The sequence below is a fragment of the Shewanella sp. BC20 genome (assembly GCF_003129585.1).
In the GTDB taxonomy this organism is placed as follows: Bacteria; Pseudomonadota; Gammaproteobacteria; order Enterobacterales; family Shewanellaceae; genus Shewanella; species Shewanella seohaensis.
Genome location: NZ_NHRI01000026.1, coordinates 1 through 57,671, shown reverse-complemented (window position 1 = coordinate 57,671; position 57,671 = coordinate 1). Strand labels below are relative to the sequence as shown.

General features: G+C 48.4%; 54 protein-coding genes and 1 rRNA gene (1 of these 55 running past the window's edge). 42 read left to right on the top strand and 13 right to left on the bottom strand.

Annotated features, from left to right (window positions below; all coding sequences use genetic code 11):
- The 10 genes in view from fliD to CBX96_RS19865 are tightly spaced (at most 34 nt apart) and all read left to right on the top strand, a layout consistent with a single transcriptional unit that may run on beyond the window.
- Positions 1–744, top strand: the 3' portion of a protein-coding gene (gene fliD, locus CBX96_RS19910) for a flagellar filament capping protein FliD (RefSeq protein ID WP_109287833.1). It extends 603 nt beyond the left edge of the window; the window shows 744 of its 1,347 coding nt (coding positions 604–1,347); its start codon lies beyond the left edge, outside the window; the stop codon is at positions 742–744.
- Positions 745–757: 13 nt separating this feature from the next.
- Positions 758–1,138: a flagellar export chaperone FliS gene (gene fliS, locus CBX96_RS19905; protein ID WP_109287832.1), complete on the top strand. Its 381-nt coding sequence runs from the start codon at positions 758–760 to the stop codon at positions 1,136–1,138.
- The gene (locus CBX96_RS19900) at positions 1,107–1,433 is read left to right on the top strand and encodes a hypothetical protein (protein WP_109287831.1); all 327 of its coding nucleotides are present in this window, start codon (positions 1,107–1,109) and stop codon (positions 1,431–1,433) included. The genes fliS and CBX96_RS19900 overlap by 32 nt, the downstream gene beginning before the upstream one ends.
- Positions 1,423–2,652, top strand: a complete 1,230-nt coding sequence (locus tag CBX96_RS19895; RefSeq protein WP_109287830.1) for a flagellar hook-length control protein FliK — start codon at positions 1,423–1,425, stop codon at positions 2,650–2,652. Before CBX96_RS19900 ends, CBX96_RS19895 begins: the two co-directional genes overlap by 11 nt.
- A gap of 16 nt (positions 2,653–2,668) precedes the next feature.
- Complete coding sequence (gene fliL, locus CBX96_RS19890) at positions 2,669–3,136, top strand: flagellar basal body-associated protein FliL (RefSeq protein ID WP_109287829.1); 468 nt, start codon at positions 2,669–2,671, stop codon at positions 3,134–3,136.
- Between the two features lie 8 nt (positions 3,137–3,144).
- A complete protein-coding gene (locus CBX96_RS19885; RefSeq protein ID WP_109287828.1) occupies positions 3,145–3,858 on the top strand; it encodes an RNA polymerase sigma factor FliA in 714 nt (237 codons plus the stop codon).
- 22 nt (positions 3,859–3,880) lie between these two features.
- Positions 3,881–4,738, top strand: coding sequence for a flagellar motor stator protein MotA (motA, locus tag CBX96_RS19880; protein WP_109287827.1), 858 nt, complete (start codon positions 3,881–3,883; stop codon positions 4,736–4,738).
- Positions 4,738–5,658 carry a flagellar motor protein MotB gene (locus CBX96_RS19875; RefSeq protein ID WP_109287826.1) on the top strand — a complete coding sequence of 307 codons (921 nt, stop codon included), beginning with the start codon at positions 4,738–4,740 and terminating at the stop codon, positions 5,656–5,658. Before motA ends, CBX96_RS19875 begins: the two co-directional genes overlap by 1 nt.
- A gap of 34 nt (positions 5,659–5,692) precedes the next feature.
- Entirely contained in the window at positions 5,693–6,127 is a 435-nt protein-coding gene (locus CBX96_RS19870; RefSeq protein WP_109287825.1) for a pilus assembly protein PilZ, read from the top strand.
- Positions 6,128–6,135: 8 nt separating this feature from the next.
- Positions 6,136–6,423, top strand: coding sequence for a hypothetical protein (locus tag CBX96_RS19865; RefSeq protein ID WP_109287824.1), 288 nt, complete (start codon positions 6,136–6,138; stop codon positions 6,421–6,423).
- A gap of 367 nt (positions 6,424–6,790) precedes the next feature.
- Here the strand turns inward: CBX96_RS19865 and CBX96_RS19860 are convergent, their stop codons facing one another.
- On the bottom strand, positions 6,791–7,654 hold the full coding sequence (locus CBX96_RS19860; protein ID WP_109287823.1) for a YicC/YloC family endoribonuclease: 864 nt from the start codon (positions 7,652–7,654) through the stop codon (positions 6,791–6,793).
- A gap of 213 nt (positions 7,655–7,867) precedes the next feature.
- On the opposite strand from CBX96_RS19860, the gene rph reads away from it, so the two are divergent.
- Together rph and pyrE are read left to right on the top strand one after the other, a co-directional pair.
- On the top strand, positions 7,868–8,581 hold the full coding sequence (rph, locus tag CBX96_RS19855; RefSeq protein WP_011624329.1) for a ribonuclease PH: 714 nt from the start codon (positions 7,868–7,870) through the stop codon (positions 8,579–8,581).
- A gap of 96 nt (positions 8,582–8,677) precedes the next feature.
- On the top strand, positions 8,678–9,325 hold the full coding sequence (pyrE, locus tag CBX96_RS19850) for an orotate phosphoribosyltransferase (protein WP_011624328.1): 648 nt from the start codon (positions 8,678–8,680) through the stop codon (positions 9,323–9,325).
- Positions 9,326–9,419: 94 nt separating this feature from the next.
- Here pyrE and folE read toward each other — a convergent pair whose 3' ends face one another.
- From folE to coaBC, 5 genes are all read right to left on the bottom strand, one after another.
- Positions 9,420–10,070 carry a GTP cyclohydrolase I FolE gene (gene folE, locus CBX96_RS19845; protein WP_011624327.1) on the bottom strand — a complete coding sequence of 217 codons (651 nt, stop codon included), beginning with the start codon at positions 10,068–10,070 and terminating at the stop codon, positions 9,420–9,422.
- A gap of 533 nt (positions 10,071–10,603) precedes the next feature.
- Positions 10,604–12,592, bottom strand: a complete 1,989-nt coding sequence (locus tag CBX96_RS19835) for a S9 family peptidase (RefSeq protein WP_109287822.1) — start codon at positions 12,590–12,592, stop codon at positions 10,604–10,606.
- Positions 12,593–12,727: 135 nt separating this feature from the next.
- On the bottom strand, positions 12,728–13,321 hold the full coding sequence (gene slmA, locus CBX96_RS19830; RefSeq protein ID WP_011624325.1) for a nucleoid occlusion factor SlmA: 594 nt from the start codon (positions 13,319–13,321) through the stop codon (positions 12,728–12,730).
- A gap of 29 nt (positions 13,322–13,350) precedes the next feature.
- Entirely contained in the window at positions 13,351–13,809 is a 459-nt protein-coding gene (gene dut / locus CBX96_RS19825; protein ID WP_109287821.1) for a dUTP diphosphatase, read from the bottom strand.
- Positions 13,810–15,027, bottom strand: a complete 1,218-nt coding sequence (gene coaBC, locus CBX96_RS19820) for a bifunctional phosphopantothenoylcysteine decarboxylase/phosphopantothenate--cysteine ligase CoaBC (RefSeq protein WP_109287836.1) — start codon at positions 15,025–15,027, stop codon at positions 13,810–13,812.
- 121 nt (positions 15,028–15,148) lie between these two features.
- On the opposite strand from coaBC, the gene radC reads away from it, so the two are divergent.
- The 5 genes from radC to CBX96_RS19795 all read left to right on the top strand — a co-directional run bounded on the left by radC (position 15,149) and on the right by CBX96_RS19795 (position 18,629).
- On the top strand, positions 15,149–15,826 hold the full coding sequence (gene radC, locus CBX96_RS19815) for a DNA repair protein RadC (RefSeq protein ID WP_011624904.1): 678 nt from the start codon (positions 15,149–15,151) through the stop codon (positions 15,824–15,826).
- A 122-nt stretch (positions 15,827–15,948) separates the two neighbouring features.
- Positions 15,949–16,185 (top strand): 50S ribosomal protein L28, encoded by a 237-nt coding sequence (gene rpmB / locus CBX96_RS19810; protein ID WP_006079870.1) that lies wholly within the window; start codon positions 15,949–15,951, stop codon positions 16,183–16,185.
- A 6-nt stretch (positions 16,186–16,191) separates the two neighbouring features.
- Entirely contained in the window at positions 16,192–16,365 is a 174-nt protein-coding gene (gene rpmG / locus CBX96_RS19805) for a 50S ribosomal protein L33 (RefSeq protein ID WP_006079871.1), read from the top strand.
- Between the two features lie 322 nt (positions 16,366–16,687).
- Positions 16,688–18,007 carry an amino-acid N-acetyltransferase gene (gene argA / locus CBX96_RS19800; protein ID WP_164717898.1) on the top strand — a complete coding sequence of 440 codons (1,320 nt, stop codon included), beginning with the start codon at positions 16,688–16,690 and terminating at the stop codon, positions 18,005–18,007.
- A gap of 103 nt (positions 18,008–18,110) precedes the next feature.
- Complete coding sequence (locus CBX96_RS19795) at positions 18,111–18,629, top strand: PH domain-containing protein (protein ID WP_109287820.1); 519 nt, start codon at positions 18,111–18,113, stop codon at positions 18,627–18,629.
- A gap of 62 nt (positions 18,630–18,691) precedes the next feature.
- Here the strand turns inward: CBX96_RS19795 and rarD are convergent, their stop codons facing one another.
- Complete coding sequence (gene rarD / locus CBX96_RS19790) at positions 18,692–19,576, bottom strand: EamA family transporter RarD (protein WP_109287819.1); 885 nt, start codon at positions 19,574–19,576, stop codon at positions 18,692–18,694.
- A 216-nt stretch (positions 19,577–19,792) separates the two neighbouring features.
- Positions 19,793–20,257 carry a thioesterase family protein gene (locus tag CBX96_RS19785; RefSeq protein WP_011624318.1) on the bottom strand — a complete coding sequence of 155 codons (465 nt, stop codon included), beginning with the start codon at positions 20,255–20,257 and terminating at the stop codon, positions 19,793–19,795.
- Between the two features lie 277 nt (positions 20,258–20,534).
- Here CBX96_RS19785 and recQ point away from each other — a divergent pair, with 277 nt between their 5' ends.
- Positions 20,535–22,358, top strand: a complete 1,824-nt coding sequence (recQ, locus tag CBX96_RS19780) for a DNA helicase RecQ (RefSeq protein WP_109287818.1) — start codon at positions 20,535–20,537, stop codon at positions 22,356–22,358.
- On the opposite strand, the gene CBX96_RS19775 is transcribed toward recQ, so the two are convergent.
- On the bottom strand, positions 22,340–24,127 hold the full coding sequence (locus CBX96_RS19775) for a diguanylate cyclase (protein ID WP_109287817.1): 1,788 nt from the start codon (positions 24,125–24,127) through the stop codon (positions 22,340–22,342). The two genes, recQ and CBX96_RS19775, sit on opposite strands and share 19 nt — an antisense overlap.
- A 496-nt stretch (positions 24,128–24,623) precedes the next feature.
- Here CBX96_RS19775 and leuA point away from each other — a divergent pair, with 496 nt between their 5' ends.
- The 6 genes from leuA to glpK all read left to right on the top strand — a co-directional run bounded on the left by leuA (position 24,624) and on the right by glpK (position 32,939).
- Complete coding sequence (gene leuA, locus CBX96_RS19765; RefSeq protein ID WP_011624315.1) at positions 24,624–26,192, top strand: 2-isopropylmalate synthase; 1,569 nt, start codon at positions 24,624–24,626, stop codon at positions 26,190–26,192.
- Positions 26,193–26,243: 51 nt separating this feature from the next.
- A complete protein-coding gene (leuB, locus tag CBX96_RS19760) occupies positions 26,244–27,338 on the top strand; it encodes a 3-isopropylmalate dehydrogenase (protein ID WP_109287816.1) in 1,095 nt (364 codons plus the stop codon).
- Positions 27,338–28,762, top strand: coding sequence for a 3-isopropylmalate dehydratase large subunit (gene leuC / locus CBX96_RS19755; RefSeq protein ID WP_109287815.1), 1,425 nt, complete (start codon positions 27,338–27,340; stop codon positions 28,760–28,762). Before leuB ends, leuC begins: the two co-directional genes overlap by 1 nt.
- A 24-nt stretch (positions 28,763–28,786) precedes the next feature.
- The gene (leuD, locus tag CBX96_RS19750; RefSeq protein WP_109287814.1) at positions 28,787–29,392 is read left to right on the top strand and encodes a 3-isopropylmalate dehydratase small subunit; all 606 of its coding nucleotides are present in this window, start codon (positions 28,787–28,789) and stop codon (positions 29,390–29,392) included.
- Between the two features lie 527 nt (positions 29,393–29,919).
- Entirely contained in the window at positions 29,920–31,266 is a 1,347-nt protein-coding gene (locus CBX96_RS19745; protein WP_109287813.1) for an outer membrane protein transport protein, read from the top strand.
- A gap of 188 nt (positions 31,267–31,454) precedes the next feature.
- Positions 31,455–32,939 (top strand): glycerol kinase GlpK, encoded by a 1,485-nt coding sequence (gene glpK, locus CBX96_RS19740; RefSeq protein ID WP_109287812.1) that lies wholly within the window; start codon positions 31,455–31,457, stop codon positions 32,937–32,939.
- Positions 32,940–33,007: 68 nt separating this feature from the next.
- On the opposite strand, the gene CBX96_RS19735 is transcribed toward glpK, so the two are convergent.
- The 3 genes from CBX96_RS19735 to CBX96_RS19725 all read right to left on the bottom strand — a co-directional run bounded on the left by CBX96_RS19735 (position 33,008) and on the right by CBX96_RS19725 (position 35,204).
- Complete coding sequence (locus CBX96_RS19735) at positions 33,008–33,328, bottom strand: hypothetical protein (protein ID WP_086903071.1); 321 nt, start codon at positions 33,326–33,328, stop codon at positions 33,008–33,010.
- Between the two features lie 95 nt (positions 33,329–33,423).
- Positions 33,424–34,503, bottom strand: a complete 1,080-nt coding sequence (locus CBX96_RS19730) for a PepSY domain-containing protein (protein WP_109287811.1) — start codon at positions 34,501–34,503, stop codon at positions 33,424–33,426.
- The gene (locus CBX96_RS19725; protein WP_109287810.1) at positions 34,500–35,204 is read right to left on the bottom strand and encodes a peptidase; all 705 of its coding nucleotides are present in this window, start codon (positions 35,202–35,204) and stop codon (positions 34,500–34,502) included. The genes CBX96_RS19730 and CBX96_RS19725 overlap by 4 nt, the downstream gene beginning before the upstream one ends.
- A gap of 517 nt (positions 35,205–35,721) precedes the next feature.
- Between CBX96_RS19725 and mraZ the strand changes: the two genes are divergently transcribed.
- The 15 genes from mraZ (at position 35,722) to lpxC (ending at position 52,700) form a co-directional block, all read left to right on the top strand.
- Positions 35,722–36,180: a division/cell wall cluster transcriptional repressor MraZ gene (gene mraZ / locus CBX96_RS19720; protein ID WP_011624306.1), complete on the top strand. Its 459-nt coding sequence runs from the start codon at positions 35,722–35,724 to the stop codon at positions 36,178–36,180.
- Between the two features lie 30 nt (positions 36,181–36,210).
- Positions 36,211–37,152 (top strand): 16S rRNA (cytosine(1402)-N(4))-methyltransferase RsmH, encoded by a 942-nt coding sequence (gene rsmH / locus CBX96_RS19715; RefSeq protein WP_011624305.1) that lies wholly within the window; start codon positions 36,211–36,213, stop codon positions 37,150–37,152.
- Between the two features lie 12 nt (positions 37,153–37,164).
- Positions 37,165–37,479: a cell division protein FtsL gene (gene ftsL / locus CBX96_RS19710; protein WP_011624304.1), complete on the top strand. Its 315-nt coding sequence runs from the start codon at positions 37,165–37,167 to the stop codon at positions 37,477–37,479.
- Positions 37,480–37,492: 13 nt separating this feature from the next.
- Entirely contained in the window at positions 37,493–39,244 is a 1,752-nt protein-coding gene (locus CBX96_RS19705) for a penicillin-binding protein 2 (RefSeq protein WP_089066795.1), read from the top strand.
- Positions 39,241–40,722: a UDP-N-acetylmuramoyl-L-alanyl-D-glutamate--2,6-diaminopimelate ligase gene (murE, locus tag CBX96_RS19700; RefSeq protein WP_109287809.1), complete on the top strand. Its 1,482-nt coding sequence runs from the start codon at positions 39,241–39,243 to the stop codon at positions 40,720–40,722. Before CBX96_RS19705 ends, murE begins: the two co-directional genes overlap by 4 nt.
- Complete coding sequence (gene murF, locus CBX96_RS19695) at positions 40,719–42,101, top strand: UDP-N-acetylmuramoyl-tripeptide--D-alanyl-D-alanine ligase (RefSeq protein WP_109287808.1); 1,383 nt, start codon at positions 40,719–40,721, stop codon at positions 42,099–42,101. Before murE ends, murF begins: the two co-directional genes overlap by 4 nt.
- Entirely contained in the window at positions 42,102–43,184 is a 1,083-nt protein-coding gene (mraY, locus tag CBX96_RS19690) for a phospho-N-acetylmuramoyl-pentapeptide-transferase (protein WP_011624300.1), read from the top strand.
- 6 nt (positions 43,185–43,190) lie between these two features.
- On the top strand, positions 43,191–44,510 hold the full coding sequence (gene murD, locus CBX96_RS19685; RefSeq protein ID WP_011624299.1) for a UDP-N-acetylmuramoyl-L-alanine--D-glutamate ligase: 1,320 nt from the start codon (positions 43,191–43,193) through the stop codon (positions 44,508–44,510).
- The gene (gene ftsW / locus CBX96_RS19680) at positions 44,500–45,711 is read left to right on the top strand and encodes a cell division protein FtsW (protein WP_109287834.1); all 1,212 of its coding nucleotides are present in this window, start codon (positions 44,500–44,502) and stop codon (positions 45,709–45,711) included. The genes murD and ftsW overlap by 11 nt, the downstream gene beginning before the upstream one ends.
- On the top strand, positions 45,711–46,799 hold the full coding sequence (gene murG, locus CBX96_RS19675; RefSeq protein ID WP_011624928.1) for an undecaprenyldiphospho-muramoylpentapeptide beta-N-acetylglucosaminyltransferase: 1,089 nt from the start codon (positions 45,711–45,713) through the stop codon (positions 46,797–46,799). The genes ftsW and murG overlap by 1 nt, the downstream gene beginning before the upstream one ends.
- 2 nt (positions 46,800–46,801) lie before the next feature.
- The gene (murC, locus tag CBX96_RS19670) at positions 46,802–48,268 is read left to right on the top strand and encodes a UDP-N-acetylmuramate--L-alanine ligase (protein WP_039977279.1); all 1,467 of its coding nucleotides are present in this window, start codon (positions 46,802–46,804) and stop codon (positions 48,266–48,268) included.
- Positions 48,269–48,418: 150 nt separating this feature from the next.
- Positions 48,419–49,168 carry a cell division protein FtsQ/DivIB gene (locus CBX96_RS19665; RefSeq protein WP_011718495.1) on the top strand — a complete coding sequence of 250 codons (750 nt, stop codon included), beginning with the start codon at positions 48,419–48,421 and terminating at the stop codon, positions 49,166–49,168.
- On the top strand, positions 49,149–50,384 hold the full coding sequence (ftsA, locus tag CBX96_RS19660) for a cell division protein FtsA (RefSeq protein ID WP_011073897.1): 1,236 nt from the start codon (positions 49,149–49,151) through the stop codon (positions 50,382–50,384). The genes CBX96_RS19665 and ftsA overlap by 20 nt, the downstream gene beginning before the upstream one ends.
- A gap of 27 nt (positions 50,385–50,411) precedes the next feature.
- A complete protein-coding gene (gene ftsZ, locus CBX96_RS19655; protein ID WP_011624294.1) occupies positions 50,412–51,599 on the top strand; it encodes a cell division protein FtsZ in 1,188 nt (395 codons plus the stop codon).
- 180 nt (positions 51,600–51,779) lie between these two features.
- The gene (lpxC, locus tag CBX96_RS19650; RefSeq protein WP_011624293.1) at positions 51,780–52,700 is read left to right on the top strand and encodes a UDP-3-O-acyl-N-acetylglucosamine deacetylase; all 921 of its coding nucleotides are present in this window, start codon (positions 51,780–51,782) and stop codon (positions 52,698–52,700) included.
- Between the two features lie 13 nt (positions 52,701–52,713).
- On the opposite strand, the gene CBX96_RS19645 is transcribed toward lpxC, so the two are convergent.
- A complete protein-coding gene (locus CBX96_RS19645; RefSeq protein ID WP_011718492.1) occupies positions 52,714–53,160 on the bottom strand; it encodes a DUF721 domain-containing protein in 447 nt (148 codons plus the stop codon).
- Positions 53,161–53,187: 27 nt separating this feature from the next.
- Here CBX96_RS19645 and CBX96_RS19640 point away from each other — a divergent pair, with 27 nt between their 5' ends.
- The 3 genes from CBX96_RS19640 to CBX96_RS19630 form a co-directional block, all read left to right on the top strand.
- On the top strand, positions 53,188–54,087 hold the full coding sequence (locus tag CBX96_RS19640) for a M23 family metallopeptidase (protein WP_023265741.1): 900 nt from the start codon (positions 53,188–53,190) through the stop codon (positions 54,085–54,087).
- Between the two features lie 61 nt (positions 54,088–54,148).
- Complete coding sequence (secA, locus tag CBX96_RS19635; RefSeq protein WP_109287807.1) at positions 54,149–56,875, top strand: preprotein translocase subunit SecA; 2,727 nt, start codon at positions 54,149–54,151, stop codon at positions 56,873–56,875.
- A 677-nt stretch (positions 56,876–57,552) separates the two neighbouring features.
- Positions 57,553–57,671: ribosomal RNA gene (locus tag CBX96_RS19630) — 16S ribosomal RNA — on the top strand; the annotation flags it as partial.

Here is a 57,671-nt window from a genome sequence, read left to right as displayed (position 1 = left end):
GTTGCTCAAGACGCTGAACTCACGTTAAACGGTATCAATATTACCAGCAGTAGTAATTACTTAGAGAATGTGGTCGATGGTGTGAGCCTTGAGTTAATCAAGGTTCATTCGGCTGGCGAAAGTAGCGCAATTAAAGTCACTGATGATTTTGAAGCGAACAAGAAAGCGGTTAAGGATTTTGTCGATTCATTTAATTCAATAATGACACAAATCAATCAATTAACCCGTTCCATGGGGGTTAAAGATACTGACTCTAGTTCTTCCGATAAAGATAAAGAAGATAAAACGACTGCTGTCAGTGAAGCGCAAATAGGCGTGCTGAAAGGGGACACTTCCATCCGCTTACTACAGTCTCGACTACGTGATTCACTCTTTGCCACTGCTGCAAATGGCATGCGTTTATCTGATATTGGGATTGAGGTAGGACGAGATGGAAAACTTAAAATTGATGACACAAAGCTGACCGATAGTTTTAAAGGAGAGCCTGAAAAAGTCGAAGCTATGTTTTCGGGACCCGACAGTTATATTAAAAGCATTGAAAAGATTCTAAAACCTTTTACACAGTTCAATGGCTATATTGATCAAAAGCAGGAAGCGTTAAATAAACAGATAAAAAGCGTTAATGACAGTATGGCGCGTCATGATTACCAAATGAACCAAAAGTATCAAATCTATTTGGCTCAATTTACGGCAATGGAGTCCACCATTAATCAATTCAACTCTGCAAGTCAGTTGTTCTCATAGGAAGTACTTATCAATGTTAAATGAATACGATCCATTTAATGCTTATAAGCAAACCGCTTTAGATGCTCAAGTTGCTGCAGCAACACCTCACGATATGGTGCGAATGCTGCTCGATGGTTTGTTAGAAGAATTAGAACGAGCAACGGGGCATATGGAATATCAGCGTTTCGAGGCAAAAGGGGTGAGTATTCATAAATGCCTCAATATCGTTCATGGATTGGATTCAATGCTGGATCTGGAGAATGGCGGTGAGGTTGCTATCAGTTTGCATCGTTTATATGACTTTTGTAGCCGACAACTGGTGAGTGCCAGTGTCGAAAATAGTGCAGAAGCTCTGGTTCCTATTACTCAGGTGATTACTAATGTCAGAGAGGGATGGGCAAATCTCAACTAAGCAATGGGCGCGTTATGCGAGTGCCCTACGTCAATATGCTGATGCTCGGGACTGGGACAGTGTTCGAAAAGTGAATATCGCGTTGATTAAAGCACTGCAACAGGCGGGTAAGACTCATGATATTGAGCAGAGAGCTGCCCGGGCTGAATTAGAGCGGGTTCATTATCAAGTGCTCCAAGAGTTAATCTTGGCTCGTGATGAATTAGCCGTAGAAATGGGCCGATTTAAGTTGCAACAACCAGGTTTGGCCGCCTACCAATTAACTCAAGTGAGTGGAGCTGTGGATGATCTCTGATTTACTTTCAATTCGTCCTGCGGGCACAAATACCAACTTGACAACTAAGGTGGTGAGTGCAGTTGACCAAGACAAATCTGAGTCATTCACCTTGTTGGCGTTACCGATAGGATTGCCTGCGGAATCAATTCCTATGGAGAGTGCGATATGGAATTCTGGTACAGAGCAAGCTCTAGACAATGAAGCTGTTATTTTTTTGCATCAATATATTAATAGCAACTTATCGGACTCTGAACCTTTTGCAACTATTACTGCTCCGATTATGCCGGTAATAGTTCCTGCGACCTCTGTAACAGATCCTGTTGTATCAGGGTTACCTCCTTCACTGATAAATACTGATATTAACTCGGTACCTATTATTGAAGATGGCTTAGCCGCCACACCTCAGAACAGCCTCCTTACACAGACTACGTCCGCACCGTTTGCTGCTGTGATTTTCCCTACTGAAACTGTTCAAGCGGATATCGTTGGTCGAACTCCGGTCTCTTTAATTGGGCTTTCAGTTACAGAGCGAAGAGGAACAGTATTTAGCCCCGAGATGACTTCATCTATGGCGCTTGCGGGACGTAGTACGCCGCCAGTTGGTATGAGTGGCGAACCCTTGAAAATGAGTAGCGTATTTACGCAGGATGCAACGTTGGCCACTTTCTCTGGGAATCTTGAACATTTGAAATCTGATTCGTCAGTGTTTCAGCGTGTGTTAGCTGAGCTCAGGGGGCATGAAGCAAAAGATGTTAATGCAATTGGAGTTCAGCAGGTTACTGGCTCGCAGCCTACCAGTATAACTCAATGGGGACCCGTATCGCTCTCTCCCATGGCTTCTTTGGTGCAGCAATCTCAAGAGATCCTGACTCCCCTAAGGGAGCACCTTCGTTTTCAAGTTGACCAACATATTAAGAAGGCCGAATTGAGGTTAGATCCGCCAGAACTCGGCAAGATTGAGCTCAATATTCGTTTAGAAGGTGATCGTTTACAGGTACAAATGCATGCGGTAAACCCAGCGATTCGCGATGCATTGCTCAATGGTTTAGATCGCTTGAGAGTAGATTTAGCAATGGATCATGGCGGTCAAATTGATGTTGATATTGGCCAAGGTGGGTCGCCACAGCACCAGCAGGAAACTGCATTACTCTCCTCGTCGATAGCGGCTGAAACTGCAACGGACAATGTAGCCGATGTAGTGACGAGTGAGAAATCTCATTTAGATTTATTGGCTTAAGTGCCGGAGTCGTTTAATGGCAATTTTAAAATCTCGTTTAATAAAGATCATTTTAGCGTTACTTGTGCTCATTAGTTCGACCGCAGGTGCATTTTGGGTTGGGACAAGTAGTGGAGATTGGAAGCTAGCAGAATTTTTTGCATCTGAACCCGAAGTTGAACCTGTGCCTGTGGCAAAGTTTTATCCATTAGAAAAGTTTGTAATATCGATTCCTGGGGATAGATACCCCCATTACATGCTGCTTGAAATGTCGCTGAAAAGTCATAACCCAGATATGAAAACTGTGTTGGTTGAGGCTGACCCTCTTATCCGTAATACAATGATGAAAATGTTCTCACGTAAAACATTTGAGCAGTTGAATCATTTGGATCAACTTGACGATTTACAAGCTGAAGCCCTTATTTTGATGGTGAAAGTACTCTCGGATAACAAAATGCCGTCAGATATTGATGAAGTGCTTTTTACCCGTATGGTGATCCAATAGGGGTCAATATGACGACTGGCCAACTCGCATATAAACAGGCATGTGATTCTTTAGTAGAGGAACGTCAATCAGAGCAGAGAGTTATTCGACAATATCTGCCTCTTGTCAAACGTATAGTCTCACAGATGCGTAGCCATTGTGGAGTTATGTTATCGCTTGAGGATATGGAGCAGATAGGAATGATGGCGTTGCTCGAATCATTGAGGCGATATCCAGGAGAGCGGGATAACGGTTTTATTTCCTTTGCTGGGCAACGTATACGTGGCGCTATATTGGATGAACTAAGGAGGTTGGATTGGCGTCCTCGGCCTGTTAGGCAACAAGCGCATGAACTGAATGACGTGGTGAGACGGTTGTCTCGTGAAATGGGGCGTGAACCAAGCGATATTGAGGTCGCTAGTGCTTTAGGTTTGAGTGCTGAAGATTACCGAGAATGCTTATATTCCATACAAGCGGAATCGATGAAAAGTTTAGATGATCTGTTATCTGCAGGCGAACATCCTATTGATAGAGCAAATAATGTTGAACAATTGCTGCTAAAGCAGACTTTGGTCAAAATTATTTCAAAATTAAATGCAAGAGAACAGTTAATTCTGTCGCTTTACTATCATCATGAGCTGAATTTAAAAGAAATTGCTTTGGTATTAGGGTTAACTGAGACACGTATTTGCCAGTTGCATAAGTCAGCAATTTCACAGTTAAAGATAATATTACAGCGCTAAGGTTAGAAGTGAGACGATTGTAATGAGTAAACTAGTTGGGCTATTAATAATATTAGCTTCAGTTTTCGGTGGATACGCTTGGGCTGGCGGTGCATTGTCCGCATTGTGGCAGCCTGCTGAAATTTTAATCATCATGGGGGCGGGTGTCGGTGCTCTGATTATTGCAAATCCACAATCAGTATTAAAAGAAATGCTGGAACAACTGAAAGAGCTATTTAATAAAGGAAAAGAAGACCCAGAGCTATATCCTCAGTTGTTTCCATTGATGGGGACATTGATGGCTCAGATCCAGTCTCAGGGATTAAAAGTTCTCGATGAACATTTGGAAAATCCACAGCAGAGTTCAATTTTTTTAATGTACCCCGCGGTATTAAAGCACCCTAATGTTTTGCAGTTTTTAATCGACAACTTACGCGTACAATCTATTGGAAAGATATCTCCTCATGACTTAGAGCATATTTTAGAGGAAGAAATTCATCGAATAGAAGAGGATAGACTACGTCCATCTGAAGCATTTAGTAAAGTCGGTGAAGCTATGCCGGGTTTTGGTATTTTAGCGGCTGTGCTTGGTATTATTATCACTATGTCAAATATCGATGGTCCAATTACGATGATTGGCGTGAAGGTCGCTGCAGCTTTAGTGGGGACATTTATCGGTATTTTTGCATGTTATTGCTTTTTTGACCCTATGGCGAAAGCATTAGAGCATTTGGTAGACCGAAAATCTGCACAGCTACGTTGTATTGCGGCTATTTTAGTTACCTTTTCAAAAGGTAAGCCTCCTATGATGGCTATTGATGCGGGGCGTAAGCAAATACAAAGCGAGAATCGCCCCTCATTTCTTGAATTAGAGCGCTGGATGGAGGAGCAGAAAAGCTAATGCTCCATAAAAATGAGCCGATTATTATCAAGCGTCAAAAGCGTGGTAAGCGTAATCATGGGCATGGAGGTGCTTGGAAGGTTGCTTTTGCTGACTTTACCCTCGCGATGATGGCACTTTTTATGGTGCTGTGGATTATGCAAATTGCCGATCAAAAAGAGCGAACTATGATTGTGCAGTATTTGCGCGGCGATATGAATCAAACAGGACCAATTAATCCATTCGAGCTGAGCCAATCCTCTTCAATTATTGACTTGGAAGGCAATATGTCTATCGCTCCTTCTGTAGTACCTTCTAATCCTTCAAATAGGGCGGAAAATACGGTAGGAAATGAAGATGGGGGATTAATCTCAGGGCAATTTGATACTAAAGAGCAACTAACTGTTTTAGCAAGACAGTTAAATCGTGTCGTACAAAACTCGAGCATGGCAGATAATATTACAGTTACTGTTGTTCCTCAGGGGATTCGTATTCTGATCCATGATAATGTTGATCAATTTATGTTTACTCGTGGTAGTGCGCAGATGCAGCCTTATTTTGAAGAGTTACTTTTATCTTTAGGGCCCATTTTAAAAAATATAACTAATAGTATGGTAATTTCAGGGCATACAGATTCAACACCTTATGCAGGAAGTTTATTTACTAATTGGGAATTATCAAGTCAAAGAGCGCTCTTAGCTCGAAGAGTACTTGAGCGTGGCGGCGTTAAACGGGATCAGGTTATCCAAGTTACGGGAATGGCAGATCAGATACCTTATATTATTACGGATACAGCCGCGGCAGCTAATCGTCGAATTGAAGCACTCATTTTAACCTCTTCAGCGGAGCAACTATTACGGGGAATGATAGGAGCACCTAATGAAAGTGCAAAAAATGGCATATCAATTGATGAAATAATGCAAAAAAATGCAACTAATTAATATGCTACTTCTAGTCACTGGTTAGGTACGACATATGAATATGCATGAAGAATTTGTACATTCTGAGAGTGCAGTTGACTCTGAACTTGAGTATCAAGTCATTGAGTTTGATAACCGAAGAACCCATCCGAGATTAAGTTTACGATACGATAAAAGAGTTCCACTGGCTTTTGCGTGTGATGGCTTGACTGTGAACTTATCAACAACTCGATGGCTTGTCTTTACGGAAGTCGACACTGCGAATATTAAAGACATTAGTATTGGCGGTGTAGGTTTTTTATGCAGTAAATCATTACCAATAGGTATGAAGTTCTATGTCGAGCTTGAACTGCATCGAATCCTATGTGAAGTCACTAGAGTGCAGTTAATAAAAGGTCATTTAACATTTATAGGGGCTCGCTGGATTAACGGAAATAATAGCGATGTCCAGAGCTTAATTGACGCGATTAAATTGCGAGCCAAAATATAGGGTATGCAATGACAGGCTCTTTTAAACGCAATGGCTCAGATAAGTTACAAAAAATATTTCTCTATCTTATCCTTTTGAATTGGTTTTTGCTCATTATTGTTGCTATTAATATCGAAACGTTGAACTTCATTAATGGCGTTTTAATTTCGGTTATGCTTTTTATTTATAACTACTTTCTTACCAATTTATGCTTTATGCGTGCAGCAAGAGCACAAGATGCTTATCTAATTTACCCTGTAGTTATTGGTGCGCTTAGCTCTTTTTTCTTGGTGGTTTATTATTTTTTTTGTCTTTAAAAAATGTTATCAAAATAAATATTAAACGACGTAAAGTGTCGCTTACATTGGTATCATCTCGTTATCGATGCGGATGCTCGCCGCGTTATCCTGCACAAAGGTAAGCGTCATAAACAATCAATATTGTGATGAGCTGTTCAATTTCGTTTTTAATGATTTTGCAAGTGCGCCCACCTGCTTTGCTACCATAGATGCCACATAAACTCCAAATACTCATTATTTGATACAAGTATAGTGAGGCATAATTCCCAGTTAACTCACCGCTTGGGCGAAAGAGATTGAAACGTACAAGGCCGGGATGAAAATCAAAGCCCTGTTGAATCAGGGCTTTGATGGATATTTTAACGCTTTGGTAAACAAGGGGAAATCATTCCACGTTCTGGATCTGCTCGCGCATTTGTTCGATAAGCACTTTGAGTTCGACGGCAGCGGCGGTGATTTCGGTGCTGATGGATTTTGAGGCGAGGGTGTTAGATTCGCGGTTAAATTCCTGCATCATAAAATCTAAGCGACGGCCTTCGCTGCCACCTTTTTTGAGGATGCGGCGCGCTTCGGTAACATGGGCTTCGAGTCTGTCCATCTCTTCGGCCACATCTTGTTTTTGTGCTAATAGGATCATCTCTTGCTCGATGCGGGCGGGGTCGAGTTCACCTTTGATCTCAGCGAGGCGATTAGTGAGTTTATCGCGCTGATATTCCATCACTTTAGGCATGTGCTCGCGCACGATAGCGATTTGTTCTTCGACGCCTTCTAAACGGCTTAACAGCATGTCTTTAATCGCTGCACCTTCGCGGCCACGGGCTTCGATAAACTGGTCTATCGCTAAATCGAAAGCCGTTAATAGCTCGGCACCAATGGCATCCATATCTTGCTCTGAGCTTGAGAGCACGCCTGGCCAGCGCAAAATATCAGTTAGGCTGACTTCGCCTTGGCCGGCTTCTTGTTTTAACCAGCTGGCAGCGTCGAGCAACTGCTTAGCTAACCCTTGGTTTAATTTGAGTTCGTTATTGCTGTTGTCGGCTAACTCGTAGCGTAAATTGACCTCGACTTTACCGCGGCTTAAGCGTTTACGCAGGCGATCGCGCAGTACGGGTTCGAAGCTGCGGAATTGTTCTGGCAGACGTAGGTAAGTTTCGAGATAACGCTGATTGACTGAGCGAATTTCCCAAGAGGCAGTGCCCCATTGTGCTTTGTGCTCGATGCGAGCGTAGGCTGTCATGCTTTGGATCATGGGATTGTCCTGATGGTTGAATCGTCATATTGATAGGCGATTATAGAGTCAATGGCTTTAGGATTAAAGGCATACAGTATACTGCGAAGGGGAAGCTTGAGTTGTAAATGGCGGAGTTTGCCAGAGAATTGCCCTAGGCATGGCATCCTCAGGCACAAATCCCTATAATATGCAGCCAAAATCGGTCAATGACTCAGAATACAGGAATCTCGCATGCGTCCAAGTAACAGAACGCCAGCACAAACACGTCCCATCACTATCACTCGCCAGTTTACGGCCCACGCCGAAGGTTCTGTGTTGGTGGAGTTTGGTGAAACCAAAGTACTTTGTACCGCCAGTTTTACTGAGGGTGTGCCGCGTTTCCTTAAAGGTCAGGGACAAGGCTGGGTGACGGCGGAATACGGTATGTTGCCACGTTCAACCCACAGCCGTATGGACCGTGAAGCGGCTCGCGGCAAGCAATCTGGTCGTACTCAAGAGATCCAGCGTCTGATTGGTCGTGCACTGCGTGCTTGCGTCGATATGAAAGCCCTTGGTGAAAACACTATCGTTATCGATTGCGATGTGATCCAAGCCGATGGCGGTACTCGCACCGCATCTATCACTGGTGCTTGTGTGGCTCTTGTGGATGCACTGAACTGGGCCCGTGGTAAGGGCATCATCAAGTCTAACCCGCTGAAGTTTTTGATTGCTGCGGTCAGCGTAGGTATCTACAACGGTGAAGCTATTAGCGATCTCGAATATGTGGAAGACAGCGCGGCCGAAACCGATATGAACGTAGTCATGACGGAAACCGGTAAGATTATTGAAATTCAAGGCACGGCCGAAGGTGAGCCGTTTAGCCATGAAGAATTGATCGAGCTGCTTGGCTTAGCCAAAAACAGTATTCGTGAAATCGTCGATGTGCAGAAAGCCGCATTGAATTAATTGTTGTTGATAAGAAGCCCCGTTATGGGGCTTTTTATTAAATCAATATTGCTATAACCCAATAAAAATAGAACGTTAAAGTCGTAAGGAGAGATTGTGAAAGCCTATCAACGTGAGTTTATTGAATTTGCCCTAGAGCGTCAGGTACTGCGATTCGGTGAGTTTACCCTTAAATCGGGCCGTATCAGTCCTTATTTCTTTAATGCGGGTTTATTCAATACTGGACGAGACCTTGCGCGTTTAGGACGTTTTTATGCGGCGGCGTTAGTGGATTCAGGCATAGAGTACGATCTGTTGTTTGGCCCTGCCTACAAAGGTATTCCGATTGCGACCACAACTGCGGTGGCCTTGTGCGAACACCACGATATCGATATTCCCTACTGCTTTAACCGTAAAGAGAAAAAAGATCACGGTGAAGGCGGCAGCTTAGTCGGTAGCGAGCTTAAAGGTCGTGTGATGCTGGTGGACGATGTGATCACCGCAGGTACGGCGATTCGTGAGTCGATGGAAATCATCGAGGCCCATCAGGCGCAGCTAGCAGGCGTATTAATCGCGCTGGATAGACAAGAGAAGGGCAAGGGCGAACTATCGGCCATCCAAGAGGTTGAGCGTGATTTTGGCTGCGGTATTGTGGCGATCATCAAACTTGCGGATCTGATCAGCTATCTATCAGAAAAACCAGGTATGGAAGCGCAACTGGCAGCGGTAAGCCAGTACCGTGAGCAGTATGGCATCGAGGCCTAATAAGGCTTAAGCGGGTTATAAACCGCTAAAACAAAAACGCTGCGATTCATCAAGAATGGCAGCGTTTTTTTATGCAATGATTAAATCTAACAGCTTATTTGGATTGATTTAAAAACTCGGCACGGGTGGCGGGGTTAGATTTAAAAATGCCCCCTAGGGCGGTGGTCGTGGTGGAGCTGGTGGAGTCCATCACGCCGCGGGATTTGACGCAGTAATGCACCGCATCCATTTTTACGGCCACGTCTTTGGTTTCGAGCAGCGTTTGCAAGGCAACTAACACTTGCTGAGTTAAACGCTCTTGCACCTGTGGACGCTGGGAGAAGAAACGTACTATGCGGTTAATCTTTGATAAACCGATAATTTTTTTACGTGGGATATAAGCGATTGTCGCTGTGCCATCGATAGTGACTAAGTGATGCTCACAGGTACTGGTCAGGCTGATGTCCTGCACGCGCACCATCTCATCGAAGCCCATTTTGTTATCAATGACAGTGATCTTCGGGAAGTTCTCATAATCTAAGCCAGAGAAAATCTCGTCGACATACATTTTGGCGATGCGGCGTGGAGTATCGGCAAGACTGTCATCGGAAAGATCCAGTGACATTAGCGTCAGGATTTCCTTCATATGGAATTCAATCTTGTCCTTACGCTCTTCAGGCGTAAACACATTGGGGAGCATGGGGGTTTCAAGTCCGCGTTCTTGTAGGGCGGCTTGTACTTTTACTGCTGCTTCACTTAATGCCATCTTATCCTCCACTACTGCAGTAGCGGCTATCACTGAAAACCTAGCACCCTAAACTGAGTTTGTACAATGGGTGAACTCAGGTACAAATCGACTGGTTCTTATCTGGGTAAGAACAAGGTGGGGGAGAATAGCGCGAATTGCGGATAATTCATACCAAAAAACGCTCACGCTGAAGATGAAAAAGCCGATAGTCCTTATCGATTATCGGCTCCTTGAGGCGCTAAAACATCATTATCTTGATGAAGAGAATAGGGCGTGTCGACGTTTCAGGGTTATTTTTGCAGCAATGTGGCTGGCTTGTATGCAAGGCAAAGTCCGTGCAGTGTAGTTATTCTACATAAACGGACGATAACGCGGCAGAAAAGCCAGCCAAATGCTGCCCGAAGGGTTCGTCTGGCAAGCCCTTGCTCTTTGTCACTCGTCATTTGAGTAGAATAACTACACATCATTCCTCGTTTCGCGAGCACGTGATTGCCAGAACGAACAAAATTTAATCTCGAAACGTCAACACGCCCTAGTTATTTTAGTGAGTACTAAAGTTTCAGGTTGGTTTTTAAGAAGCTCAGCATCTGATCGTAATACTTGGCTCTATGGCTATCATCATAAAAACCATGGCCTTCGTTATCCATCACCAGTTTTTGATAGGGATAATTATGGGCCTTGAGGGCTTTTTCGAGTGATTCAAGCTGCTCAATCGGCGCTCGCTCATCGTCACCACCGTGCACCAGTAAGAGGTTCGCTTTTAATTTGGCAACGTTCTCAGAGGGAGACATGGCTTTTAGGATGGCTTTATCTTGGCCAAGTACGTCCTTAAGATAGCTTGTGCCTGAACGTGTTCTGGCGACGTCACCTTCATCAAACATCAATTCCAGATCATACACACCGGCAAACCCAACCGCGCATTTAAACATATCGGGTGCTAATACCGCACTTTGCAAGGCGCTATAGCCGCCAAAGCTACCGCCTGCGATACACACCCGTTCCTTATCGGCAAGGCCTTGGTTAATCACATATTGAGTGGCATCGATAATATCGTGCTGAATATCCGAGCCCCATTTTTGATAGCCAGCTTGCTCGAAGCGCTCGCCATAACCACCTGAGCCACGGAAGTTAACCTGCAACACCGCCATACCATTTTGAGCAAGTAGTTGGTTTTGTGGGTCAAACCCCCACCAGTCACGAATGCCATGGGGGCCACCATGGGGATTGACGACCAGAGGTAAATTTTTGGCTTCTTTTCCATTGGGTAAGGTTAAGTAGCCATGGATTTTCTGGCCATCGCGGTTGGTGAAACTAATAGGTTTAACCTCAGCCATTTTTTCTGGGTCGAGCCATTTACGGGCGGCGGCTAGATACTCTAGCTTGAGCTTTTTCGTATCAAACAAATAGTAATCACCGGGATTGCGATCGTTAAATGCAATCACCACCAATTGTTCGCCATTACGGGTTTCGCTGACGATTTGCACTTGATGCCCCGGCAGGGCCGCGAGTAAATCCTTAAGCAGTTTGGCATGGTTATCATTGTTATCGACAAAGGCATAGCTTGGATAGCCATTTTCAAACTCAACGGCATAGAGCTGTTTGTTAGTGCCATTGATCCAGAAGTTGCTCGGATCGACCACTTCATCTTGAATAATTTCCGCTTTATCGCCTGTTTCGAGATTGATGCGATAAACACCTAAGGTTTCATTACCCACGCGGCCTGCGGCATAAATGCTATTTTTATTATCGGCGAAGGAGATAGGCGTAAAATCACTTAAGCCAAGGTTGAGTTTGTCGGTGTTTACCCATTCGCCATCTTTGCGGTAAAAGACTTTAGTAATGTTTTTGCCATCTTCCCCAGCCACAAAGCGGACTTCACCCTCATGGTCTGTCATAAAGCGTGCTTGGCCAATGGGAGAGCCTGTAATCCGCTTACGTGTGCCGTTAAATAGATCTACGCGGTAGACATCCTGCAGCAGTTCAAAGTTTAAGTTCGATTCATTATTCCAAGGAATCGCATTGACCAGCATATAACGCTCGTCATCAGGCAGAGGATCGAGAATAAAGGCGGTGGCGCGCATTGGGGTGTTTTTCTTGATATTCGAGCCGGTTTGTTGCTCGCCGCTGTTATAGCCGAATAGGTACGCCTTGCGGGAACCATCGGCGTTGACCGCCATTAATTCGCCGTAGTATTGGGGTACATCGGTCCAGCCCTTAAGATATTCTTTTGCCAGTACAATACGTTCGCTATTAGCCCATTCATAGGTGCCTACCTGCGCGTTGCTCGGGAAGCGAATTGCGTTAAGCAGTTTTTTGGTTTGTGCATCGAGTACTAAGAGGACATTCTTGCCTTCGACACTGGTGATTGCACTTAAGTATTTGCCGGTAGGCGAGATTTTGACGTTAGAGTACTCGTTAGCGCGACTGAATAATTGGGATTGTGACAGGGCATTTGTCGCCGAGGTTTCGGCCGCTAATGTGCTGAAAGGCATAATAGGCAAGCAAATTACGGCCAATGCAGCAAATGGCAAAGATTTCATCTGACATCCTTGTAATATTATTGTGGTTTTTGTTTTGTAAATGTTTACTCGAGATTAAAACAAAAGAAATACCGATACAAGGAGTAGGGGATAAAAGAAAGGACGGTGATTACCGTCCTTTGTATTGAAAAATCATTAGCTTTGTAACAGCTGATGCTGAATAAAGCGCCACTGTTCATCGAAGTGCTGTGTCGGTTTGAGTTTAAACTCACTGCGCACAAATTGGGCAATTCGCCCTTCGGCGAAGGCTAACAGCAAATTAGCTAAAATAGCCTCATCTAAATTAAAGCCTTTACCTTCACGCAGGGTTTTTTCCCGCAGGATTTGCTTGAGTTGGGTTTCAATTTTGGCAAATAGGGTGCTGATACGACTGCGTAGACGTTCGTTTTCACCTAAGAGTGCATCGCCATTGAGTACCCGAGAGATCCCTGGGTTGCGCTCGGCGAAAATCAACAGCAGCTGTAACACTAATTGGCAACGTCTCATGGTGTCTTTTTCATCGTCCATGATGATGTTGATGCGGGAGAGTAATGACTCTTCAATAAACTCAATTAACCCTTCAAACATCCGCGCCTTACTCGGAAAGTGGCGATAGAGTGCCGCTTCCGATACTCCGACCTCAGAGGCGAGTTTAGCGGTGGTAATACGCTGTCCTGGGCTGGTTTCTAGCATTTGCGCTAGGCATTGCAGTATGTGTTCACGACGATTAATTTTTGGGCTTACAGCCATTGCAGTATCCTTGCTCAATATCGATGCGGTTATTTAGTGCCAGAATGGCCAAATCCACCTTCACCACGATCTGAGCTGTCGAACTCATCAACGAGTTTGAATTGTGCTTGTACCACAGGAACAAACACGAGTTGTGCGAGACGATCACCAATTTCTAAAGTAAATGGGGTATCGCTGCGGTTCCAGCAAGAGACCATCAAGGGACCTTGATAATCTGAATCGATAAGCCCAACCAGATTTCCGAGTACGATACCGTGTTTATGGCCAAGGCCTGAACGGGGCAGGATCACGGCGGCAAGGCCTGGGTCTGCCACGTGGATGGCGATGCCAGTCGGGATTAACTGAGTCTCACCCGGGGCTATCGTCATTGTGGTATCTATCATGGCACGAAGATCCATTCCCGCGCTGCCTAGTGTGGCGTAGGCGGGTAGGGGAAATTCAGAGCCAATACGGGAATCGAGGATCTTTAATTCAATCGGTGTTTTCATTTATTTTGTTTTTTCTTTCACTATCAACGAAAGTAATTGCCGAGCCAACGTGAGCTTATCGGTGGCAGGCAAATCTTGACTACCCTGCGGCCAGAATACACGCAGGGCATTGGCATCGGCATTAAAGCCAAGACCAGCAACGGATACATCGTTTGCGGCGATCATATTCAAATTTTTGCGTTTGAGTTTATCGCGGGCGTAGGCTTCTACATCATGGGTTTCGGCGGCAAATCCCACCACAAAAGGACGGGTTGCCAAGCTTGCGACCGTCGCTAAGATATCAGGATTCCTCACCAGCGCAAGTTGCATTTCTTCGGCGGACTTTTTGATCTTACAGTCCGCAATATCGCTGACACGATAGTCGGCAACCGCCGCGCAGCCGATAAAAATATCTTTTTTATCAACATTATCCATCACAGCATCTAGCATGTTTTGCGCCGATTCAACATTGATTCGCGTCACCCCTTCAGGCGTGGCTAAATTTACGGGTCCTGCGACCAAGGTCACAGCGGCGCCCATCTCGGCGGCGGCTTTCGCTAAGGCGAATCCCATCTTGCCTGAGCTGTGATTAGAGATATAACGCACTGGATCAATTGCTTCGCGGGTTGGCCCTGCGGTAATGAGCACCGACTGGCCTGCTAGGGGCTGTGAGGAGACATCTTTTGTTGCAAAAAAGTCTGTTGCCAGCTCGGCAATCTCAAGCGGTTCGAGCATTCGGCCAGGGCCTACTTCGCCGCAGGCTTGGCTGCCGCTGGCGGGGCCCCACAGGGTATAACCGCGGCCTTGTAAACTCGCTAAATTGGCTTGAGTGGCCGCATTGCGATACATCTGCTGATTCATCGCGGGGCACAGGGCTATCGGCGCTTCGGTCGCAAGGCAAGTGGTGGTGATAAGCTCATCCGCCATGCCCGCATTGATACGTGCCAGCAAATTCGCGGTGGCAGGGGCGATAATTACTAAATCCGCCCAGCGCGCCAGCTCGATATGACCCATTGCCGCTTCGGCAGCGGGATCGAGTAAGCTTGATGCCACGGGATGGCCTGATAAGGCTTGCAGAGTGAGTGGGGTAATAAATTCCATGGCGCTCTGGCTCATCACCACTCGCACATCAAAGCCGCGTTCTTTTAAGCGGCGCACTAAATCCGCACTTTTGTAGGCCGCAATGCCGCCACCAATACCCAGTAGGACGTTTTTCGTTATCAGGCTCACAGACATTATCCGAGATTGAAATAATGTTGCCAACCATACCACAAAGCGACTAATTGGCGTGACTGTCCCAGTTCAAAAAATCTCGTCCATACTTGTTTAAAGTAAAAATTCGCGCTGACAGGGAGGTCGTATGGCGATTAAGGATTGGCCCGAGGGCGAAGGCCCGCGGGATAAATTATTAGTAAAAGGCGCCGCCCATCTCTCGGATGCAGAATTACTGGCCGTTTTACTGCGAAATGGGTTGAGTGGATTGAATGCGGTCGACCTTGCACGCTCATTGATCCATGAATTTGGTGGATTAAGAAGCTTACTTTGCGCACCAAAGCATCAGGTGTGTCGACTTCCGGGCGTGGGACCTGTAAAATACGCCCAGCTTCAAGCCGCGGCTGAATTAGCGAGGCGTGTGGCACAAGAAAACCTGCAGAGAGGTCAGGTTTTGACAAATCCCGATTTAACTCGGGATTATTTAATGAGACAATTAGCTGACCGCTCCTATGAAGTGTTCGCAATTTTGCTGCTGGATAGCCAGCATAGAGTGATTCAATTCGTCGAATTATTCCGCGGAACAATAGATTCAGCTTCGGTGTATCCACGTGAAGTGGTGAGCCTAGTGCTGGAGAAAAAGGCTGCTGCCGTCATAGTGTGTCACAATCATCCGTCTGGTATTGCCGAGCCCAGTCAGGCTGACAGACGAATAACTGAGCGATTAAAAAATGCGTTAGCAACCATAGACGTATCCTTACTGGACCATATGGTTGTTGGTGATCGAGAGATAGTTTCCTTCGCGGAACGAGGCTGGATTAATTAATCTAACGCTTGATCTTACCTCTATGATCGTGTATAAAATGCGCCCTCTTTGTGCCTCGGGCGACGGCCATACGAGGCACATTAATGCTCGAGCGTTAAAATTGTTTTTTGGAGAAGACTGACATGTCAAGAGTATGCCAAGTTACTGGCAAGAAGCCGATGGTTGGTAACAACCGTTCGCACGCAAAAAACGCGACCCGTCGTCGTTTTTTACCTAACCTGCAAAACCACCGTTTCTGGTTAGAAGAAGAAAAACGTTTCGTACAGTTACGTGTATCTACTAAAGGTATCCGTCTGATCGATAAGAAAGGTATTGAAGTTGTTGTTGCTGAACTTCGTGCCCGTGGCGAGAAGGTGTAATAGATCATGGCTAAAGCTAAAGGTAATCGTGAGAAGATCAAATTAGTTTCTACAGCTAAAACTGGTCACTTCTACACAACTGAAAAAAACAAGCGTAACATGCCAGAAAAAATGGAAATCAAAAAATTTGATCCAGTTATTCGTCAGCACGTTATCTACAAAGAAGCAAAAATCAAGTAATCCTTGTTTAGTGTTTCGAGAAAAGCCCCTTATCTAAGGGGCTTTTTTTTGGTCTTTTTTCGGCTTCTCGTCATCAAGTTGAGATAAATCTGTCCCATACTCGGCAGTGCTGCGAAATCGTATTTAGTTAAAAAAATGTGATTATTTATCAAAAATGCAATTTTTTGAAAATATAAGCACTTTATTGTATTAAAACTGCATTTTAATGAGAATAAATTCTTTATTGGTGAATTAAAATGCAATACTATACGCGTGATTTAGTCATTCATTCCTGGTGTGCCATATCGGCTTTGCCAGCTCAAATATGAGGTGTAAACAACGCGTGCGTACCACTGAACTGGTTGATGGATTTCGTCATTCTGCCCCTTACGTCAATGCCCATAGAGGGAAAACCTTTGTGGTGATGTTGGGTGGCGAGGCTTTAGCACAAAATCAATTTCGCGGCATTTTAAATGACGTGGCCCTGTTGCACAGTTTAGGCATTAAAGTGGTGTTAGTGTATGGCGCGAGGCCGCAAATCGATGCGGCATTAGCGGCCAATGGGATTGAACCCGCCTACCACGAAGGTGTACGTATCACCGATGAAGACTCACTCAAAGTGATTAAGCAGGTCGCGGGTGCATTGCAGTTTGATATCACTGCACGTTTATCGATGAGTCTAAGCAATACGCCGATGCAAGGCGCGCAAATTAACTTAGTCAGCGGTAACTTTGTGATCGCCCAGCCTCTGGGGGTCGATAATGGCATCGATTTTTGCCTAAGCGGCAAAGTGCGCCGTATCGATACTCAAGGGCTTAAGCGTCAGCTCGATAACCACTGTATCGTGTTGATGGGGCCGATTGCTGCATCCGTTACTGGCGAAAGCTTTAACCTTACCGCCGAAGAGATTGCCACTCAGGTTGCGATCAAGCTTAAGGCCGACAAGATGATCGGCTTTAGTTCGCAAAACGGCATCCTTGATCGCAATGGCGATGTGATTGCCGAATTAATGCCAAATGATGCGCAAAACATTCTGACTAAGCTCGCAGAGCAAGGTTCGGCTTGTATTGGTACTATGGCCTTCCTCAAGGCGAGTATTGATGCGTGCCGCAATGGTGTGCCCCGTTGTCATTTGGTCAGTTACCTCGATGACGGTGCCCTGCTGCAGGAGTTGTTCTCCCGTGAAGGCATAGGTACGCAAATCGTGACAGAAAGCGCTGAGCGTCTGCGCCGGGCATCGATTAGCGATATTGGCGGCATATTGAATTTAATTCGTCCTCTGGAAGAACAAGGCATTTTAGTGCGCCGGAGTCGTGAGCAGCTTGAGATTGAGATCGAGCAGTTTATGTTGATTGAGCGAGACGGCTTAGTCATTGGCTGCGCTGCCTTGTATCCGTTTGAGGAAGACAATGCGGGTGAGTTTGCCTGTTTGGTGGTGCATCCAGATTATCGCGATGCGGATAGGGGTAGTCTGCTGCTGAAAAATATCATAGGTCAGGCGCGTCATCGGGGGTATTCCCGTTTGTTTGCCCTAACTACCCGCAGCATTCACTGGTTTTTAGAACATGGCTTTGTGATCGAAGATGTGGAAGCCTTACCACAGAAGAAAAAGCAGCTGTATAACTATCAGCGCCGCTCTAAAATTCTCGCCCTCGATCTTTAAGCTTTGCACGCTTGATAAGATGCCAGCCTAGCGCTGGCATTTTTGTTGACATAATATGTCTTTATTGGCAGATTAAGCTTTTCTCCCTTAAGGACTGCCCACCATGGTGACTCAGTTTTTCTCCCTCGCGCCTCTGACTCAAACTTCAATTTTAAGCTTTATTATCTTGTTGTTAGGTTTAGCTGGTGTATTGTGGATGTTGTGGGTTAAACCTATGCCGAAAGTGGCTAAATCGGCGAGCTTAGGCATCTTGTTAGTGATGATTGGCGGATTTTCTTGGGTGTTTTATCAATCCCATAATGCTGAAATTGCGCTAACCGACACCGAGCTAACACTCGATATTCCCTTCTATAAAGTGCAATTACTACGTTCCGAACTGTTGGTCGAGCAGGCGCGTCTTATCGACTTGAAGCAGGAGGCTGATTTAGCGCCCAGCTTTAAAACCAATGGTATAGGTATGCCTGGGTTTCAACTCGGCTGGTTTAATCTGAAGGGAAAGGGCAAGGCATTTGTGGCCGTGACGGATAAATCCGAGCTAGTGCTAGTGCCAACGACGCGAGGCTACAATCTGCTCTTGTCTGTGCCCGAGGGCGAGCAGTTTATTAGCCAGCTACAAAAATAGCTGGTTAAGTAGATGCTCACTTAACCAGTATTTTTGCAACTGTCGGTAGCGGCGTGATGTCATCACGCCGTTTTGCGTTTATAGGCCATATCGAAGGTGAACACCAGCAGGGCGCTCCAGATAAAGCCGAAGGTGATGCTCTTCTCGGCATCGAAGGGTTCATTGAATAAGGTTACCGCGAGGATAAACATAATACTCGGGCCGATATATTGGAAAAAGCCGAGCATAGACAATGGAATGCGTACCGCTGCACCGGCAAAACACAATAGTGGAATCGTGGTAACAATCCCGGCTGCCATCAACAATAAATTAAGGTGCCAATCGTTGGTTAGCATATTCGCCGTGGCGCTATCTAAGGTCGCGACTAGATAAACCAATGCGACCGGTAGCAGGATGGCGGTTTCGACTAGCAGACCCGATTTAGCATCCACATTGACCTTTTTACGCAGCAGAGCATATACCCCGAAGGTGCCTGCTAAGGCGAGGGAGACAATAGGGATTGAGCCGAATGAGACTAATTGGAGCAGCACGCCAGCACTCGCCAGCGCGACGGCAAACCATTGCAACTTACGTAATCTTTCACCTAAAAACAGCATGCCGAGCAGCACATTCAGTAGGGGGTTAATAAAGTAACCCAAGCTGGCATCGAGCATATGATCGTTATTCACAGCCCAGATAAAAATCAACCAGTTGGCCGCAATTAATAGGGAGGTGATGGTGAGTACGAGTAGCTGTTTGGGCTGTTTAAACAGCTGACGCAGTTTTCCAAAGCCACCGATAAACAGCATGATGATCACCATAAACACAAATGACCAGATCACCCGATGCAGTAAAATTTCGGTCGCTGAAACATGGTGGAGTAGTTTGAAATATAAGGGTGCAAATCCCCACATACAGTAAGCACTGACGGCAAGTAGGATCCCTTTGCGGTATTCGGTATCAGGCATGAGACATCTTCGAAGGACAACAGGACGGCGATTGTAGGAGGCTATGGGAATTGACTCAAGGTGTGTGCGGTCGCCTTTTTCGTTACAGGATGTCTCTAATGACCAGTGCTCAACAAAAAGAAGAGGGGAAACACCTGAATAATCAAGGCGTTTCCCTTTAGTTTATCGATGGTTAATGCGGTAAAAAATTTCTAAAAAACGAGGTGTGACAACGGACTAGCCAACCATATAAGTGCCTGTGCCGAAGGCGATATGAGTTCCTTGCTCGTTGTGAAGCTCCATGCGACACACTGAGACGCGATTGCCCGCACGGATCACGCTGCCCGTGCCAGTGAAAACCTGTCCACGCCCGGGGCGCAGGTAATCGACGCGCATATCGATTGTGCCTAAGGTTTGTAGCCGTTGCTGTAACTCTTCAACCGTCCAATCATCACGACTCGCAACCAGTCCTGCAAAGGCGGTGAGTCCGCCTACCACGTCGAGCACTGTAGCCGTGACACCGCCGTGGAGAATTTGTTGGTGAATATTGCCAATGAGCTCTGGCTTCATATTGATCACCACTTCGACGCCATCTATGTCGTAGCGCTTGATGTCCAGACCCAATAAATTATGAAATGGCACATGCTGGTCAAATACTTCGGCAACACGTTTGAGTACTTCGGCTTGAATTGGGTTTGTCATGCTGTTCGTCCTTGTAGGCTGTAGGGCTTCTTAGAATAGGGTCGAAGCATGCGTAATGGCATTCGACTTAGAGCAATTAATCTACAGCCAAGCCTATGCCTAATGCAACTTAAGCCGCTGTGCGAGTAAATTGTCTTAGGCGTTATGATGAGTCGTGGGAACAGGCTAAGTCTAACCCATTAGTTGTTAGCGCAGGATCAGTTTGGACAAGATGGCGCAAGACAGGAGCGTTTCTGTCCTTTAGAATAGGCGCCCTTACTTTTTAGCTAGAAGATCCATGGAAACTCAGTTACTCGACATACATGATGATCCGCTGTCGCAACGCCTAGCGCAGGTGTTTGGTTACCGTGACTTTAGGGACGGTCAGCGCGAGGTTATCGAACGTGTATGCAGTGGTGAGGACTGCCTTGTGATCATGCCCACTGGCGGCGGTAAGAGTCTGTGTTACCAGTTGCCTGCACTGCTGATGCCAGGCATCACTATCGTGGTATCACCACTGATTTCATTGATGAAAGATCAGGTCGACAGCCTGTTGCAGACGGGGGTCAATGCCGCCTATTTAAACTCCTCGCAGCCGCGGGAGCAGAGTGTAGAGGTGCTTAGGCAGTTGCATAGAGGCGAGCTAAAACTGTTGTATGTGTCTCCTGAGCGGTTGCTGACGGCCGATTTTATCGAGCGTATGCGCTCTCTGCCGCTATCCATGTTTGCCATTGACGAGGCGCACTGCATCAGTCAATGGGGACACGATTTTCGTCCCGAATATGCCGCCCTTGGCCAGTTAAAGCAGTTATTTCCCCATGTACCTATGATGGCGCTCACCGCCACAGCGGATCAGGCGACGCGGCAAAATATTTGCGAGCGCCTAGGGATTAATCCTTTTAAATTATTATCGAGTTTCGATCGGCCCAATATTCGCTATACGGTTGCCGAAAAACTCAATGCCGCCAATCAATTACGACAGTTTTTACTGCAACAAAATGGCAGTAGTGGCATTGTCTACTGCAGCAGTCGACGCCGTGTGGATGAGGTGGCAGAAAGACTCACCCTGCAAGGGTTTCATGCTAAGGCATACCATGCGGGCATGACGCCACAAGAGCGCGGTGAAGTGCAGGATAGCTTCCTTAAAGATCAAATTGATATTGTCGTTGCCACCGTGGCCTTTGGCATGGGGATTAACAAATCCAACGTGCGCTTTGTTGTGCATTACGATATCCCGAAGAGCATCGAAGCCTATTATCAAGAAACTGGCCGAGCGGGTCGCGATGGACTCGAGGCAGAAGCCTTTATGCTGTTTGATCCCGCCGATATTGGTCGGGTGCGCCATCTTATCGAGCAATCGGAGCCAGGGCCGCAGCAGCAGGTGGATTTCCATAAACTCAATACCATGGCTGCATTTGCTGAGGCGCAAACCTGTCGCCGCCAAGTGTTGCTGCATTACTTCGATGAAAGCGCGTTAGAGCCCTGCGGCAACTGCGATATTTGTCTCGACCCGCCTAAACGTTATAACGGCACCGAGGATGCGCAGAAGGTGCTTTCTTGTATCTATCGGCTCGGGCAGCGCTTTGGTATCAATCACTTGATTGAAGTGTTGCGTGGCTCCAAGGGCGCCGCGATTGTCGACCGAGGGCACGATAAACTCAGCACTTGGGGCATAGGCAAAGACAAAAGCCATGAATATTGGTTGAGTGTTATTCGTCAGCTCATCCATTTGGGGCTGGCGAGCCAAGATATTACTCGGGGCTCATCCATCACTTTAAATCCTTCGGCCAGACCTATCCTTAAGGGCGAGGTGGCGCTAATGTTGGCAGAGCCGCGCATTCAACTGACGAACATTAAGCGCAAAGTCACTCAATCGCGGGCGCCGCTGAATTACGACCGCAAACTGTTTGCGAGGCTAAAAGCCCTACGTCGCACCATTGCCGAGGAGCAGGATGTGCCGCCATATTTGGTGTTTAACGATGCGACCTTAGCGGAAATGGCGGCCATGATGCCTACCAGCCCCGGTGAGATGCTGGCCGTTAACGGGGTCGGTGAGCGCAAACTCAGCCGATTTGGCGACGATTTCCTTGATGAGATAGCCGCTTATTTAGCCGGGGAATAATCGCTTTGCGGATCGCTAACCTTGAGTTTGCCTAACTGGTTAATGCTCGCGCGTTTCACCAGAGAATCCAAAGTATCAAACTGCTGCATCACCGCAATCCCAATGTTCACCTTGTGCGTACCCTGCCACATTTGGATGGTCGGCGTTATCTGGCTAACGACTTTCTGTGCGCCGACTGCTGAGGTATAGGGCAGCACAATAACGATGTCATCTATCGAATAACGCAGCAGTGTGTCCTGTTCACGTAGCTTGTCTTGCAGCTTCTCTAGTAAGGGGGGCAGGTCGACTTGGCGTATTTGGCTGGCATTAAACAGCAATAATGACAGCGGATAAGCCCCTTGTTTAGCACTGTGCAGTGTCAGCTCAAGTTGCTCCAGCGGAGGAAGATCAGGGGAGGTCGTATCGGATGTTGGCGCGCGGTTATTTTGTTTATCGATGAAATACCAGATCGCGCCCCCGAGAAGCCCCATTGCGACTAAAAATAGTGTGCTGTAGGCCCAGTCGACATTGAGTTCACTCAACAATGAGACATTATGGTGTTGTTGTTCATCGTCGTTGAGTTGCTGTAAACCTTGCTGATTTAACCTAGCTTTGAACTGCAAAATCCGAGTGTTATTCATCGACTCGTTGGCCTGCTCTGCGGCATCGAAACGCTTTTGGACAAACTCATAGGCGAGTTTGTAGTTGCCGTGAGTTTGATAATAATCACTTAAAATGCCATAAAACCATTTAAGATCAGAGTATTGTCTTAGTACTTCAGCTTGTTCGATAGCGGAATCCATCAGTGTCAGTGCGGCGTCATCTCTGTGCTGAGCAAAGCGAACCTGAGCTAACAAACGGGTCGAGCGCATCATAGCGACCCGCTGGTTTTGTTGCTTAAAGGTATTCATCGCAATCGAGATATATTCTTCGGCCGTGTCGATTTTCCCTTTATCGAGGGCGATCGATGCCAAAATGGCGTAACTATAGGCGAGCTCGAGTGGCGAACCTATTTCTGGCAGCAGAGTTTTGGCTTGTTTTTCTAATTGGTCGCTGTAATCGCGTTCGCCATTATCCAGTGCGATACGAGCGGCGTTGCGCAGCAGTACGTGCCGTACTTTTCCTTTAGCATCTTCGCTTTTTAATGCCAGCCTAGTGTAATACATGGCTTGTGGAAAATCGTTGGTAGCATGGAGCAAGTTCCCCATAGCAGCATAGATATAGGCCTGTGGCGGCCACACCCAATTTTGGGTTTGCGAATTGATATCGGGATAGATATCGATAGCGATACGTAGATCTTCGATGGCGGAGGAAAAGTTATCCGTATTGGTATCGAGTTGGCCCCTGAGCCTGAGTGCATCTATGAGTGCTTGGGGTTGCTGATAACGTCTAGCCAGGGTAATAGCTGAGTCGAGTAGGGGTAAGGCTTCTTGAATGTTGTCGTAGTTCAGATTGGCATCTGCTTGACAATTCAGAAAATAGGGACGTGCCTGATCGAGTTTTAGCTGTTTAGCGCTGGCCTCGCCGAGCTGGGCAAGGTTGATTGCGGCTTCATTTTCCCCTAGTTGCAACAAACTTTGGCATTTGAGCATGCTAAGGCGGAGTCTATTAATATCGTTATATTTATCAGTTTCTTGCAGTTTTTCTAAAGCGGTAATTTGCGCAAATGCCTTAGTGGGATACTGGTAAACTTGCTCAGTGAGCGCATCTAAATCTAATTGGTCGTTAGCACTGACCCATAAAGGGCAAAGCCATAACAACAGGCTTAGCGCTAAGACACGAAAATCCATTTTTTGCTCCATACCCTAAATTGATTCAACTATCCGTAACCGCGGGCGAGGATTATAACGTGTATCAAGGTTTTTTTGCATAAAAAATGATTTTTTTGTTTAAATTTTGAGTTGTCGCATTTTGTAGATTTTTCTCTATCAACAAGGGATTAATCGGGTTCACTGTGACGGTTAATCCCCCTGTTTTGCTATTTTGCAGCAAATAACTCGCAGAACATGAAAAAAATTGGGGTTGACACACTTAGGCAAGCGAGTTAAATATTAACCGTCCTTATTTTGAGCCAATAGAATAAATATTTAATTTAAATGAATAGAATTAGCAGCAAACTCGACCTCCTCCTTCTCTCTCTCGCGCCACAAACGCGGAGGTCTTAGTGTTGCTCGCTCGATAGATAGGCAAAGCATTCACAAACCCCGCACCAATGTTGCGGGGTTTTTTGTATCTGAATACGGCAAAAGTTAAATAATGAACGGTGACGTTCCATGGAGAAACGAGATGTCTAACAGAGTAATTATATTTGATACCACCTTACGTGATGGCGAGCAGGCGTTAGCGGCAAGCCTGTCGGTCAAAGAAAAGTTACAGATCGCCATGGCGTTAGAACGTCTCGGTGTGGATGTGATGGAAGTGGGGTTCCCAGTGTCGTCACCCGGTGATTTTGAGTCGGTGCAGACCATTGCCCGTACGATCAAAAATAGCCGAGTGTGCGCCTTATCCCGCGCCTTGGAAAAGGATATCGATGCCGCAGCTCAGGCATTATCCGTTGCCGAACAGTTCCGTATTCATACCTTTATCTCCACATCCACTATCCATGTGGAGAGCAAGTTAAAGCGCTCATTCGAGCAAGTGTTGGAGATGGCGGTGGGCGCGGTGAAATATGCCCGTAGGTTTACCGATGATGTGGAGTTTTCCTGCGAAGATGCGGGACGCACGCCAATCGATAACCTGTGCCGTATGGTGGAAGCGGCGATTCACGCGGGGGCTCGCACCATCAATATCCCAGATACTGTGGGCTACACAGTGCCAAGCGAGTTTGGGGGCATTATTCAAACCCTGTTTAATCGCGTACCGAATATCGACCAAGCCATTATTTCGGTTCACTGCCACGATGACTTAGGCATGTCGGTAGCCAATTCGATTACCGCCGTGCAGCATGGCGCTCGCCAAATCGAATGTACCATGAACGGTATTGGTGAGCGTGCGGGTAACTGCTCCCTAGAAGAAATCGCCATGATCTTAGCGACGCGTAAGAATCTGCTGGGAGTTGAAACTGGGATCAATGCCAAGGAGATCCACCGCACGTCGAATCTAGTCAGCCAGTTATGCAATATGCCGATTCAGTCGAATAAGGCGATTGTGGGGGCCAATGCCTTTACCCACTCTTCGGGTATTCACCAAGATGGCATGTTAAAGGCGCAAAATACCTATGAAATCATGACGCCAGAGAGTATCGGCCTAAACCGAAACAACCTGAATATGACTTCGCGCTCCGGCCGCCATGTGATTAAGCATCGCATGGAGGAAATGGGCTACAGCGAGCAGGATTACAATCTGGACGCCCTCTACGAACAGTTTTTACATTTGGCGGATAAAAAGGGCCAAGTCTTCGATTACGACTTAGAAGCCTTAGCCTTTATGGAAGCGCAAGCGGCGGAAGATAACTTCTATCAATTACAGCAGTTAGTGGTGCAGTCCGACTCCACCGAAGGCGTAGCTACGGCAACAGTGCGTATCGATGTTGGCGGTGAGATTAAGACCGAAGCCGCGACTGGTAATGGTCCCGTCGATGCCGCCTATAACGCCATTGCCCGTGCGACGGACCGTCGTATCGATATCATCAGCTACAAATTGGGCGCTAAGGGTGAGGGGCAAAATGCCTTGGGCCAAGTCGACATTACCGCGGTTTACCATGAGCAAAATTTCCACGGTGTCGGGTTAGCGACCGACGTGGTTGAGGCATCAGCCCGTGCGTTAGTGCATGTGATGAACCTGACATGCCGCGCCGATAAGGTCGCAGATTACAAACAGAATATGCATAAAAACAGAGAGCTGGGCGGCGTATAAGCCAAGCGATATCGAGCATAAAGTTTTCACATTGAAGGAGTGAGCGGGCGTATGAGTTATCAAATTGCAGTATTAGCCGGGGATGGAATTGGGCCAGAAGTGATGGCCGAGGCGCGTAAGGTGTTAAAGGCGGTTGAGGCACGTTTTGGTCTTAACATTGAATACACTGAATATGATGTCGGCGGTATCGCCATCGACAACCATGGTTGTCCTTTGCCTGAGGCAACACTGAAGGGCTGCGAGGCGGCCGATGCCATTCTGTTCGGTTCAGTCGGTGGTCCTAAATGGGAAAAACTGCCGCCCAATGAACAGCCCGAGCGTGGTGCTCTGTTGCCGCTACGGGGTCACTTCGAACTGTTTTGTAACCTGCGCCCAGCTAAATTGCATGATGGTTTAGAACATATGTCACCGCTGCGCAGCGATATTTCTGCTAGAGGTTTCGATGTTCTCTGCGTGCGTGAGTTAACCGGTGGGATCTACTTTGGTAAGCCTAAGGGGCGCCAAGGTGAAGGTGAGAGCGAAGAAGCCTTCGATACCATGCGTTATAGCCGCCGTGAGATTGCTCGTATCGCACGCATCGCCTTTGAAGCTGCCCGCAGCCGCCGTAAAAAAGTCACTTCGGTCGACAAGGCAAACGTCTTAGCTTGCTCAGTATTGTGGCGCCAAGTGGTAGAAGAAGTGGCGGTGGATTTCCCCGATGTTGAACTGGAACACATCTATATCGACAACGCGACCATGCAGTTGCTGCGCCGCCCCGATGAGTTTGACGTTATGCTGTGCTCTAACTTGTTTGGCGACATTCTATCGGACGAAATCGCCATGTTGACCGGCTCTATGGGCTTGTTGTCTTCGGCGAGCATGAATAGCACTGGCTTTGGTTTGTTTGAACCCGCGGGTGGCAGCGCGCCGGATATCGCGGGTAAGGGCATCGCTAACCCGATTGCACAAATTTTGTCGGCGGCACTGATGCTGCGCCACAGCTTAAAGCAAGAAGAGGCGGCAAGCGCGATCGAACGTGCCGTCAGTAAAGCGCTGAATTCTGGTTATTTAACTGGTGAGCTATTAAGTAGCGACCAACGCCATAAGGCCAAATCGACAGTCGAAATGGGCGACTTTATCGCCGATGCAGTTAAGGCAGGTGTGTAATGACGACTCCTTCAACATCAACCGCTCCGAAAACCCTGTATCAAAAAGTATGGGATGCCCATGTTGTGGCCACCCCAGAGGGCGAAGCGCCGATTATTTATGTCGACAGACATTTAGTTCACGAAGTGACATCGCCTCAAGCTTTTAGTGGCTTAAAAGTGGCGGGGCGTAAGTTACGCGCCCCAGAAAAAACCTTCGCGACCATGGATCACAACACGTCGACACGCAGTGCCAGCCTCGATGCCTTAAGCCCGATGGCACGCACTCAGGTCGAGACCTTGGCACAAAACTGTAAAGACTTCGGCGTGCGCTTATATGACATTCACCATCCTAATCAAGGGATTGTGCATGTGATGGGGCCTGAGCTTGGCATTACCTTACCCGGCACCGTCATAGTGTGTGGTGATTCCCATACGGCGACTCACGGTGCCTTTGGCGCCTTGGCTTTCGGTATCGGCACTTCCGAGGTGGAACATGTGCTGGCGACGCAAACCCTGCGCCAATTAAAAGCCAAGACCATGAAAATCGAAGTCCGTGGTCAGGTCACCGATGGCGTCACCGCGAAAGATATCGTGCTGGCGATTATCGGTAAGATAGGTATGGATGGCGGCACTGGCTATGTAGTTGAGTTTTGTGGTGAGGCCATTGAAGCGTTGTCGATGGAAGGGCGCATGACTGTTTGCAATATGGCGATTGAAATGGGCGCTAAGGCGGGCATGGTTGCGCCGGATCAAACCACTTTCGATTATCTAGAAGGTCGTGAGTTTGCACCAAAGGGCGAAGATTGGGCAGAGGCCGTCGCCGCTTGGAAGGCGCTGAAAACCGATGTTGGCGCTGAGTTTGATGCCACCGTCGTGTTGGATGCGGCCGATATCGCGCCGCAGCTGACTTGGGGCACCAACCCTGGACAAGTGGTTGCCATCGATGCGCCTGTGCCTAATCCTGACGATGAGGCAAATCCGACGATTCGCGCTAGCATGGAAAAAGCGCTGGATTATATCGGCTTGACCGCAGGCACGCCGATGACAGACGTCGCGATTAATAAAGTCTTTATTGGTTCTTGCACTAACTCGCGGATTGAAGATTTGCGCAGCGCGGCGAAACAGGCTAAAGGGCGTAAAGTGGCGTCGGGTGTTACGGCAATCGTAGTACCGGGCTCTGGTCAAGTGAAGGCGCAGGCCGAGGCCGAAGGTTTAGATAAAATCTTTATCGAGGCTGGATTCGAATGGCGTTTACCGGGCTGCTCTATGTGCTTGGCGATGAACGATGACAGGTTAGAAGCGGGCGATCGCTGCGCCTCGACCAGTAACCGTAACTTCGAAGGTCGCCAAGGCCGTGGTAGTCGCACCCATTTGGTGAGTCCAGCTATGGCGGCTGCGGCGGCAATCGCTGGGCATTTTGTCGATATCCGTAAACCTTACTAACCGTAATCCCAAGAGGAGAAGTTAATGCAACCTTTTACTAGCCATACCGGGCTTGCGGTCATGATCGACAGTGCCAATATCGATACCGATCAAATTATCCCAAAGCAATTTTTATCTAAGGTGACGCGGGATGGATTCGGTGTGCACTTATTCCACGACTGGCGTTATCTCGATGATGCCGGGGATGTGCCTAATCCCGATTTCACTCTAAACAAGCCTCGCTATCGCGGTGCGTCGATTCTACTGGCACAGGAAAACTTCGGCTGTGGCTCTAGCCGTGAGCATGCCCCATGGGCATTGGCGGATTTTGGCCTGCGCGCCATTATAGCCCCGAGTTTTGCCGATATTTTTTATGGAAACTCCATCAATAACGGTTTATTGCCGGTGAAGTTAAGTGCGAACGAAGTGCGTCAGTTAATGGATGAGGTGGCGAGCGAAGAAGGCGCACAAATCACTGTGGACTTAACGACTTGCAAGGTGACATCACCTTCGGGAGCTGAATTTAATTTTACACTGGCCGAGTCGGCGCGACATAAATTGCTGAATGGCTTAGATGCCATTGGATTGACCTTGTCCCACGGGACGCAGATAGGTGAGTACGAAGCAAACATTCCTAGCTGGCGCCGCTAAGCATTCGGCGAACACTTGTACCTTAATGTAAGTTAATCTTAAACGCCTAGTTCGAAAACTAGGCGTTTTTGTTATCCACGTTTAATAGCCTAAAAATAATTCATTGTATTTATTGGATTAAATTAAGGTTGGCATTCCTTGTATCGCAATCAGAATAAACACTAGTGATTTATGCTGAATCTTAATGATTGAAATGGCTTACAAGTGTTTATAGTGTATTTTGGTATTAATTATTTGTTTTTAAATTTATTTTTCAACTTTTATTATCTGCATTAAAATATGTTCAGCAAATAACACGCTGCTTTTCTGCTGGATTTTCTTGTTTTAAAAGTGATTTATCTCACTAAAAATATTGAATGCCTTTTAATAACTAGTTTTTTTATCTGTTTTATTTCCGCTTGTTGCAAACATCTTCTGCATCGGTAAACTCCCCTGCATTCAATCTGGAGTGTTTGCTCTATTTTGTGTGAACGCCATTGTGACCAAGTTACTGGCACAGATAACAATAATATTTTCTGAGAATAACAATGCAAAAACGTCTTCTGACTTTGGCTGTGACTGCAGCCTTATTAAGCACAACGACTCAAGTCCATGCAGCGGGTTTCCAACTGGCCGAATACTCAGCGACTGGCTTAGGCCGCGCCTTCGCCGGTGAAGCCGCAATTGCCGATAACGCTTCAGTTCAGGGGCGCAACCCTGCGATGCTGACCTATTTAGAAGGTCGTCAGCTGTCTGCTGGTGGTATCTATGTTATGCCTAACGTGGATGTTAAAGGTGATGTGAGCCTAAGCTCGCCATTACTTGGCCCAAATCCAATCGTGATGAACGGCGATGCCATCGATGTGGCTGATGATGCATTAGTGCCTAACTTCTACTATTCCAATCAGTTAAATGACCAATGGACTTGGGGTCTGGCCGTTAACTCTAACTATGGTCTGTCAACCGAGTTACCTAAAACCCACGCCGCGGCGATTTTTGGTAATAAAACTGCCGTTACTACAGTTGAGTTCAACCCTAACATCGCTTACCGCGTGAATGATGCTGTCAGCGTCGGTGGTGGTGTGCGTATCGTTTACGGTGAAGGTGAAATCGGTGCTTCGTTACCTGGCTGGGTAGATAGCATCAAACCCGGTTTACCTGCACAAGTATCTGCAATGTTACCGCCGGGTGGCACTGAGCTGAAAAGCATGAAGGGCGACGACATTGGCTACGGTTGGCAACTCGGGACTAGCTGGCAAATCAACCCAGCCAACCGCGTGGGTTTAGCCTATCACAGCGGCGTTAAGTTTGAGTTAGATGGTCACGCTTCTGGTGTGATTTACGATGGTGGCCAAAATCTGTCGATTGAAGGTTATATTCCCCTCGAACTGCCTGCGTTTGCCGAGCTGTCGTCTTATCACCAATTAACGGATAACTGGGCAATGCATGCCAGCGTTAACTGGACCGATTGGAGCGTATTCGATCAGTTAGTGGCTTACTTCCCTGGTGAAGTTAAACCAAAGGGCGGCTTAGAATCTGACTTAGTGAAAGAAGAAAACTTTGAAGATAACTGGCGCTTTGCCTTAGGTACAACCTACCAAGTGAACAATGAATGGTTAGTGCGTGCGGGTGTGGCCTTAGACAAAACGGCTGCGGCCGATGAGTGGCGTACCACGACTATCCCTGACTCAGACCGTCTGTGGTTCTCTGTCGGTGCTGGTTATCAGGCGACTAAAAATCTGAATGTTGATTTCGCACTGACCTATATCCGTGCTACTGGTGATGCGCCAATCAACGAGCAGCAAAATCTGCTAAACCTCGCCATAGTAAGCTTCAACGGTGAAGCGAGCGGTGATGTTTGGTTAGCCGGTATCCAAATGAGCTACAAGATGTAAGCATCCAGCTTGATGAAAAAGCCCTGAATCTTCAGGGCTTTTTTGTGCCTAAAAGAACGTGGCCTGATACGCATTTGCCCTATGTTGGCTGGTCATGGCGGCCAATTGCGAATATATTCAGAGCATAATTAATGGAGCATTACGTTCTGCGCCATATCAATTGGGCGCAGGGTAAATAGGATAGGCGTGTGCAGAAAAAATATGTAGTGGCTTTAGACCAAGGCACAACCAGCTCACGGGCGATTGTGTTTGACCACGATGCCAATATTGTCAGTGTGTCACAGCGGGAGTTTACCCAGCTTTATCCAAATCCCGGCTGGGTGGAGCATGATCCAATGGAGATCTGGGCGAGCCAAAGTTCGGTGTTAATTGAATCCCTCGCCAGAGCGGGTATTCACAGCGACGAAGTGGCGGCCATTGGTATCACCAATCAGCGCGAAACCACCATTATCTGGGAAAAGGCCACAGGCAAGCCCGTCTACAATGCCATTGTGTGGCAGTGTCGCCGCAGCTCTGAGATCTGTGAGCAACTCAAGGCGCAAGGCTTAGAAGATTATGTGAGGGAGAATACGGGTCTCCTGCTCGACCCTTATTTTTCAGGCACTAAGATCAAATGGATCCTCGATAATGTACCGGATGCGCGCGCGAAGGCCAAACGAGGCGAACTCTTATTCGGCACGGTCGATACTTGGTTGCTGTGGAAACTCACCGAAGGCAAAGTGCATGTGACCGATCCCACCAATGCCGCCCGTACGCTGTTGTTTAATATCCACAGCCTAAATTGGGACACAACACTGCTCGAGGCGCTCGATATTCCTGCGGCCATGTTGCCCGAAGTCAAACCTTCCTGCAGTGTCTATGGCACAACCCGTATTGCCGGTGAGGGCAGCGAAATTCCTCTCGCGGGGATCGCGGGCGATCAACAGGCGGCGCTCTTTGGCCAGCTTTGTGTTGAGCCGGGAATGGCCAAAAATACCTATGGCACTGGCTGCTTTTTATTAATGAATACAGGCAATAAAGCCGTGCGTTCATCCCATGGTTTATTAACCACAGTGGCGGTAGGCGCTCAAGGTGAAGTGAACTACGCCCTCGAAGGCTCAGTATTTATGGGCGGCGCGACGATTCAATGGTTAAGGGATGAGCTGGGATTGATTCGCGATGCCAGCGACACCGAATATTTTGCCTCTAAAGTCGCAGATACCAATGGCGTGTATTTAGTGCCAGCCTTTGTCGGACTTGGCGCTCCCTATTGGGATCCTAATGCCCGTGGCGCACTGTTTGGGTTAACGCGTGGCGCCAACCGTAATCATATTATCCGCGCGGCGTTGGAGTCGATTGCCTACCAGAGTAAGGATTTGCTCGATGCCATGATTAAGGACAGCGGTGAGCGGCTTAAATCCCTTAAGGTCGATGGCGGCGCGGTTGCTAATGACTTCCTCATGCAATTTCAAGCGGATATCACCGACGTTGAAGTCTTAAGGCCGAGCGTGTGTGAGACCACAGCACTTGGCGCAGCCTTTTTAGCGGGTCTTGCGGTTGGTTTTTGGACCTCAGTGACCGAACTTGAGCATAAGGCCTGTATCGATAAGCACTTCAAACCGAATATAGATGCGTGTCAAAGGGAGTTGTTATATGCGGGCTGGCAAGATGCGGTGGCTAGAACCCGTTCTTAGTTTCTTTTAAGCCTGAAACACATAAGGCGCACCCTGAGGTTGCGCCTTATTCATTTAATCGCCGTAAATTAAACTTCGATGTCGATGATGTGCTTGCTGGACGATTGTGCTGTGTCAGCGGTATCGTCAGTGACTTCAAGCACCACACCCTCTTTTAAATCTTGCTGTTTGTCCGATGCGCGGCGTTTTTTATTGCGACTGGCGTTGTCGTTTTTGCGCCTTTCCCTGACTTTAACATCTAGCGTTGGGGGCAATTGTGACTGCGGGGTTTCATGGCTATCGGGCGCATTAGCAGTCGCACCGCTCACCTGATCGACGACCCGTTTGGGGGTTAATACGGGTTTTACTGGCTGTGCCAGCATAGCGTAAAGACTGTCCAATCCACTCATAGCGCCTCCTTGGTTTATGACCACTTAACCTTTTATCGGTGGGAACTGCTTAATATTTAGACTATACGCCGATTTAAGCCTGTACGCGACACTCTCTAGTGCTTGGACTGTGGCCAATATCTGTGCTGGGCTTTGGTGACTAACTCCAGTTTGCCAGGATGCGCCTCGTGTTGGCAGCTCAGGCGAATACCTTGTGCTAGCTCAGCGGCGGTGAGTTTATCCAGATCATAATCATTGGGGCTGGGCGCCTGCTCGACAAACCTGAGTTTACACAGGCCGCAGCGTCCGCCACCGCCACATTGGGTTCTTAATCTTTCACTTTCTCGATTAATACTTTCTAAATAGCTGCCACTAAGGTCAGACAATTCGGCGAGCGGCTGAGCGTCTTGAGTAAAAAGCGCCAGTTTTCCGCTAGTGTTTTTGCGCCTCAAGAACGGCAGCGATAACTGACCTTGATGGAATTTATGCCCAAGGATGTAAATTCCCGAAAGACCTAATAACAGCGCAGCAATGCTGACAACTTGTACCAATAAGTGATTAAAACCAATGCCATTATTGGGAGCGTAATCCATAAAATGCAGCATAAAGAGCAGATCCTTGAGATCCGATTTGCGATTTTGGTGGGCAAGCACCGTACCCGAGGCCGTATCGATATAAATCCGCGTTCCAACTTCGTCCGCGGCTGTGAGCATAGCAACTGGGCCACTGGCGTCGAATGGCGTTTCGTGGGTGAGGGGTTGCGGTGCGCTGAGTTCACCTGAGCCTGAGTAACTCTGTTTGGCAATCGCGAGTATCTCGGCATCACTCAAGGATAGCGGTTGGAGTGAGTCTGCCCAAAACCAGCGAGTTTGTTGAGTTGTGGTGAGCGCATATACGCCGCGTTCGAGCACTGAGGTTAGCTTAAGTTCGATAATGCCTTCTGCTTGATATTGTTGCAGCAGACTAGCAGTGGGGGCGAGAGATGTATTGGGACTCGCAGCTTTATGTGTAGTGCGATATGGGGTCGCATCGAAAAAACGCTCGTCAATCAGGTTAAAGGCGAGTCCTGTCACGACCCAAATTAATAATTGTAGGCCAACGATAAGCCCCAGCCATTTATGTATGGTTTGCAACATTAGGCTGATGGGATGTTTGGTGGCTGTCATGCTAGTATGGCGAAGTGTCGGGAGGCTCATACTCGTTCCTCACGATATTTGGTTCTAAAACTGATATAAGTCAAGGCGATACCAAAGAGCGCCGTCAACAAGGCGAGACTGCTCATGAGTGTGAGTAAAGGATTATTTACATTCTCTCGGGTCTCGTAGTCCATGATGTGCAGCATCCACATCACATCGAAGAGCCGCCAATAATCATGGCGGGCTGTGACGAGCTGTCCAGTAACTGCCGAGATATAGAGCGTCGAATGCATGGCATCGTCTAACGCCAGTTGCCAAACGGGGAGTGCGCGGGCTGGGATTTCACTCGGAGCGTTCTGCTCAATGAATGTCGAGCCGATAAATTTAGCCTGCCCCGTATAGACTCGCTGTGCTGCGTCGAGCGCCTGTTGTTTATCGAGCAGTGGTAATACTTCTCCCGTCTCACTGCTAAAGCGCTGCAATTTTCCCGCGATATTGGCGCGATAGTAGAGTGCGCCTTGATTCGCGTACAAACTGATATCCGTTGCGTCGGGATGTGCTTTGATAAAGTCAGTAAAGCTGAAGGCGGGCGAATCCACTTGGTACATAGCCGTGTTTGCTTTTTTTACCAGTGGCTTACCGCGAATAAATTCGATATCCATCCACACCATATAAGCGCCGGTGGCTAACCAAAGCAGCAATTGAATCGCGGTAAGCAGCGCAAACCACTTGTGCCAGGTTCGGATTTGAGTAGCTTTCATAGCGTTATTCTTTGAGTTAGTCCCGCGGGAGTTTTGATCTTCCTCGCAATCGTGAAATAAAGGCATTCCTAAATTGCAGAATAAATCCGCAACTGAAAATAAAATTTCAGCGATTTATGCTAGAAATTGACGCTCTATAAGCCAATGCGAATGTAAAAAATGAGTCTATTTTGTTGCCCCTTGTGAGTCCAGTGTGATTTTTCACTCGGGAAAATCCCATATTTACAGAAACCCTATGGCAAATATTTCATTGCAACTCCCTGAAAGCAAAAGGCTGCTGCTTTTTTGTTCGCTTTATATTCCTGTGGTTTTCGCCGTTTAGCCGATTTTCCGCTGATCTTTTTGTCAAAACTTTGTCGCTAAGTGATGGGCTCAACATGCTGCTAACCCGCTTGCCGACTGGCTTTATAAAAGGATCCCATCCCTTGACAATGCTTGTCTACTATCCCTAAACTTAGCATTTGTGGGAAATAGTGGATATTTGTGGATCAAAAATCAAAGGATAGGATGAATTAGCGTGTTTCGTGGAGCCAGTGCTATCAACTTAGATACAAAGGGACGGATCGCTATTCCAGTGCGATACCGCGAACCTTTGCAGCTAGAGCACCAAGGCCGCATCGTCATCACAGTCGATATTCAATCTGCGTGTTTACTCCTTTATCCCATCCATGAGTGGGAATTGATCGAAGCTAAGTTACTCAAGCTTTCAGATACCGACAAAACCCAACGGTCCCTTAAGCGCATGTTGCTGGGTTATGCCCATGAGGTGGAACTCGATGGCAACGGGCGCATATTACTGCCACCGCCGCTAAGGCAATACGCCAATTTAGATAAGCGCATCATGCTGGTGGGACAGTTAAACAAGTTTGAGCTGTGGGATGAGCAAGCTTGGCTGCAGCAAATTGATGAGTGTCAGGAAACGATTCGAAGCGAGGAGCTCGCGAATAACGAGCGTCTGGCGGATTTTTCACTCTAACGAGTCGCATAACTTAATAAGAAGAGAGTAATGAGTCAAGAATTTGCCCATTTATCCGTTCTGCTCGAAGAAACGGTCGGCGGTTTGAACATCAAAGACGATGGCATCTATATCGATGGCACGTTCGGCCGCGGTGGTCATTCAAGACAAGTACTGCAAAGATTGGGTGAAAATGGACGTCTGATTGCGATCGATCGTGATCCTCAAGCCATTGAAGCAGCGAAACAATTCGCCGATGATCCCCGTTTTCAAATCGTACATGGCGGTTTTGGCCAGTTAGCAGATTACGTCGAAGAGCTTGGTCTGGTTGGCAAGATTGATGGCGTGTTACTCGACTTAGGCGTGTCTTCACCGCAGCTTGACGATGCCGAACGTGGATTTAGTTTCCTGCGTGATGGTCCGCTCGATATGCGCATGGATAACAGCCAAGGCGAAACGGCGGCCCAGTGGTTAGCGCGTGCCGAAATTGAGGACATGGCCTGGGTATTCAAAACCTATGGCGAAGAGAAAAATGCTCGCCATATTGCCCGTTGTATTGCGGCTGACCGTGATAAAACCCCGTTTTTACGCACCAAAGATTTAGCCGATTTGATTGCGCGGATCACTAAAAATAAAGAGCGTAACAAACACCCCGCGACTCGGGTGTTTCAGGCGATCCGTATATATATCAACAGTGAATTAGATCAAATTGATCAAGCGCTTGAAGGTGCATTAACCGTACTCGCGCCGCAGGGACGTTTATCGATTATCAGCTTCCATTCACTGGAGGATCGCATCGTAAAACGTTTTATTCGTCGCCATAGCCAAGGTGAGAGCGTGCCCCACGGTCTGCCTATCACCGAAGATCAAATCAACAAGTCGCGTAAATTGCGCGCCATAGGTAAGGCGATTATGCCTTCCGATGAGGAAATTGAACGCAATGCCAGAGCGCGCAGCTCAGTGTTACGCATTGCCGAGCGATTAGATTACTAGAGGGCAAACAAAGTGAGTAAGCCCTCATTAAATCTGCCACGGATTGTGTTAAACGACCTGTGGCAACACAAATGGATCTTGTTACTCGCACTGCTCGTGCTCAGTAATGCTGTGGCTGTGGTGTATACCAGCCATGTGAGCCGTAAGCTCACTACCCAATGGGATCAGCTACTGCAGGAGCGTGACAGATTAGATATCGAGTGGCGCAATTTATTATTGGAAGAGCAGTCCCAGACCGAGCACAGCCGGATCACGCGGATTGCATCAAAGGATCTCAACATGAGTCGACCCTTACCCAGCGAAGAAGTTGTGGTAAAGGTGCCGTGAACATAGGGAAGATATGACTAGGCAAGCAAAAACCAAACAGGCCAGCAAAAAGCAAAAGCCACAATTGATCCACTGGCGTTTATACGTCGTGGTTGGCTTTGTATTTGCGATGTTTTCGAGCCTTGTGGGTCGTGCTGCTTATATTCAAATTATCGAGCCCGATAAGCTGCGTCACGAGAGCGACATGCGCACCCTGCGTACCACAAGTCGTGAGGTGCAGCGTGGCTTAATCACCGACCGTAACGGCGATATGCTGGCGGTGAGTGTGCCGGTGCGTGCCGTGTGGGCCGACCCTAAACAAGTCAATGATAACAATGGTTTTACTGATATGCGCCGCTGGCAAGCGTTGGCGGACGTATTGCACGAACCCGTGGAAGATGTGCTCGAAAAAGTGCGCAGTAATCCAACCAAACGTTTTACCTACCTTAAACGCCAAGTCACGCCTGCGGTGGCAGACTATATCACTCAGCTTAAATTGCCTGGGGTGTTTTTAAAGTCCGAGTCACGCCGCTACTACCCCGGTGGTGAGATCACCGCCCAGCTTATCGGCATTACCAATATCGACGATGTCGGTATTGAAGGTGTCGAAAACGCTTACAACAGTTGGCTTACTGGTACACCATCTAAACAAAAAGTGCGTAAATCCCGCGATGGTCATGTGGTTGAGCGCCTCGATATCGTTCAGGAAGGCGAGAGTCCGAATGATCTAGTCTTGAGTATCGATCAACGTATTCAACAGCTTGCCTACCGTGAGTTAAAGCGCACGACTGAGATGAACCAAGCGACCTCTGGCTCGATCGTGGTACTCGATATCCACACTGGCGAAGTTTTAGCTATGGTGAATACGCCATCCTACAACCCTAATTCACGCGACAATCTGCAAACCTTCAGAATGCGTAACCGCGCGATGACGGATACCTTCGAGCCGGGTTCGACCATTAAACCTTTTGTGGTTGCTGCGGCGTTAGAAGCGGGCACGGTTAAGTCTACCGATGTGATCCCAACCTCTCCGGGTTGGATGCGTTTAGGCGGTCGCCAAGTACGGGATGCGGCGAACTACGGCGATATGACACTGGCACGTATTCTGGCGAAATCCAGTAACGTGGGGATCAGTAAACTCGCCCTGTCGATTCCAGTGCAGCAGTTATTAGGCACTTATCAATCCATGGGCTTAGGCAGCTTTTCGGGGATTAACCTCACGGGTGAAAGCGCCGGTTTGATCCAAGATCGCCACCGTTGGTCTGATTTCGAGCGTGCGACCTTATCTTTCGGCTACGGCCTAACGGCAACCACGCTACAACTCGCGCGGATGTACGCCACTTTAGGCAATGGCGGCACTTTATATCCTGTATCGATTTTAAAACTGAAAAAGCCGCCCGAAGGTGAGCGAGTGATCTCACAAGAGGTCGCTCACGATGTGCTGCAAATGATGGTGGGTGTGACCGAAAAAGGCGGTACAGGTACGCTTGCGCATATCGATGGCTACCCCGTTGCGGGTAAGTCGGGCACCAGCCGTAAGGCGGTAGCTGGCGGTTATGGTGATGATTATGTTGCGTTATTTGCTGGTGTCGCGCCGGTGAATAATCCCAAACTCGCGATTGTTGTCGTGGTGAACGAGCCGAAAGGCGATCTCTATTATGGTGGTTCAGTGGCAGGGCCGGCATTCGCTAAGGTGATGTCAGGCGCACTGCAAATGTTAAATGTCGAACCCATTTCCGATAAAGAACAGGTGCAATTGGCGGGACTCGCCGGGAGAACTGAATGATGTTGTTAAGGGATCTATTAGCGCCTTGGTTCCCCTACGCGGGCGAACAAACCTTCTTAGATTTGACTTTAGATAGCCGCGCAATACGTCGCGGCGATGTGTTTTTAGCGTTGCCCGGCCATAAGGTCGATGGTCGTCAATTTATCGATAAGGCCTTAGCCCAAGGTGCGACTGCGGTGTTAGTGCATACGGATAGCATTGAAGAGCAGGGCAAGGTGATTGCGACTGAGCAAGGCGTGCAGATTTATTTCTATCAGTTAGCGAAGCAAGTGTCAGCGGTCGCCGCAGTGCGTTATCCCGTTGTCCAAGGCCAGTCTATGGGCATTATCGGGATCACCGGCACCAATGGTAAAACCTCGACCAGTCAGCTCTGCGCGCAATTAGTGACCTTACTTGAAGGTAAAGCGGCGGTGATGGGCACGCTCGGTAATGGCCTGTGGGGCGAATTAGTCGATAGCGGTAATACGACCGCCGATGCCATTACCCTGATGCGCCAACTACATGAGTTTGCAGACAAAGGCGTTAATACCTGCGCGATGGAAGTCTCAAGTCATGGGTTAGTCCAAGGCCGAGTCGATACCGTGCCCTTCGATGTGGCGGTATTCACTAACCTGACCCGTGATCACTTGGACTACCACGGCGATATGGAAAACTATGCCGCGGCCAAACAAATGCTGTTTCGTTTCGACGCCCTGCGTCACGGCTTAGTGAATCTTGATGATCCCGTGGGGGCCGCTTGGTTATCCGAGCTGGCAAATGTCCCCGCGAAGATGTGGGGCTTTAGCATTGAAGCGCATACAGAGGCGGCGTTTTACACTAAGAATGCCCAATTTAACGATCAAGGCGTGCAGGCGACACTAGTCTGGCCCGAGGGCGAAATAGACATTCGCTCTCCTTTATTAGGCGCCTTTAACCTCTCGAATTTACTCGCTGCTTTATCTGCCTTGTATTTACAGGGCATGGATATGCGTGCTCTGGCCGCCAAAGTGCCTTATTTAGTGCCCGTGGCTGGCCGCATGGAACGTTTTACCACCGCGGACAACATCACCTTAGTCGTCGATTATGCTCACACCCCGGATGCGATTGAACAGGCGTTGAATGCCCTGCGTCGTCACTGCGCGGGCGAGTTGTGGTGCGTGTTTGGCTGCGGCGGCGACCGTGATAAGGGTAAACGCCCGCTGATGGGACAAGTGGCGGAGCAATGCGCCGATCGCATTATGGTGACTAGCGATAATGCCCGCAGCGAAGATCCTAACCAAATTATTACCGATATTATCCAAGGGCTGACTCACCCAGAGCGTGCGCTGACCGAGGTTGACCGTGTGGCTGCGATTAAACGCGTCGTGGCGCAGGCTAAACCTGGGGATGTGATTCTGCTTGCGGGCAAAGGCCATGAAACTTACCAAGAGGCGGCAGGTGTGCGTCATGACTATGATGAGCGCGCTCTGGCACGTCAGTTATCGGAGCAAAGCCAATGATCCCAATTTCCCTCGAGGCGCTGAGCCAACACTTAAGTGCGCATCGAGTCGGTGACGATGTCACCATCCAAGCATTAAGCAGCGATAGCCGTAAAATCGGCCCAGCGACCCTGTTTGTCGCCCTAAAGGGCGAGCGTTTCGATGGCCATGATTTTGCAGCCACGGCAATTGAAAATGGTGCGGTTGCACTGCTGGTTGAGCGTGAATTGGCCTTCGATGTGCCGCAGCTTATTGTTGCCGATTGCCAAAAAGCCATGGGCGCGATTGGTGCCTATGTACGTGACCAAGTGGATCCCATTTGTGTGGCCTTAACTGGCTCCAATGGCAAAACCAGCGTGAAAGAAATGATCGCCACAATTTTATCGGCGAAGCATCAAGTGCTTTACACCGCTGGCAATTTTAATAATGAAATCGGTGTGCCACTCACCTTACTGCGCTTAACGCCCAAGGATAAATACGGGGTGTTTGAGCTTGGCGCTAACCATAAAGGTGAGATTGATTACACCTCGAGTTTGGTGCGTCCTCACGTAGCCTTAGTCAATAACGTTGGCAGCGCCCACTTAGAAGGCTTTGGTTCACAGGCGGGGGTCGCCCAGGCCAAATCGGAAATCTACAACCATCTGCAACCCGGCGGTACGGCAATTATCAATGCCGATGATGCCTTTGCCGATGTGATGCGGGTGAAAGCGAAACAATATAAGCAATTAAGCTTCTCCCAGCAGGAAGGCGCGGCTAAACGTCAAATCGATGTGATTGCGACTGGCCACAAAGCCAATAGCGAAGGTTGCTATCGTTTTATCCTCAATTACGCGGGAGAGTCCTGCGAAGTGACTCTGCCTCTCGCGGGTCGTCACCAAGTTAGCAACGCGTTGGCTGCTGCAAGTGTTTGTATTGCTTTGGGATTAAGCCTAAAAGAAATCGCCGATGGCTTGAGCCAGTTGACCCCTGTCAAGGGGCGCATGCAACCCACTCAATTAGGACGCGTTCGCTTAATCGATGATAGCTATAACGCCAATCCCGTGTCAGTGGGGGCGGCTATCGCTTGGTTAAAGGAAATTTCTGAAAATCGCTGTTTGGTACTGGGAGATTTGGGCGAATTAGGCGACAATGCGCCCCTTTTACACGCTGAACTGGGACAACTGGCAAAGCAACAGGGCATTGATGCTCTGTTCTGTACCGGCACCTTAACTCAGCACACTAGCCAAGCTTTCGGGGCGGAGCACCATGACAGCGTGGCGACGTTAGTAGAAAAACTCATAAAACACATCAACCAGTTGCCGGGACAGGTGACGGTTTTAGTTAAAGGTTCACGTAGTGCCGCAATGGAGCGGGTCGTGGATGGCCTAACAGTAGCCTTCGGGCGTGGGGAGTTAGTGTAGATGCTGGTGTATCTGGCCGAGTATTTAACCCGTTTTCATACTGGGTTTAACGTATTTTCCTATGTGACATTTCGAGCCATTTTAGGCTTGTTAACCGCATTAATGTTTAGTTTATGGTGGGGTCCTAAACTGATTGAGCGTTTGCAGTTAATGCAGATTGGTCAAGTCGTGCGTAACGACGGTCCAGAGTCGCATTTCAGTAAACGTGGTACGCCGACCATGGGTGGCCTGATGATTTTAGGCGCCATCTTTATCAGTGTGCTGTTGTGGGGCGATCTCGGTAGCCGTTATGTGTGGGTGATGCTGTTTGTATTGGGCAGCTTCGGCATGATCGGTTTTATTGATGATTACCGCAAAGTCGTGCGTAAAGATACTAAGGGACTGATCGCGCGTTGGAAGTATATTCTGCAATCCTTAGCGGCGTTGATCATTGCTTTTTTCCTCTACACCACAGCGTCTAACCCGGGGGAAACCCAGTTAGTCGTGCCTTTCTTTAAGGACGTGATGCCACAGCTTGGCGCTGTGTTTATCGTATTGGCTTACTTTACTATCGTGGGTTCGAGCAACGCGGTGAACCTAACCGATGGTCTCGACGGTTTGGCGATTATGCCAACGGTAATGGTGGCCGCGGCATTCGCCTTGATTGCTTATCTGTCTGGCCATGCTCAGTTTGCTAATTACCTGCACATTCCGCATTTACCTGGTTCGGGTGAGCTCGTGATCGTCTGTACTGCGATTGTGGGCGCAGGCTTAGGCTTTTTATGGTTTAACACTTATCCAGCACAGGTCTTCATGGGCGATGTGGGCTCGCTGTCTTTAGGTGCGGCCTTAGGCGCGATTGCTGTACTGGTTCGCCAAGAAATCCTATTAGTGATTATGGGCGGTGTGTTTGTAATGGAAACTGTGTCTGTGATCCTACAGGTCGGTTCTTACAAGTTACGTGGCCAGCGTATTTTCCGCATGGCGCCTATCCATCACCACTATGAGTTAAAGGGTTGGCCTGAACCACGCGTGATTGTCCGCTTTTGGATTATCTCGATTTTCTTAGTGTTACTCGGCTTAGCCACGTTGAAGTTAAGGTAATCGCTCATGCAAAGTCAGTATTCACACATAGTGTTAGGTTTGGGTGCCACCGGGCTCTCGGTAGTGCGCTATTTGTGTGGAAAAGGGATCACACCCTTGGTGATGGATAGTCGTCGCCAACCTCCCGGTGCGGACACCCTTGCCAGCGCATTCCCTGAGGTGCAGCTGATTGCGGGCGGATTCGATTGCCGTTACTTAGTGCAAGCAAAGCAAATCATTATCAGCCCAGGCATTGCGATTGATACACCTGAGGTGCGCGCGGCACTGGATATGGGGATTGAAGTCATTGGCGATGTGGAGCTATTTGCCCGTGAGATTGCCGACCGTAAACCTTGTGTGATTGGGATTACTGGCTCAAACGGCAAGTCGACCGTGACCACCTTAGTGGGTGAAATGCTGCGTGAAGCCGGCATGGCGGTGGCTGTGGGCGGCAACATTGGCATTCCGGCGCTCGATCTGCTGACGGAAAATGCCGATATTTTTGTGCTTGAGCTGTCGAGCTTCCAACTCGAAACCACCCACAGTTTGAACTGCGTGGCGTCGACCTGTTTGAACGTGACCGAAGATCATATGGACAGATACAGCGATATGGATGCTTATCGCAAGGCCAAGCTGCGTCTGTACCATCAAAGCCGCTCCATCATCTTTAACCGTGATGATGCGCTGACTATCCCGACAGAGCCGATGAACCAAAACAGCTTTGGTTTAGCGCCGCCAGAGGGCGACGAGTGGGGCATTTGTGATAGCAAGATTTACCACGGTCACAGTGAAATTATGCCGATCACCGAAGTATCGCTGATTGGTAGTCATAACCATGCCAACTTACTCGCTGCCATGGCGCTGGTGTATGCCGTGGGCGTAGATAAGCAAGTCATGGCTAAAGTGGCTCGTACCTTTACTGGTCTTTCTCATCGCTGTGAAGTGGTCGGTGTAAAAGCGGGCGTGACCTATGTGAACGATTCGAAGGCGACCAATGTTGGCGCTACCGTCGCGGCGCTCGATGGGTTAAGCGACCACTTAGGTGACATTATTTTGATTGCTGGTGGTGATGGTAAGGGCGCGGATTTCAGTCCATTGGTCGAGCCGTTAACGAAAGTGACACACCTCATCACCTTAGGTCGCGATGGCAATAAGATAGCCGCATTGAAGGAAGGGGCCATTAAGGTGGACTCTATGGCTGCTGCGGTGGCTAAGGCCGCCGAGTTAGCCACCTCGGGCGATATCGTACTCCTATCGCCAGCCTGTGCGAGCCTTGATATGTACAGCAACTTTATGGCTCGTGGGGATGATTTTAGAAGCCAAGTGGAGCAACTCGATGGCGAGTGATGCAAGACAGCTCAGCCTGTTAGGGCGAGTGCTGAACGCACTGCCTAACTGGCAACGTGATAACGAGGTGCCGGGCGTGCAATTGTACGACCGGGCTTTGCTCACGGCCGTGCTGTCTTTGATTGGCTTTGGTTTTGTCATGGTCATGTCGGCCTCTATGCCTGAGGCGCAAACGCTGACGGGTAATCCCTTCCACTTTATGACCCGCCATGTGGGTTATCTGTTGGGATGCTTAGTGATTGCCGCTTTTGTGCTGAGGGTCGAGATGCAAACCTGGCAGCGGATGAGCCCAATCATGTTGCTAGGCGTGTTTTTGATGTTGCTGGCGGTGTTGGTTGTGGGTACCACAGTCAACGGTGCGACCCGTTGGTTATCCATAGGTCCCATTCGTATTCAGGTGGCTGAGGTCGCTAAGTTTGCGTTCTCTGTGTATATGGCGGGTTATCTGGTGCGTCGGCATCAGGAAGTGCGTGAAAATGCGAAGGGCTTCTATAAGCCGATTGCGGTATTTGCGATCTACGCAATTTTGATTTTGATGCAGCCCGACTTAGGTACTGTGGTGGTGTTGTTCGTCGGCACTGTGGGGCTATTGTTCCTCGCGGGGGCGCGTTTGCTGGACTTTTTCGCGCTGATTTTTGCCGGGGTGTTGGCATTCGTGGCGCTGGTTCTGCTCGAGCCTTACCGTATGCGCCGGGTGACCTCGTTTTTAGACCCTTGGCAGGATCCATTCGGTAGTGGCTATCAGTTAACGCAATCGCTGATGGCCTATGGCCGGGGTGATTGGTTTGGTCAGGGCCTAGGTAACAGTATTCAAAAGTTGGAGTACCTCCCCGAGGCACATACCGACTTTATCTTTGCCGTGATCGGTGAAGAGTTAGGTTTTATCGGCATTATCGCTGTGTTATCCGTGCTGCTGTTTGTGGCATTAAGGGCCATTCGCCTTGGCAATTTATGTTTAGTGATGGACAAAGCCTTCGAAGGTTATCTGGCCTATGCCATTGGAATTTGGATCTGTTTCCAGACCGTCGTTAATGTGGGCGCAAGCATTGGTATGTTACCTACTAAAGGGTTAACACTGCCCTTTGTGAGTTACGGCGGCAGTAGTCTATGGGTCATGACGGCGGCGGCAATGACATTGCTGCGCATCGATTATGAGCGGCGCATGAGTTTAGTTCAGGCCGTGCAAGGGAGATTGAAGTAATGACCGACGCGGGTAAACGTATTTTAGTCATGGCAGGCGGCACGGGCGGACATGTGTTCCCGGCGCTCGCGGTGGCAAAGTATTTAGCGCAGCAAGGTTGGCAAGTGCGTTGGTTAGGCACAGCTGACCGTATGGAGGCGCGTTTAGTGCCTCAGTATGGCTTCGATATCGATTTTATCGATATCAAGGGCGTGCGTGGTAATGGCTTAGTGCGTAAATTAGCGGCGCCTTTTAAAGTGGTGCGCTCGATTCTGCAAGCCAAGGCCGTGATTGCTGAGTTCAAGCCCGATGTGGTGCTGGGCATGGGCGGATTTGCCAGTGGCCCGGGCGGTGTGGCGGCGAAATTGGCTGGCGTGCCCTTAGTGCTGCATGAGCAAAACGCCATTCCGGGAATGACCAACAAGTTACTCTCGCGAATTGCGAATCAAGTACTGTGCGCCTTTAAAAATACCTTCACTCAGGTGAAGGCCAAGGTGGTGGGGAACCCTATTCGTCGCGAGCTTATCGCCTTAGGTGCCGAACCTAAGCAAGCCGCGGATGATGCCTTAAAAGTCTTAGTGGTGGGCGGCAGTTTAGGCGCCAAAGTTTTTAACGACTTAATGCCTGAAGTGGTGGCCGCGCTGAGTAAGCAGCAGTCGATTACGGTTTGGCATCAAGTGGGTAAGGATAATCTGACGGGCGTTAAGTCGGCTTATCAACAGCAAGGACAAGAGGGCGGCGTTAACGTTGCCGAATTTATTGATGACATGGAAGCCGCCTATCGCTGGGCGGATGTGGTATTGTGCCGTGCCGGCGCGCTGACGGTATCCGAGTTAGCGGCGGTGGGACTACCGAGTATTCTGGTGCCTTATCCCCATGCTGTGGATGATCATCAGACCCGTAACGCCCAAGTATTGGTTGAGGCTGGCGCCGCTTTCTTATTGCCGCAGGCCATCTTGGACGTGAATAAGCTGGTGAGTAAATTACAGTTACTCGCCAATGACAGAGCAGAATTAGCCCAAATGGGCCAAAGAGCGAGAGATGTTGCCGTGTTGGATGCGACCGAACAGGTGGCCCAAGTGTGTATCGCTCTCGCCGAGAAAGGATAGGTATGACTAAGACAGAAAGATACTTACAGCTAAGAAGTATGATCCCAGAAATGCGCCGGATTAAGCGTATTCATTTCGTCGGCATTGGCGGCGCGGGCATGGGCGGGATCGCTGAAGTATTAGTAAACGAAGGTTATGTCGTCAGTGGTTCTGATATCGCGCAAAACGCCGTGACTGACAGACTCTGCCTGCTGGGCGCGAAAATTCATATCGGCCATGGTGCCGATAACGTGCAGCAAGCCGATGTGGTGGTGGTCTCGACTGCGATTAATCCTGAGAACCCAGAGATTATTGCGGCGAAGGAGTTGCGTATTCCTATCGTGCGCCGCGCCGAGATGTTGGCCGAGTTGATGCGTTATCGCCATGGTGTGGCGATTGCGGGTACTCACGGTAAAACCACAACTACCAGTTTGATTGCCAGTTTGTATGGTCAAGCGGGTCGCGATCCGACTTTTGTGATCGGTGGCCTGCTGAACAGTGCTGGTACTAATGCCCGCTTAGGTACGAGTCGTTATCTTATCGCCGAAGCCGACGAGAGTGATGCGAGCTTCTTGCACCTGCAACCTATGGTCAGCGTGGTGACGAATATCGAAGCCGACCACATGGACACCTACGGTGGGGATTTTGAAAAGCTCAAATCGACCTTCGTGGACTTTCTGCATAACCTGCCATTCTATGGCGTGGCGGTAGTGTGTATCGACGACGCTGTCGTGCGCGAGATTATGCCGCGTATTGGTCGCCATATGATCACCTATGGTTTCAGTGATGATGCTGACGTGCAGGCGCTGAACTTCCATCAGCAGGGTCACCAATGCCGCTTTACCGTCAGACGTAAAGGCAAAGAAGATTTAGATCTGCTGCTTAACCTGCCAGGCCAGCACAATGTATTAAATGCGCTCGCGGCGATTGCCGTGGCGACAGAAGATGAAATTGATGATAGCGCCATCATTCAAGCCTTGGCTGAGTTCCAAGGTATTGGCCGTCGTTTCCAACACTTAGGTAAGTTCGCAACGCCAAAGGGCGAAGTGATGTTAGTAGACGACTATGGTCATCACCCCAGTGAAGTGGCGGCGACCATTAAAGCGGCGCGTGCAGGTTGGCCGGATAAACGCTTAGTCATGGCCTATCAGCCGCACAGATTCACTCGTACCCGTGACTTGTACGAAGACTTTATTGAAGTGTTGTCTCAAGTGGATTGCTTGCTGTTACTCGAGGTGTATAGCGCGGGTGAAGCGCCGATCCCCGGTGCCGATGGTCGCGCACTGTGTCGCTCGATTCGCTTGCGCGGACAGTTAGATCCCATCTTTATCGCCAGCCCAGATCAGTTAGCCGAAGTGCTACCCGATGTGTTGCAGGAGGGGGATTTATTGTTGACCCAAGGTGCGGGTAATATAGGCGCCCTGTCGCGCCAGCTAGCTGCCTCTGAATTGGGCTTTAGCGTTGCCGCGACAACCGAGGTAAAACCTTGATATATTGCGGGACAACTCGGGTTTAAAGGAAATTTTGACCCGAGGCTTTAGCTCTATATAATGGCCGATTTTCTGTGGTTTTAGTAGTGTCGTTGAAAGGTGGAAACAAACGTGTCTTGGAGTGATAAGAGGCGACACTGGTGGGCGAGGATGTCACGGGTTAATTGGTACCTGTGGAGCGGAATTGGTTTTTTATGGTTAGTCATTGGGAGTTTTGTCTTTGGTGGCTACCAACTGCATAAGTTTTTAAATGATGCCAGCACGCTGCCCATTGAGGCTGTAGCCATCAAAGGTGAACGGACTTACACCACTGATAGAGATATACAAATTGCACTACAGGATTTAATGCAGCGGAGTTTTTTCAGCGCAGACATCACCTTAGTGCAACAGGCCTTAGAAGCCTTACCTTGGGTGTATCGCGCGTCAGTGAGGCGTGAGTGGCCAGCGAAACTCAGGGTGTATTTACAGGAGCAACAACCGGTCGCCCATTGGAATGGCACCGCTTGGCTCAATGTGCATGGTGAAGTGTTTGAAGCGCCATCGCATCCTGAGCTAGAGCATCTGCCTTATTTATCAGGGCCAGATGATATGGGGACCGAAGTGTTAACCGCCTACGCGCAGGTTAACTCGCTACTGAAGATTAATGGCTTTACCTTGGCCAATTTGAGTTTAACGCCACGTCATGCGTGGCACGCGACACTGGGTAACGGTATTGTTTTAGACCTAGGTCGAGAAGATAAAATGGCAAGGATACAAAGGTTTATCACTGTTTATCCGTTACTGGCGAAACAAGATAAACCGATTGCCAGAGTGGATTTGCGCTACGACACAGGGTTGGCCGTAGGCTGGGGCGATGCACAAACAAGAGAGCCGATAATTAATGACCAAAAACCAAGATAGAAATCTGATCGTCGGATTGGACATAGGAACCTCTAAAGTCGCAGTGATCATAGGCGAAGTTCTGCCCGATGGCGAAATCAGCATAGTCGGCCTTGGTAACCACCCTTCAAGGGGCATGGATAAGGGTGGCGTTAACGATTTAGACTCCATCGTGCGCAGTGTGCAACGCGCGCTCGATCAAGCGGAATTAATGGCAGACTGCCAAGTATCATCGGTTTACCTGAGCATTTCCGGTAAACATATCGCCTGCCAAAACGAAAATGGCATGGTGTCGATTAACGATGAAGAAGTGACACAGGAAGACGTCGACAACGTGATCCACACCGCTCGCTCGGTGAAGATCCCAACGGAACGTCGCATTCTGCATGTGTTACCGCAGGAATACGCGATTGACGTACAAGACGGCATTCGCAGCCCTATCGGCATGTCAGGCATGCGGATGGAAGCCAAGGTACATATAGTGACCTGCGCCAACGATATGGCGAAGAATATCACTAAGAGTGTTGAACGCTGTGGCTTGAAGGTCGATGACTTAGTGTTCTCCGGTATTGCGTCGGCGGATGCGGTATTAACTTTCGATGAAAAAGACTTAGGTGTATGTATCGTCGATATCGGCGGTGGCACGACGGATATCGCCGTGTATACCAATGGTGCACTGCGACATTGCGCGGTTGTGCCAGTTGCGGGCAACCAAGTGACCAACGATATCGCGAAGATTTTCCGCACACCTTCGTCACATGCTGAACAAATTAAAGTGCAGTTCGCCTGTGCGCGTAGCTCCATGGTGAGCCGCGAAGACAGTATCGAAGTGCCATCGGTTGGTGGTCGTCCATCGCGCAGCATGTCGCGCCATACTTTGGCCGAAGTGGTTGAACCGAGATATCAAGAGCTGTTTGAGTTAGTACTCAAGGAGCTGAAAGACAGTGGTTTAGAAGATCAAATTGCCGCAGGTATCGTGTTAACAGGCGGTACGGCGTCGATTCAAGGCGTGGTAGACATTGCGGAGGCAACCTTTGGGATGCCAGTACGCGTTGCCTCACCATTGCCAGTTAAAGGGTTATACGAATACGTGGATCAGTCTATTTACTCCACTGGGGTTGGATTGCTTCACTATGGTGCAAGACGGGTGCTTGAGCGTCAATTCGAGCGTCCTGAGCGTCAAGGGGTTACCAGTGCTTGGAATCGGGTCCAAAGCTGGTTTAAGGGTGAATTTTAATAACGCAGGCAACACGGAGATCAGACAATGTTTGAGATCATGGACACTCACTCAGACGACGCGGTGATTAAAGTCATCGGCGTTGGCGGCGGCGGCGGTAATGCTGTCGAACATATGGTCAAACACAACATTGAAGGTGTTGAGTTTGTCGTTACCAACACAGACGCACAGGCGCTACGTAAATCAGGCGCTGGCTCAACGATTCAATTAGGTCGCGATGTCACTAAAGGTCTTGGCGCTGGCGCCAACCCAGAAGTGGGTCGTGCCGCAGCGGAAGAAGACCGCGAAAACATTCGTGCTGCGATCAAAGGCTCTGACATGATCTTTATCGCCGCCGGTATGGGCGGTGGTACGGGTACAGGTGCTGCGCCAGTTGTGGCTCAAATCGCTCGCGAAGAAGGCATCTTAACGGTTGCTGTCGTGACTAAGCCTTTCCCTTTCGAAGGCAAAAAGCGTATGGCTTATGCCGAGCAAGGTATCGCTGAGCTCGCCAAGCACGTGGATTCGTTAATCACTATCCCTAACGAAAAATTATTAAAAGTATTGGGCCGTGGTACGTCATTACTCGATGCATTTGCCGCAGCGAATAACGTGTTACTCGGTGCAGTACAAGGTATTGCTGAGCTTATCACTCGCCCAGGTCTGATTAACGTCGACTTTGCGGACGTGAAAACCGTTATGTCTGAAATGGGTAATGCCATGATGGGTACTGGTGTTGCGCGTGGTGAAGACCGTGCGGAAGAAGCGGCCGAAGCGGCAGTTGCCAGCCCATTATTAGAAGACATCGACTTAGCCGGTGCCCGTGGTGTGTTAGTTAACATTACCGCAGGTATGGACATGAGCATCGAAGAATTCGAAACCGTGGGTAACCATGTTAAAGCTTATGCTTCTGACAACGCGACAGTCGTTGTGGGTGCGGTGATCGACCCAGAAATGAGCGACGAGCTGCGTGTTACTGTGGTTGCTACTGGTATCGGTGCTGAAAAGCGTCCTGATATTCAACTGGTTTCTAAACCAGCACCACGTCCAGAGCCAGTGGTTGTGGAACCAAAAGTAGAAGCCTATGTCGAAGAAGCAACTCATGTGAGCTATGCGGCGCCAAAGGGTAACGTGTTACCTGCATCGCCAGCACCGGCTCCAGCGCCAGCTCCTTCAACAAAGCATGAATTGGATTACTTAGATATCCCAGCGTTTTTGCGTAAGCAAGCTGACTAAAACAGGTATTTGAGTCCAGCGTGTCGGGTGGTGCCTTGCTCTGTGAGGCTGTACCACCCAATGACTACATTTGTATGACATGGTCAACTTATGTTACCATGTAGCACCTATGTGGTCGTTTTGCCGCCGCTGTGTGTGCAAATATTAGGCTTAATTATAGAAATCTAAACGGGTAACTGAATGATATTTCAAAGAACTGTTCAAAAAATGGTGAAGGCTACTGGAGTCGGTTTGCACTCTGGGAACAAGGTCACCTTGAGCATTATGCCCGCACCAGTCAATACAGGGATCGTACTCGTGCGTACCGACATGAATCCTGCCGTTGCTATTCCAGCAAAGGCGGAACAAGTTCGCGAAACCACAATGTGTACGGCACTCGTCAATGACGAAGGTATTCGTATTTCGACTATTGAGCATTTATTTGCAGCCTTAGCGGGTTTAGGCATTGATAACGCCGTAATCGAAGTGGACGCGCCTGAAATTCCAATCATGGATGGCAGTGCGAGCCCATTTGTCTTCTTACTTCAGTCTGCGGGTATCAAAGAGCAGGCTGCACCTAAGAAGTACTTAAAGATTAAACGCCCTGTGCGTGTTGAAGACGGTGATAAGTGGGCCGAGCTGAAGCCATTCAAAGGCTTTAGAGTCAACTTCAAAATTGACTTTGCTCACCCTGAAATTGCTCGTAGTCAACAGCATGTGGTGATGGACTTCTCTACTTCTGCTTTTGTTAAAGACATTAGCCGTGCCCGTACTTTTGGTTTTATGCGTGATATTGAGTATCTGCGTGCGAACAACCTAGCATTAGGTGGCAGCATGGAAAACGCGGTTGTACTTGATGAATATCGCGTCCTCAACCCCGACGGCCTGCGTTATGAGGATGAGTTCGTTAAGCACAAAATTTTAGATGCGTTTGGTGATCTCTACGTGGCAGGACACGCCATTCTTGGTGAGTTTACTGCCTATAAAACGGGTCATGCACTGAATAACCAATTAGTGCGAGCCTTATTGGCGCAGCAGGATGCGTGGGAGCTGGTGAGCTTTGAGAAAGAAGCCGATGTTCCCGTCAGCTTTACTGTGCCAGGTGGCGCGGTTTACGCTTAATAGCGCTTGATGTTTACTTATTACGGCTGGCCAATGTGGCCAGCCGTTTTAGTTTTTCGCCTAGTGTCCCGCTCACATTTTCTGCAAGCGCAGCAATATGTTCTGCCGCAGCGGGACTGAGTTGCTTGTGCGCCTGTTTCGGCTTTGCGTCATACAATGCTAATCTCGGGTTGACTTTAACTTCAATTGCGGTAAGGATTGGGAGCGTTTCTGCTTGAAGCTGCGCTAGTAGTTTCGGCTTTTGGAAATTAATTCGAGCAGCCCATGCTGCCGAAGTGGTTTCAACCACAAGAACACCCTGGCGGAAATTGGCGACTTTCAGCTGCTCCGCAACAGGACCTGCGACAATCTGCTTCACGTGCTGATCCAGATATAAAAGTAGTTCCGCTTTCTCAGCTATATCGGGCAATGTGCCTGACTGGTGTAGTAATTGGCTGAGATCCTGAGGGGGCTTTTTCATATGATAATAAGATGGCTGAATTAGGCTATGAGTGTAACAGTATTTATTCAAGGTCGGAATGGCGTTACGCGCTGGCAACCCAGTAAACGCTGGTTGCTCCTTCCCATGCTATTGTTAGCTACTGGTGCCGGTATTTATCAACACAACTCTGCTAAGTTTGAAAACCAGCAAGCCAGTGTCGATAACGATCGTATCCAACGTGAACAACAAAAGAAGCAAGTCTTAGAATTAAAGAGTGCCACAGAGTCACAGCTAGCCATGCTGGCGACCCATGTTGCGCGCATGCAAGCTAAAATCACCCGTCTCGAGGCCTTAGGTCAACAAGTCGCTAAACAAAACAAATTGGATGAAGACTTTGATTTTTCCTCTGAAGTGGGTGTCGGTGGCTTGAGCGAATTAGGCTCGAATATCGAACTTGGTCAGCTTATCGATGATATGGATAAACTGGCATCACGAATTGACAACAATAATGTTCAACTATCACTACTTGAAACAGTGTCATCTAACCACCATATAGATGCTGAACGTTATGTATCAGGGCTCCCACTCGATAAAGGTTGGTTATCGTCGCCCTACGGATTACGTAATGACCCTTTCAACGGTCGTCGAACCATGCATAAAGGGATCGATTTTACTGGTCGAGAAGGGGCTAAAGTTGTCGCGACTGCAGCAGGCGTGGTGACTTGGGCTGGGAATATGTTTGGCTATGGCGAATTGGTCGAAATCGACCATGGTAACGGTTTACGTACACGCTATGGTCATAATAAAGCTTTGTCAGTAGCTGTAGGTGATGTGGTCGCAAAAGGCGATACCATCGCCAGTATGGGAAGCACTGGGCGCTCAACAGGGGCTCATGTGCATTATGAAGTGTTGCGTGGCGGACAGCAGATAGATCCACAGAAGTTTGTCTACCGCAAGGCAGGTTAATTGAAACAATTGGCTTCTAGTTTCCATCATGGACTTGGCCTACAGAAAATAAGTGATTCAGATGTTTGGTAAATTACTGACAAAAGTATTTGGTAGTCGCAACGACCGTACCCTCAAAGGGTTACAGAAAGTAGTTAATAAGATTAATGCGCTTGAAGCCGATTATGAAAAATTAACCGATGAGCAGCTTAAAGCGAAAACTGCCGAGTTCCGCGAGCGTTTAGCAGCTGGCGAGTCATTGCAAGCGATTATGGCGGAAGCCTTCGCAACTGTGCGTGAAGCATCGAAGCGAGTGTTCGAGATGCGTCACTTCGACGTGCAGTTACTCGGTGGTATGGTGCTCGACAGTAACCGCATCGCTGAAATGCGTACTGGTGAAGGTAAAACCTTAACCGCGACCCTTCCAGCCTATCTAAATGCCTTAACCGGTAAAGGCGTTCACGTTATTACCGTCAACGATTACTTAGCCCGTCGTGACGCCGAGAATAACCGTCCATTGTTCGAATTCTTAGGCTTAACTGTCGGCATTAACGTCGCAGGTTTGGGTCAGCAGGCGAAAAAAGACGCCTATAACGCCGATATTACCTACGGCACCAACAACGAATTTGGTTTCGACTATCTGCGCGACAACATGGCGTTCTCGCCACAAGAGCGTGTTCAGCGTCCATTGCACTATGCACTGATCGACGAAGTCGACTCAATCCTTATCGACGAAGCCCGTACGCCACTGATTATCTCTGGTGCCGCGGAAGACAGCTCTGAGCTATACATCAAGATCAACACGCTTATCCCGAATCTTATCCGTCAAGATAAAGAAGACTCTGAAGAGTATGTGGGTGAGGGTGACTACAGCATTGATGAAAAAGCCAAACAAGTGCACTTTACTGAACGTGGTCAAGAGAAGGTTGAGAACCTGTTGATTGAGCGCGGCATGTTAGCCGAAGGCGACTCACTTTACTCAGCAGCTAATATTTCGCTACTGCACCATGTGAACGCGGCGCTGCGTGCGCATACCCTGTTTGAGCGTGATGTGGACTATATCGTTCAAGATGGCGAAGTGATCATCGTTGACGAACACACTGGCCGAACTATGCCAGGTCGTCGCTGGTCAGAAGGTTTACATCAAGCCGTTGAAGCCAAAGAAGGCGTTCGTATCCAAAACGAAAACCAAACCCTGGCATCAATTACCTTCCAAAACTACTTCCGTTTATATGAGAAGTTAGCGGGGATGACAGGTACGGCCGATACCGAAGCGTTTGAGTTCCAACACATCTATGGTCTAGATACTGTGGTTGTGCCAACCAACCGTCCTATGGTGCGTAAGGATATGGCGGATTTGGTTTACCTCACCGCCAATGAAAAATACCAAGCGATCATTAAAGACATTAAAGACTGCCGTGAACGTGGCCAGCCGGTATTGGTGGGTACAGTTTCAATCGAACAGTCTGAATTGTTAGCACGCTTAATGGTGAAGGAGAAGATCCCGCACCAAGTGCTTAACGCTAAGTTCCACGAAAAAGAAGCCGAAATTGTTGCCCAAGCGGGTCGTACTGGCGCTGTGACTATTGCGACTAACATGGCTGGTCGTGGTACCGACATCGTGTTAGGCGGCAACTGGAATATGGAAATCGAAGCCCTCGAGAATCCAACTGCTGAGCAAAAAGCTAAAATCAAGGCTGACTGGCAAGAGCGCCACGATGCCGTGGTCGCCGCCGGTGGTTTACACATTTTAGGTACTGAGCGCCACGAATCTCGCCGTATCGACAACCAGCTACGTGGTCGTGCGGGTCGTCAAGGTGACGCGGGTTCTTCACGTTTCTACCTTTCTATGGAAGATAGCTTAATGCGCATCTTCGCCTCGGATCGTGTCTCTGGCATGATGAAGAAACTGGGGATGGAAGAAGGCGAAGCAATCGAGCATCCATGGGTTTCCCGTGCGATTGAAAACGCTCAGCGTAAAGTGGAAGCGCGTAACTTTGATATTCGTAAGCAACTGCTCGAATTTGACGACGTCGCAAACGACCAACGCCAAGTGGTTTACGCACAGCGCAACGAGTTGATGGATGCCGAAAGTATCGAAGACACCATCAAAAACATCCAAGACGATGTGATCAGTGCGGTGATCGATCAATACATTCCACCACAATCAGTGGAAGAGTTATGGGATGTGCCAGGATTAGAGCAACGTTTACAGCAAGAATTTATGCTGAAACTGCCAATCCAAGAATGGCTAGATAAAGAAGACGACTTACACGAAGAAACATTGCGTGAGCGTATCATCACTTCTTGGTCTGATGCGTATAAAGCAAAAGAAGAAATGGTAGGTGCGCCAGTACTGCGCCAGTTTGAAAAAGCCGTGATGCTACAAACCCTCGATGGTCTGTGGAAAGAACACTTAGCGGCAATGGATCACTTACGCCAAGGTATCCATTTACGTGGTTACGCACAGAAGAATCCAAAGCAGGAATATAAGCGCGAGTCTTTCGAACTGTTCCAGCAATTACTGTCAACCTTAAAGCATGACGTTATTAGCGTGCTATCTAAGGTACAAGTACAAGCACAGTCAGACGTAGAGGAGATGGAAGCTCGACGTCGTGAAGAAGATGCCAAGATCCAACGCGACTATCAGCACGCAGCTGCCGAAGCCTTAGTAGGTGGGGATGATGGTAGCGACGAGATGATGGCTCATACGCCAATGATCCGCGATGGCGATAAAGTGGGGCGTAACGATCCTTGTCCTTGTGGCTCAGGCCGCAAGTATAAGCAGTGTCACGGCAAGCTAAGCTAGTTCAATACGTGGACTCATTTGAAAAGGCGACTGTAATAGTCGCCTTTTTCATACCTGCTACTTTATAAGTGCTTTAACTCTTCACCGACCATAAAACCCTCGGCTATAAATCCTAACGTGTGCCGCTGCACTAAAATTAACAGCTTTTGTCTTTTTTGTGGATAAGTTTGAGGATAAATAGTGGGTATTTTGTGACTAACTGAAACTATTGAAAAAAGATCAAAAAAACCGAAAAAAGCCCTTGCGTAAAAAGTTCTGCTGCCTATAATGCGCAACCACTGACACGGCAGACAGCGATACGCAGTTTCAAGTGCCAATTCATCGAGTGATTCACTCCTCGATGAGCGAAAAGAAAGTTGCAAAAACTACTTGACGCAAAAACGGGAATGCGTAAAATACGCAGCCCTGACCCGCTGAAATCACTTGCGATAAGGCGATGGTCAACGCTCTTTAACAATTTATCAAGCAAATCTGTGTGGACACTCACAGGTGTTGAGTTAATCGAAATTACTCTGCCGTTTGGCGAGTAATCAAAATTTAAATCAATGAATGAGTGTTCATAGCAATATGTGCATACAGTAATGTATGAATTGAAACGCGATGCTTCTTAGTGAGCAAAGCGAATCAAAACAGTAGAATTCATTGAGTCGTTTAACGCGAGTTAAACAAAAAACTTTTAATTGAAGAGTTTGATCATGGCTCAGATTGAACGCTGGCGGCAGGCCTAACACATGCAAGTCGAGCGGCAGCACAAGGGAGTTTACTCCTGAGGTGGCGAGCGGCGGACGGGTGAGTA

Coding starts and splice junctions, on each gene's coding strand:
- rsmH (WP_011624305.1), top strand. CDS start 36,211: ATGAGTCAAGAATTTGCCCATTTATCCGTTCTGCTCGAAGAAACGGTC.
- CBX96_RS19745 (WP_109287813.1), top strand. CDS start 29,920: ATGCAAAAACGTCTTCTGACTTTGGCTGTGACTGCAGCCTTATTAAGC.
- CBX96_RS19725 (WP_109287810.1), bottom strand. CDS start 35,204: ATGAAAGCTACTCAAATCCGAACCTGGCACAAGTGGTTTGCGCTGCTT.
- CBX96_RS19735 (WP_086903071.1), bottom strand. CDS start 33,328: ATGAGTGGATTGGACAGTCTTTACGCTATGCTGGCACAGCCAGTAAAA.
- CBX96_RS19785 (WP_011624318.1), bottom strand. CDS start 20,257: ATGACAAACCCAATTCAAGCCGAAGTACTCAAACGTGTTGCCGAAGTA.
- CBX96_RS19865 (WP_109287824.1), top strand. CDS start 6,136: ATGACAGGCTCTTTTAAACGCAATGGCTCAGATAAGTTACAAAAAATA.
- leuA (WP_011624315.1), top strand. CDS start 24,624: ATGTCTAACAGAGTAATTATATTTGATACCACCTTACGTGATGGCGAG.
- CBX96_RS19730 (WP_109287811.1), bottom strand. CDS start 34,503: ATGAGCCTCCCGACACTTCGCCATACTAGCATGACAGCCACCAAACAT.
- rph (WP_011624329.1), top strand. CDS start 7,868: ATGCGTCCAAGTAACAGAACGCCAGCACAAACACGTCCCATCACTATC.
- recQ (WP_109287818.1), top strand. CDS start 20,535: ATGGAAACTCAGTTACTCGACATACATGATGATCCGCTGTCGCAACGC.
- CBX96_RS19775 (WP_109287817.1), bottom strand. CDS start 24,127: ATGGATTTTCGTGTCTTAGCGCTAAGCCTGTTGTTATGGCTTTGCCCT.
- CBX96_RS19795 (WP_109287820.1), top strand. CDS start 18,111: ATGGTGACTCAGTTTTTCTCCCTCGCGCCTCTGACTCAAACTTCAATT.
- lpxC (WP_011624293.1), top strand. CDS start 51,780: ATGATATTTCAAAGAACTGTTCAAAAAATGGTGAAGGCTACTGGAGTC.
- leuB (WP_109287816.1), top strand. CDS start 26,244: ATGAGTTATCAAATTGCAGTATTAGCCGGGGATGGAATTGGGCCAGAA.
- murC (WP_039977279.1), top strand. CDS start 46,802: ATGACTAAGACAGAAAGATACTTACAGCTAAGAAGTATGATCCCAGAA.
- CBX96_RS19705 (WP_089066795.1), top strand. CDS start 37,493: ATGACTAGGCAAGCAAAAACCAAACAGGCCAGCAAAAAGCAAAAGCCA.
- leuC (WP_109287815.1), top strand. CDS start 27,338: ATGACGACTCCTTCAACATCAACCGCTCCGAAAACCCTGTATCAAAAA.
- murE (WP_109287809.1), top strand. CDS start 39,241: ATGATGTTGTTAAGGGATCTATTAGCGCCTTGGTTCCCCTACGCGGGC.
- murG (WP_011624928.1), top strand. CDS start 45,711: ATGACCGACGCGGGTAAACGTATTTTAGTCATGGCAGGCGGCACGGGC.
- ftsA (WP_011073897.1), top strand. CDS start 49,149: ATGACCAAAAACCAAGATAGAAATCTGATCGTCGGATTGGACATAGGA.
- CBX96_RS19870 (WP_109287825.1), top strand. CDS start 5,693: ATGAATATGCATGAAGAATTTGTACATTCTGAGAGTGCAGTTGACTCT.
- fliS (WP_109287832.1), top strand. CDS start 758: ATGTTAAATGAATACGATCCATTTAATGCTTATAAGCAAACCGCTTTA.
- CBX96_RS19835 (WP_109287822.1), bottom strand. CDS start 12,592: ATGAAATCTTTGCCATTTGCTGCATTGGCCGTAATTTGCTTGCCTATT.
- radC (WP_011624904.1), top strand. CDS start 15,149: ATGGCGATTAAGGATTGGCCCGAGGGCGAAGGCCCGCGGGATAAATTA.
- dut (WP_109287821.1), bottom strand. CDS start 13,809: ATGAAAACACCGATTGAATTAAAGATCCTCGATTCCCGTATTGGCTCT.
- motA (WP_109287827.1), top strand. CDS start 3,881: ATGAGTAAACTAGTTGGGCTATTAATAATATTAGCTTCAGTTTTCGGT.
- ftsW (WP_109287834.1), top strand. CDS start 44,500: ATGGCGAGTGATGCAAGACAGCTCAGCCTGTTAGGGCGAGTGCTGAAC.
- CBX96_RS19895 (WP_109287830.1), top strand. CDS start 1,423: ATGATCTCTGATTTACTTTCAATTCGTCCTGCGGGCACAAATACCAAC.
- rpmG (WP_006079871.1), top strand. CDS start 16,192: ATGGCTAAAGCTAAAGGTAATCGTGAGAAGATCAAATTAGTTTCTACA.
- folE (WP_011624327.1), bottom strand. CDS start 10,070: ATGGCATTAAGTGAAGCAGCAGTAAAAGTACAAGCCGCCCTACAAGAA.
- mraY (WP_011624300.1), top strand. CDS start 42,102: ATGCTGGTGTATCTGGCCGAGTATTTAACCCGTTTTCATACTGGGTTT.
- secA (WP_109287807.1), top strand. CDS start 54,149: ATGTTTGGTAAATTACTGACAAAAGTATTTGGTAGTCGCAACGACCGT.
- CBX96_RS19645 (WP_011718492.1), bottom strand. CDS start 53,160: ATGAAAAAGCCCCCTCAGGATCTCAGCCAATTACTACACCAGTCAGGC.
- slmA (WP_011624325.1), bottom strand. CDS start 13,321: ATGGCTGTAAGCCCAAAAATTAATCGTCGTGAACACATACTGCAATGC.
- CBX96_RS19665 (WP_011718495.1), top strand. CDS start 48,419: ATGTCACGGGTTAATTGGTACCTGTGGAGCGGAATTGGTTTTTTATGG.
- CBX96_RS19885 (WP_109287828.1), top strand. CDS start 3,145: ATGACGACTGGCCAACTCGCATATAAACAGGCATGTGATTCTTTAGTA.
- rpmB (WP_006079870.1), top strand. CDS start 15,949: ATGTCAAGAGTATGCCAAGTTACTGGCAAGAAGCCGATGGTTGGTAAC.
- murF (WP_109287808.1), top strand. CDS start 40,719: ATGATCCCAATTTCCCTCGAGGCGCTGAGCCAACACTTAAGTGCGCAT.
- murD (WP_011624299.1), top strand. CDS start 43,191: ATGCAAAGTCAGTATTCACACATAGTGTTAGGTTTGGGTGCCACCGGG.
- CBX96_RS19900 (WP_109287831.1), top strand. CDS start 1,107: ATGTCAGAGAGGGATGGGCAAATCTCAACTAAGCAATGGGCGCGTTAT.
- ftsZ (WP_011624294.1), top strand. CDS start 50,412: ATGTTTGAGATCATGGACACTCACTCAGACGACGCGGTGATTAAAGTC.
- fliL (WP_109287829.1), top strand. CDS start 2,669: ATGGCAATTTTAAAATCTCGTTTAATAAAGATCATTTTAGCGTTACTT.
- rarD (WP_109287819.1), bottom strand. CDS start 19,576: ATGCCTGATACCGAATACCGCAAAGGGATCCTACTTGCCGTCAGTGCT.
- CBX96_RS19640 (WP_023265741.1), top strand. CDS start 53,188: ATGAGTGTAACAGTATTTATTCAAGGTCGGAATGGCGTTACGCGCTGG.
- leuD (WP_109287814.1), top strand. CDS start 28,787: ATGCAACCTTTTACTAGCCATACCGGGCTTGCGGTCATGATCGACAGT.
- CBX96_RS19875 (WP_109287826.1), top strand. CDS start 4,738: ATGCTCCATAAAAATGAGCCGATTATTATCAAGCGTCAAAAGCGTGGT.
- CBX96_RS19860 (WP_109287823.1), bottom strand. CDS start 7,654: ATGATCCAAAGCATGACAGCCTACGCTCGCATCGAGCACAAAGCACAA.